Annotated in this window: 49 protein-coding genes; 26 read left to right on the forward strand and 23 right to left on the reverse strand. The window is 71.1% G+C overall.

What is annotated here, in order from left to right:
* The 8 genes from AB0J80_RS17160 to AB0J80_RS17195 form a co-directional block, all read right to left on the reverse strand.
* A partial coding sequence (locus AB0J80_RS17160) for a tetratricopeptide repeat protein (RefSeq protein WP_364705576.1) occupies positions 1 to 4,013 on the reverse strand: 4,013 nt, incomplete at its 3' end.
* A 155-nt stretch (positions 4,014 to 4,168) separates the two neighbouring features.
* A complete protein-coding gene (locus AB0J80_RS17165) occupies positions 4,169 to 4,645 on the reverse strand; it encodes a hypothetical protein (protein ID WP_364705577.1) in 477 nt (158 codons plus the stop codon).
* A 70-nt stretch (positions 4,646 to 4,715) separates the two neighbouring features.
* Complete coding sequence (locus AB0J80_RS17170) at positions 4,716 to 5,702, reverse strand: serine hydrolase (RefSeq protein ID WP_364705579.1); 987 nt, start codon at positions 5,700 to 5,702, stop codon at positions 4,716 to 4,718.
* A gap of 52 nt (positions 5,703 to 5,754) precedes the next feature.
* Positions 5,755 to 6,399 carry a response regulator transcription factor gene (locus AB0J80_RS17175; protein WP_364705580.1) on the reverse strand — a complete coding sequence of 215 codons (645 nt, stop codon included), beginning with the start codon at positions 6,397 to 6,399 and terminating at the stop codon, positions 5,755 to 5,757.
* Position 6,400: 1 nt separating this feature from the next.
* Positions 6,401 to 7,726, reverse strand: a complete 1,326-nt coding sequence (locus AB0J80_RS17180; protein WP_364705582.1) for a sensor domain-containing protein — start codon at positions 7,724 to 7,726, stop codon at positions 6,401 to 6,403.
* The gene (locus AB0J80_RS17185; protein ID WP_364705584.1) at positions 7,723 to 9,042 is read right to left on the reverse strand and encodes an ABC transporter permease; all 1,320 of its coding nucleotides are present in this window, start codon (positions 9,040 to 9,042) and stop codon (positions 7,723 to 7,725) included. The genes AB0J80_RS17180 and AB0J80_RS17185 overlap by 4 nt, the downstream gene beginning before the upstream one ends.
* Positions 9,039 to 9,758: an ABC transporter ATP-binding protein gene (locus AB0J80_RS17190; protein ID WP_364705586.1), complete on the reverse strand. Its 720-nt coding sequence runs from the start codon at positions 9,756 to 9,758 to the stop codon at positions 9,039 to 9,041. The genes AB0J80_RS17185 and AB0J80_RS17190 overlap by 4 nt, the downstream gene beginning before the upstream one ends.
* A 76-nt stretch (positions 9,759 to 9,834) precedes the next feature.
* On the reverse strand, positions 9,835 to 10,530 hold the full coding sequence (locus AB0J80_RS17195; RefSeq protein ID WP_364705588.1) for an ElyC/SanA/YdcF family protein: 696 nt from the start codon (positions 10,528 to 10,530) through the stop codon (positions 9,835 to 9,837).
* Positions 10,531 to 10,538: 8 nt separating this feature from the next.
* Between AB0J80_RS17195 and AB0J80_RS17200 the strand changes: the two genes are divergently transcribed.
* The gene (locus AB0J80_RS17200) at positions 10,539 to 11,234 is read left to right on the forward strand and encodes a GNAT family N-acetyltransferase (RefSeq protein ID WP_364705590.1); all 696 of its coding nucleotides are present in this window, start codon (positions 10,539 to 10,541) and stop codon (positions 11,232 to 11,234) included.
* Here the strand turns inward: AB0J80_RS17200 and AB0J80_RS17205 are convergent.
* The 5 genes from AB0J80_RS17205 to AB0J80_RS17225 all read right to left on the reverse strand — a co-directional run bounded on the left by AB0J80_RS17205 (position 11,204) and on the right by AB0J80_RS17225 (position 16,019).
* Positions 11,204 to 12,040: an NAD(P)-dependent oxidoreductase gene (locus AB0J80_RS17205; RefSeq protein WP_364705591.1), complete on the reverse strand. Its 837-nt coding sequence runs from the start codon at positions 12,038 to 12,040 to the stop codon at positions 11,204 to 11,206. The two genes, AB0J80_RS17200 and AB0J80_RS17205, sit on opposite strands and share 31 nt — an antisense overlap.
* Positions 12,041 to 12,166: 126 nt before the next feature.
* Positions 12,167 to 14,410, reverse strand: coding sequence for a glycoside hydrolase family 3 N-terminal domain-containing protein (locus tag AB0J80_RS17210; protein WP_364705593.1), 2,244 nt, complete (start codon positions 14,408 to 14,410; stop codon positions 12,167 to 12,169).
* A gap of 148 nt (positions 14,411 to 14,558) precedes the next feature.
* A complete protein-coding gene (locus AB0J80_RS17215; RefSeq protein ID WP_364705594.1) occupies positions 14,559 to 14,792 on the reverse strand; it encodes a hypothetical protein in 234 nt (77 codons plus the stop codon).
* A gap of 9 nt (positions 14,793 to 14,801) precedes the next feature.
* Positions 14,802 to 15,320, reverse strand: a complete 519-nt coding sequence (locus AB0J80_RS17220; RefSeq protein WP_364705595.1) for a maleylpyruvate isomerase N-terminal domain-containing protein — start codon at positions 15,318 to 15,320, stop codon at positions 14,802 to 14,804.
* Positions 15,321 to 15,335: 15 nt separating this feature from the next.
* Positions 15,336 to 16,019, reverse strand: coding sequence for an SDR family oxidoreductase (locus AB0J80_RS17225; RefSeq protein ID WP_364705596.1), 684 nt, complete (start codon positions 16,017 to 16,019; stop codon positions 15,336 to 15,338).
* A 101-nt stretch (positions 16,020 to 16,120) separates the two neighbouring features.
* Here AB0J80_RS17225 and AB0J80_RS17230 point away from each other — a divergent pair, with 101 nt between their 5' ends.
* The 9 genes from AB0J80_RS17230 (at position 16,121) to argG (ending at position 24,790) form a co-directional block, all read left to right on the forward strand.
* Positions 16,121 to 16,969, forward strand: coding sequence for a helix-turn-helix transcriptional regulator (locus tag AB0J80_RS17230; protein ID WP_364705597.1), 849 nt, complete (start codon positions 16,121 to 16,123; stop codon positions 16,967 to 16,969).
* Between the two features lie 73 nt (positions 16,970 to 17,042).
* Positions 17,043 to 18,044, forward strand: a complete 1,002-nt coding sequence (gene argC / locus AB0J80_RS17235) for an N-acetyl-gamma-glutamyl-phosphate reductase (RefSeq protein ID WP_364705599.1) — start codon at positions 17,043 to 17,045, stop codon at positions 18,042 to 18,044.
* Positions 18,041 to 19,216, forward strand: a complete 1,176-nt coding sequence (argJ, locus tag AB0J80_RS17240; RefSeq protein ID WP_364705600.1) for a bifunctional glutamate N-acetyltransferase/amino-acid acetyltransferase ArgJ — start codon at positions 18,041 to 18,043, stop codon at positions 19,214 to 19,216. Before argC ends, argJ begins: the two co-directional genes overlap by 4 nt.
* A complete protein-coding gene (gene argB / locus AB0J80_RS17245) occupies positions 19,213 to 20,079 on the forward strand; it encodes an acetylglutamate kinase (RefSeq protein ID WP_364705601.1) in 867 nt (288 codons plus the stop codon). The genes argJ and argB overlap by 4 nt, the downstream gene beginning before the upstream one ends.
* Positions 20,076 to 21,233, forward strand: a complete 1,158-nt coding sequence (locus AB0J80_RS17250; RefSeq protein WP_364705603.1) for an acetylornithine transaminase — start codon at positions 20,076 to 20,078, stop codon at positions 21,231 to 21,233. The genes argB and AB0J80_RS17250 overlap by 4 nt, the downstream gene beginning before the upstream one ends.
* On the forward strand, positions 21,230 to 22,159 hold the full coding sequence (argF, locus tag AB0J80_RS17255) for an ornithine carbamoyltransferase (protein ID WP_364705605.1): 930 nt from the start codon (positions 21,230 to 21,232) through the stop codon (positions 22,157 to 22,159). The genes AB0J80_RS17250 and argF overlap by 4 nt, the downstream gene beginning before the upstream one ends.
* Positions 22,156 to 22,659: an arginine repressor gene (locus tag AB0J80_RS17260; protein ID WP_364705606.1), complete on the forward strand. Its 504-nt coding sequence runs from the start codon at positions 22,156 to 22,158 to the stop codon at positions 22,657 to 22,659. The genes argF and AB0J80_RS17260 overlap by 4 nt, the downstream gene beginning before the upstream one ends.
* Positions 22,656 to 23,549 carry a hypothetical protein gene (locus tag AB0J80_RS17265; RefSeq protein ID WP_364705607.1) on the forward strand — a complete coding sequence of 298 codons (894 nt, stop codon included), beginning with the start codon at positions 22,656 to 22,658 and terminating at the stop codon, positions 23,547 to 23,549. Before AB0J80_RS17260 ends, AB0J80_RS17265 begins: the two co-directional genes overlap by 4 nt.
* A gap of 8 nt (positions 23,550 to 23,557) precedes the next feature.
* Positions 23,558 to 24,790, forward strand: coding sequence for an argininosuccinate synthase (gene argG, locus AB0J80_RS17270; RefSeq protein ID WP_364705608.1), 1,233 nt, complete (start codon positions 23,558 to 23,560; stop codon positions 24,788 to 24,790).
* A 156-nt stretch (positions 24,791 to 24,946) separates the two neighbouring features.
* Here argG and dapE read toward each other — a convergent pair whose 3' ends face one another.
* The gene (gene dapE, locus AB0J80_RS17275; RefSeq protein WP_364705610.1) at positions 24,947 to 26,014 is read right to left on the reverse strand and encodes a succinyl-diaminopimelate desuccinylase; all 1,068 of its coding nucleotides are present in this window, start codon (positions 26,012 to 26,014) and stop codon (positions 24,947 to 24,949) included.
* Positions 26,015 to 26,063: 49 nt separating this feature from the next.
* On the opposite strand from dapE, the gene argH reads away from it, so the two are divergent.
* Both argH and AB0J80_RS17285 read left to right on the forward strand, forming a co-directional pair.
* A complete protein-coding gene (gene argH / locus AB0J80_RS17280) occupies positions 26,064 to 27,494 on the forward strand; it encodes an argininosuccinate lyase (RefSeq protein ID WP_364705611.1) in 1,431 nt (476 codons plus the stop codon).
* A 254-nt stretch (positions 27,495 to 27,748) separates the two neighbouring features.
* A complete protein-coding gene (locus AB0J80_RS17285) occupies positions 27,749 to 28,399 on the forward strand; it encodes a hypothetical protein (protein ID WP_364705612.1) in 651 nt (216 codons plus the stop codon).
* Between the two features lie 82 nt (positions 28,400 to 28,481).
* On the opposite strand, the gene AB0J80_RS17290 is transcribed toward AB0J80_RS17285, so the two are convergent.
* The 3 genes from AB0J80_RS17290 to AB0J80_RS17300 form a co-directional block, all read right to left on the reverse strand.
* Positions 28,482 to 29,459 carry a sulfite exporter TauE/SafE family protein gene (locus AB0J80_RS17290; RefSeq protein WP_364705613.1) on the reverse strand — a complete coding sequence of 326 codons (978 nt, stop codon included), beginning with the start codon at positions 29,457 to 29,459 and terminating at the stop codon, positions 28,482 to 28,484.
* A gap of 101 nt (positions 29,460 to 29,560) precedes the next feature.
* Positions 29,561 to 29,869: a barstar family protein gene (locus AB0J80_RS17295; protein ID WP_364705615.1), complete on the reverse strand. Its 309-nt coding sequence runs from the start codon at positions 29,867 to 29,869 to the stop codon at positions 29,561 to 29,563.
* 81 nt (positions 29,870 to 29,950) lie between these two features.
* Positions 29,951 to 30,313 carry a MerR family transcriptional regulator gene (locus AB0J80_RS17300; protein WP_364705617.1) on the reverse strand — a complete coding sequence of 121 codons (363 nt, stop codon included), beginning with the start codon at positions 30,311 to 30,313 and terminating at the stop codon, positions 29,951 to 29,953.
* A gap of 58 nt (positions 30,314 to 30,371) precedes the next feature.
* Here AB0J80_RS17300 and AB0J80_RS17305 point away from each other — a divergent pair, with 58 nt between their 5' ends.
* From AB0J80_RS17305 to AB0J80_RS17325, 5 genes are all read left to right on the forward strand, one after another.
* Positions 30,372 to 31,082 (forward strand): SDR family oxidoreductase, encoded by a 711-nt coding sequence (locus tag AB0J80_RS17305; RefSeq protein WP_364705618.1) that lies wholly within the window; start codon positions 30,372 to 30,374, stop codon positions 31,080 to 31,082.
* Between the two features lie 110 nt (positions 31,083 to 31,192).
* Positions 31,193 to 31,921 carry a histidine phosphatase family protein gene (locus AB0J80_RS17310; protein ID WP_364705620.1) on the forward strand — a complete coding sequence of 243 codons (729 nt, stop codon included), beginning with the start codon at positions 31,193 to 31,195 and terminating at the stop codon, positions 31,919 to 31,921.
* Positions 31,905 to 32,774 carry an NAD(P)H-hydrate dehydratase gene (locus tag AB0J80_RS17315; RefSeq protein WP_364705622.1) on the forward strand — a complete coding sequence of 290 codons (870 nt, stop codon included), beginning with the start codon at positions 31,905 to 31,907 and terminating at the stop codon, positions 32,772 to 32,774. The genes AB0J80_RS17310 and AB0J80_RS17315 overlap by 17 nt, the downstream gene beginning before the upstream one ends.
* Before the next feature lie 45 nt (positions 32,775 to 32,819).
* Complete coding sequence (locus AB0J80_RS17320; protein ID WP_364705623.1) at positions 32,820 to 33,233, forward strand: CBS domain-containing protein; 414 nt, start codon at positions 32,820 to 32,822, stop codon at positions 33,231 to 33,233.
* Between the two features lie 75 nt (positions 33,234 to 33,308).
* Complete coding sequence (locus tag AB0J80_RS17325) at positions 33,309 to 34,955, forward strand: alkaline phosphatase D family protein (protein ID WP_364705625.1); 1,647 nt, start codon at positions 33,309 to 33,311, stop codon at positions 34,953 to 34,955.
* Positions 34,956 to 35,011: 56 nt separating this feature from the next.
* Here AB0J80_RS17325 and AB0J80_RS17330 read toward each other — a convergent pair whose 3' ends face one another.
* From AB0J80_RS17330 to AB0J80_RS17350, 5 genes are all read right to left on the reverse strand, one after another.
* Complete coding sequence (locus tag AB0J80_RS17330; RefSeq protein WP_364705627.1) at positions 35,012 to 38,104, reverse strand: GH92 family glycosyl hydrolase; 3,093 nt, start codon at positions 38,102 to 38,104, stop codon at positions 35,012 to 35,014.
* An 85-nt stretch (positions 38,105 to 38,189) separates the two neighbouring features.
* Positions 38,190 to 38,624, reverse strand: a complete 435-nt coding sequence (locus AB0J80_RS17335; protein ID WP_364705628.1) for a hypothetical protein — start codon at positions 38,622 to 38,624, stop codon at positions 38,190 to 38,192.
* An 11-nt stretch (positions 38,625 to 38,635) separates the two neighbouring features.
* Positions 38,636 to 39,265 carry a DNA-3-methyladenine glycosylase gene (locus AB0J80_RS17340; RefSeq protein WP_364705630.1) on the reverse strand — a complete coding sequence of 210 codons (630 nt, stop codon included), beginning with the start codon at positions 39,263 to 39,265 and terminating at the stop codon, positions 38,636 to 38,638.
* 166 nt (positions 39,266 to 39,431) lie between these two features.
* A complete protein-coding gene (locus AB0J80_RS17345) occupies positions 39,432 to 40,232 on the reverse strand; it encodes a CAP domain-containing protein (protein ID WP_364705631.1) in 801 nt (266 codons plus the stop codon).
* Positions 40,233 to 40,397: 165 nt separating this feature from the next.
* Entirely contained in the window at positions 40,398 to 40,637 is a 240-nt protein-coding gene (locus tag AB0J80_RS17350) for a hypothetical protein (RefSeq protein WP_364705633.1), read from the reverse strand.
* A gap of 199 nt (positions 40,638 to 40,836) precedes the next feature.
* Here AB0J80_RS17350 and AB0J80_RS17355 point away from each other — a divergent pair, with 199 nt between their 5' ends.
* The 8 genes from AB0J80_RS17355 (at position 40,837) to AB0J80_RS17390 (ending at position 49,641) form a co-directional block, all read left to right on the forward strand.
* Positions 40,837 to 41,715 carry a helix-turn-helix transcriptional regulator gene (locus AB0J80_RS17355; protein WP_364705635.1) on the forward strand — a complete coding sequence of 293 codons (879 nt, stop codon included), beginning with the start codon at positions 40,837 to 40,839 and terminating at the stop codon, positions 41,713 to 41,715.
* Positions 41,708 to 41,899 (forward strand): DUF397 domain-containing protein, encoded by a 192-nt coding sequence (locus tag AB0J80_RS17360; protein ID WP_364705636.1) that lies wholly within the window; start codon positions 41,708 to 41,710, stop codon positions 41,897 to 41,899. Before AB0J80_RS17355 ends, AB0J80_RS17360 begins: the two co-directional genes overlap by 8 nt.
* Positions 41,900 to 42,115: 216 nt before the next feature.
* Positions 42,116 to 42,586: a type II toxin-antitoxin system PemK/MazF family toxin gene (locus AB0J80_RS17365; RefSeq protein WP_364705638.1), complete on the forward strand. Its 471-nt coding sequence runs from the start codon at positions 42,116 to 42,118 to the stop codon at positions 42,584 to 42,586.
* Between the two features lie 38 nt (positions 42,587 to 42,624).
* Positions 42,625 to 43,251 carry a hypothetical protein gene (locus tag AB0J80_RS17370; protein ID WP_364705639.1) on the forward strand — a complete coding sequence of 209 codons (627 nt, stop codon included), beginning with the start codon at positions 42,625 to 42,627 and terminating at the stop codon, positions 43,249 to 43,251.
* Between the two features lie 15 nt (positions 43,252 to 43,266).
* The gene (locus AB0J80_RS17375; RefSeq protein WP_364705640.1) at positions 43,267 to 43,917 is read left to right on the forward strand and encodes a nucleoside monophosphate kinase; all 651 of its coding nucleotides are present in this window, start codon (positions 43,267 to 43,269) and stop codon (positions 43,915 to 43,917) included.
* 791 nt (positions 43,918 to 44,708) lie between these two features.
* The gene (locus tag AB0J80_RS17380; protein WP_364705641.1) at positions 44,709 to 48,128 is read left to right on the forward strand and encodes a CHAT domain-containing protein; all 3,420 of its coding nucleotides are present in this window, start codon (positions 44,709 to 44,711) and stop codon (positions 48,126 to 48,128) included.
* Positions 48,129 to 48,134: 6 nt separating this feature from the next.
* The gene (locus tag AB0J80_RS17385; protein WP_364705643.1) at positions 48,135 to 48,632 is read left to right on the forward strand and encodes a hypothetical protein; all 498 of its coding nucleotides are present in this window, start codon (positions 48,135 to 48,137) and stop codon (positions 48,630 to 48,632) included.
* Position 48,633: 1 nt separating this feature from the next.
* A complete protein-coding gene (locus tag AB0J80_RS17390) occupies positions 48,634 to 49,641 on the forward strand; it encodes a hypothetical protein (RefSeq protein ID WP_364705644.1) in 1,008 nt (335 codons plus the stop codon).
* On the opposite strand, the gene AB0J80_RS17395 is transcribed toward AB0J80_RS17390, so the two are convergent.
* Positions 49,638 to 50,399, reverse strand: a complete 762-nt coding sequence (locus tag AB0J80_RS17395) for a UDP-galactose-lipid carrier transferase (RefSeq protein ID WP_364705645.1) — start codon at positions 50,397 to 50,399, stop codon at positions 49,638 to 49,640. The genes AB0J80_RS17390 and AB0J80_RS17395 overlap by 4 nt on opposite strands.
* Before the next feature lie 54 nt (positions 50,400 to 50,453).
* On the opposite strand from AB0J80_RS17395, the gene tyrS reads away from it, so the two are divergent.
* Positions 50,454 to 51,728 (forward strand): tyrosine--tRNA ligase, encoded by a 1,275-nt coding sequence (gene tyrS, locus AB0J80_RS17400; RefSeq protein WP_364705646.1) that lies wholly within the window; start codon positions 50,454 to 50,456, stop codon positions 51,726 to 51,728.
* The last annotated feature ends 540 nt before the right edge of the window (positions 51,729 to 52,268 follow it).

Here is a 52,268-nt window from a genome sequence, read left to right on the forward strand (position 1 = left end):
GTGTCGCCGAGCCGCTCGTAGACCGGCAGTGCTTGTTCGGTGTGGATGCGTAGGGCTTCGTCGTAGTCGCCGCGTTGGTACAGGATGTCGGCGATCTTTCCCCAAGCGATCGCCTCCTCCCGCATTTCGCCAAGCCGCTCGTAGACCGGTAACTCGACGTCGCGGCGGATGCGTAGGGCTTCGTCGTAGTCGCCGCGCCGGTACAGGATGTCGGCGATCTTGCCCCAAGTGACCGCCACCGAGCGGGTGTCGCCGAGCCGCTCGTACACCGGCAGTGCTTGTTCGGTGTGGATGCGTAGGGCCTCGTCGTAGTCGCCGCGCCGGTACAGGATGTCGGCGATCTGTCCCCATGCGATCGCCGCCGAGCGTGTGTCGCCGAGCCGCTCGTACACCGGCAGTGCTTGTTCGGTGTGGATGCGTAGGGCTTCGTCGTAGTCGCCGCGTTGGTACAGGATGTCGGCGATCTGTCCCCAGGTGACTGCCGCCGAGCGGGTGTCCCCGAGCCGCTCGTAGACCGGCAATTCGACGTCGCGGCGGATGCGTAGGGCTTCGTCGTAGTCGCCGCGCTGGGCCAGGATGTCGGCGATCTTGCCCCAGGTGACTGCCGCCGAGCGGGTGTCGCCGAGCCGCTCGTAGACCGGCAATTGCACGTCGCGGCGGATGCGCAGGGCTTCGTCGAGGTCGCCGCGCCGGTAGAGGATGTCGGCGATCTTGCCCCAGGTGACTGCCGCCGAGCGGGTGTCGCCGAGCCCTTCGTAGACCGGCAGCTCGACGTCGCGGCGGATGCGTAGGGCTTCGTCGTAGTCGCCGCGCTGGTACAGGATGTCGGCGATCTTGCTCCAAGCGATCGCCGCCTCGCGTGTGTCGCCGAGCCGCTCGTACACCGGCAGTGCTTGTTCGGTGTGGATGCGTAGGGCTTCGTCGTAGTCGCCGCGCCGGTACAGGATGTCGGCGATCTGTCCCCAGGTGACTGCCGCCGAGCGGGTGTCGCCGAGCCGCTCGTAGACCGGCAGCTGCACGTCGCGGCGGATGCGTAGGGCTTCGTCGTAGTCGCCGCGCTGGTACAGGATGTCGGCGATCTGTCCCCAGGTGACTGCCGCCGAGCGGGTGTCGCCGAGCCGCTCGTAGACCGGCAGCTCGACGTCGCGGCGGATGCGCAAGGCTTCGTCGTAGTCGCCGCGCTGCACCAGGATGTCGGCCAGTGTTCCCTGGCAGACGGTTGCTTCACGTTCGGAGCCGCCGGCAGTGAACATGTGTAGGGCCTGCTGGAGCAGCTGCTCGGCTTGTGCGGGCTCCCCGCGGCCGATCAGGTGGGTGGCGTGCTCAGCAATGGCACGCGCTTGTTCCAGCGTGTCGGTGGGTGTCGTCCCGCCGGCGTGGGTCTGATCGACCGCGCGGGTGTAGAGCTCGTGGGCGGTGTTGCCGTCGCCGCTGGTCTTCGCGGCGTCGGCTACACGGCGCAGCAGGAACACGGGTACCGGATGCTGGTGGCGGTCGAGCAGGGCGATCGTGTTCTGGCCGAACCGGAACGCGTGGACGGCCGGCCCGATCCTGAGCGCATCGACGGCGTCAGCCGCGCAGACGGCGGTGACTTCGGGGTTGTCCGCAGCCAGGGCCAGACGGGTCAGCTGAAGGTCCAGCCGCCGGTCGCGGCGCTGCAAGTTCTGTTCACCACCCCAGGCCGTGAACAGCTGGACGACGACGGCCGCGGCCAGCTCCGTGGCTTCCTCGTCGGTGAGCGGGACCAGCCGGCCGACCGCCAGGGCGTTGGCAGCGAGCGCCGGGCGTTGCGGATCGAAGCCGTCCGGGTAGACGTCCACCAGCCCGAGGCCGCGGAGCCGATCAGCGGACCCGCCGGCCCGCTCGGCCAGCACGGCAACCACCGGTTCCGGCACCGGCACGTCGAACACAGTCAGGTCACGCAGCAGCGCTCGGTGCTGGTCGCCCGCCTGTTCGAGTAGCTCGTCCAGGGCCAGGTTCTCCAAGAATGCTCGTACCTGCGCCTCGGCGGGCAGCTCTCCCTGCCGCAGGTAGCTCTCCATCTCGGCCACGACGGCTTCGGCCCTGGCCAGGTCGACCTTCTCGCCGTACACCAGCCGCGATCCGATCAGGTCCTGCAATCCCGGGTTGCCGCGGCTGACCGTCACCGCCCGTTCGGCGAGTCCGGCCCGCTCCGCGCGTTGCTCCGGTTTCACCTGCGCCTGTTGCCGGCCCAGCAACTTACGTTGTGCGACCGTCGACAGCGGACGCAACGGGATCGGCTCCAGCCGGTCCTGCAGACCGTCCAGTGTGAAGCGGAACCGGCTGGTCACCAGCACGCGGCTGTCGGTGTCGGCCGGGTCGAACGCGCGCAGCACCGCGGCCAGCACCGGCGCCACGCTCGGGTCGACTCGGTGCGGGCCCTGCGGGTCGGGGGTGAGAACCTGTTCGAGATCGTCGATGACCAGCAGCAACGGCCGGTGCCCGTCACCGGACTGCCCGCACGGGCCGGCCAGCAGATCGATCAACAGGTCCTCGAACGCCTCCGGGCGATCACGCACCTCAGGACGCCGCTGGCTGATCATTTTGCGGGCCGCGGAGTTCGTGCGCAGGGCCTCGGCGATCACGTCCAGGATCGCGACCGCGCTGTACTCACCGAACACCACCGCCGGAACCAGATCGGGACGGCGGTCCGCGATCCGCGCCGCCAGACTCGACTTGCCCAGGCGGCCCTGTCCGTGCAGCAGCACCCCTGATCGTTCGCCGGAGCGCAGGGCGCGCAGCGCGTGCTGCAACTCGACGCGACGGCCGACGAACATCGACGGTGCCGCGACCGGCACGTGCTGCTTCGCGTCCAGGAACACCTTCGTACCGGCCACCGCCGACACCCGCGACCGGCCCCGGGTGCCTGCCACCAGCGGCCCTCCGCCGGACGGGCCCAGCCACAACCGGGCCAGATGCCAGTCGGCGCGGACTCTCGGCTCGGCGGAACCGAGCAACGTACGCCGGGCATCGCCGACCGCCACGGCGAGATCTGCCCGGTTGCTCAGCTGCCCGTACAGATGCTCGGCGAAGGCGATCGCCGCCAGGTCGTCCACCGAGCCGTCCCAGCCGAGCACCGCCGGCACGCCCGCGGAGACCAGCGCCGTGGCCATCGAATGAGCCAGCAGCACATCGGGGTCCCCTCCCGGGGCCGGCCCGGCGCGACGCCCGGCCCCGGCCGGCAGGTGCCCGGTCTCGGTCGCCGCGGTAGCGGTCAGGCACGCCGACACGAACAACAACCGTGGCACCGTGGTCATCAACCGGACCAGGTCCGCCGCGGTGGTCGGCAGATCGTCGCCGACCTCATCCTCCATCATCAACACCGGCACGCCGGCCTCACCCGGACGCAGGCGCCAGCTGTTCACGCCGTGGCACGACAGATGGACCACCGGCATGCCACCGAGGTCGGCGAGCCTGCGGCCCAGCTCGACCGGGTTACCGGTGTCCTCCACCACCAGATCCATCCGCCGGTCGTCCACCGCCTTCAGGATCGCTGCTTCCTCGGCCTCGAAGTCCAGCTCATGCTGCCGCCGCGGCGACGACGCCATGAACGCCAACCCCAGCCGGAACCCGTCCGCCTCCGGAGCCGGCCCCGGCGCGCCGAGCCGGCGCACCGCACTGAACCGCACCAACGGATCTCCGGCCAGGAACCCGCCGCCCGGGCGCGCCAGCAACTCGAACGGGGCCCGCAACAACGACCAGGCCCGCTCCGACGGGACCCGCGGCCCCCGCACCTCGAACACCACCGGCGCCGCCGCGCGGTCCACCAGCGTCGTCAGCTGCCCCTGGTCACCGTCCAGCCACGACCACAGCCGGGCCCCCAACTCCAGGAAGACCTCATCATCCGCCCCGGACTGCACCGCACGTACATAGCCGACGCCCAGGTCCGCCAGCAGCGCCTCATCGTCGGCGGTCAGTCTCCGCCGGGGCCCGACCCGCTCTTCGCCGACCAGCACCTCGAAACCGGAGTCATCGACCACCAGACCGGTCACGCCACCCGCCCCCACCCGATCGACAGGGCACCGAACCTAGCCATCCTTCGATCCGGGAACAAACGGGGAAACCCCCGATCAGCGCACAAATAGCCGATCAACCACGGTGAATCACCCGAACTGGCGACGGCCTCTATGAGGGTTCGAGGCCCGGGTCAGCTGTACGCCAGCGGGCACCCGTGACGGAGCGAATGCTCGGCAGCCTGCTGGAACAGTGCGACGTAGAAGGTGACCGGGTCGTCGATCGCCGTGGTCAACGCCATCGAGCCGCTCGGCAGGCCGGTGGGGAGCCTGACCTCGGCGGCGATCGGGGCGATCAGCGCGCGCAGCCGCTGCGCGCTGAACACCGTCGTCACGTCGTCGTAGCTGCTCTCCACCGGCAACTCGATGATGCCGCCGAAGTCGACCGGCACGAACAGGGTGGCGTCGAGGAACTCCGTGGCGCCGTGGCGCGCGCACACTTCGGCGAAGTCGTCCATCCTGGGGATGAGTTTCTCCTCGAAACGCCCGGCCGTGAGGGCTGGGCCCGGGTAGGACGACAGTCCTCGTGCCGCGAGTGCCTCGTTCAACAGAGGTGCGCACTGTTTCTGCGCCCATCCTTCTGCCGTGATGTCGACCAGGTACATGCCCACGTGGGAACGCTACCTACCAAGGGCCATGCCACCCTACGGCCGGGCCTCCACCCGGCCGTAGGGTTGCGGCTCAGCCGCCGTTGACGGGGTTGAACTTGGCGGGTGCCTTGCGCAGCGCCGCCGGGGTGGGCGGGAGGTTGTCCATCATGGTGCGGCCGATCACCGCGTGGGCCTGGACCGCCGGGTGCGTCGAGCCGTAGTTGTCGCGGTCGCCGAGCCCTTCGGCGAACATCGCGTACGTCAGCTTCGGCTTGCCGTCCGGGCCGAACATGATGCCCGCTTCGTGGCGGGAGGCTCCGAGCGTGTTGAAGTCGGCGCCGTACTTGGTGGCGACGCGGCTGCGTTCCTCGGACGACATCGTGCGGCGGACGCCGTCGTGGTAGCCGTTGATCCAGCGGGTGATGCTCAGCAGGAAGCTGCACGATGACGGCGTGAGCAGTGTCTTCGTGGCCAGGCGCCACAGGAGGTCGTGCATCTCGCGGGGGGTCGTGGTGCCCAGGTAGAAGCGGTTGGGGTTGGCGACCGGTTCCACCCGGGTGTGGACGAAGCCCTTCGCCGCGAGGATCTCGTTGATCTCGGCGGCCGGGACGACGAGGCCGCACAGGCGGACGGCGGTGTTGTCGGAGACGAGCAGCATCGCCGTGAGGAAGTTGGCGACGGTGATCTGGTCGCCCCAGACCGTGTGCAGGAAGTAGATGCCGCTGCCGCCGAGGATGATGTCGCTCTTGAGCTCCAGCTTGCGGTCGAGGGTGAGCTGGCCTCGGTCGATCTTGTCCATGACGGCGGTGGCGACGGCGAGCTTCTGGACGCTGTAGCCGTACGTCACGTGGTCGATGTCGTCCTCGACGATCGGCTGGGGCGTGCCGGTGGCGTCGACGGCGGCGATGTGCGAGTGCCAGGTGCCGCCGGCCCTCGCCTTCTCCTGGTCGTACACCGAGCTGATCGTGTCCGGGCCCGAGGCGGGCGCGGCGGCGGCGGGTGAGCTCACGCCGGCGGTCGCGGCTGCCGCGGCGGCGCCCAGGCCGAGGGCGGAGCGGCGGGACAGGTGGGCTGGCATCGTTCTCCCTCGATGGTCTGACAGGCCGCCCGGAACCGTACAACACGGATGCTCATGACCGGAGGTACCGCAGGACGGCCAGGACGCGGCGGTGGTCGGTGCGGGCCTGGGGGAGGTCGAGCTTGGTGAAGACGGCCGTCACGTGCTTCTCGACGCTGCGTTCCGCGAGGTGCAGGGCGTCCGCGATGGCGAGGTTGGACCGGCCCTCGGCGAGCAGGGCGAGGATTTCGCGTTCCCGGGCCGACAGCCGGGTGAGGCCGGCGTCCATGGCGGGGGCGGCGAGCAGCTGCCGGACCACCTCCGGGTCGAGGGCTGTTCCGCCGTCCGCGACGCGGCGCAGCGCCTCGACGAAGTCGCCCGTGCTCACGATCCGGTCCTTGAGCAGGTAGCCGACGTGCCCGGTGTGCTCGGACAGCAGCCGCCGGGCATAGCTGGTCTCGACCCACTGGGAGAAGACCAGGACACCGATCTCCGGGTACGCCGAGCGGATGGTCAACGCCGCCCGCAGCCCTTCGTCGGTGTGCGAGGGCGGCATGCGCACGTCGACCACGGCGGCGTCGGGGCGGTGCGCCGCAACGGCGTCCAGCAGACCGTCGGCGTCGGCGACGGCGGCTGTCACCTCGATGTCGTGCTCGCCGAGCAGCAGCACGATCCCGTCGCGCAGCAGTGGGTTGTCCTCCGCGATGACGACCCGCATGTCAGTCCTCCCGGGGCAGCGTCATGGTCACGGTCGTGGGGCCGCCGACCGGCGAGTCGACCGCAAGCCGCCCGTCGAGCGCGGCGGCCCGGCGCGCGAGACCGGCCAGCCCGGTCCCCGCCCCGGCGGCCCCGGCGGCATTGACGGCGTCAGACGCGGAGGCGGCACCGGCGGTACCCAGAGCGCCGGAGGCGCCCAAAGCGGCGGCGGCAGGGGACGCGGCTTCAAGCGGCGAGGCCGTGCCCGCTCCGCCGCGGCCGTCGTCGGTGACGGTGAGGGTGAGCCAGCGGCCCTCTGCGCGGAGGTCGATCCCGGCGCGGGTCGCCCCGGCGTGCCGGGCGATGTTGGTCAGGAGCTCGGCCGCCGCGAAGTACACCGCCGAGGCGGTCGCGTCGGGCGGGTTGCGGGGGAGGTCGACGGTCACCGAGGCCGGGACGGCGCTGCGGGCGGCCAGGGTGGACAGCGCCACCTCCAGGCCGGCGTCGAGGGCCGGCGGGTGCAGGCCGCGGACGATGTCCCGCAGCTCGGCGAGGGCGTCGGTGACCGTGGCGCGGGCGTCGGCGGCGATGGTGCGGATCTGCTCGTCCGGGCTGCGGTGCTCGATCCGGGACAACGCGAGACCCAGGGATACCAGCCGCGCCTGGGTGCCGTCGTGCAGGTCGCGTTCGACCCGGCGTAGCAGGGCGGCCGCGTCCTGCTGGAGGGCGGCGCGGCCGGCTTCGAGGTCGGCGATGCGGCGGGCGGCGGGGGAGGGCCAGAGCAGCGCGCGGACCAGCCGGCCGTCGGCCCACACGACCAGGCGCAGGAGCCAGGGGAGCGCCAGCAGCACCGCCAGGCCCTGGGCGGCGGGCCACCAGGTGCCGGCCCAGGGGCGGTCGTCGAAGCCCAGCCCGTCCGGCCGCAGGAACCACCAGGCCGGGTACGTGACCGACACCGCGCCCATGACGATGGCGATCGCCGCCGCGTAGCCCCCGGCATAGACCACCGGGAGGCGCAGGAAGCAGTACGCGAGGGCCCGCCACGCCGCCGGGTCGCCGAGGATCTCGAGGATGCGGCGCCACCGCGTCGCCGCGCGCAGCGGTGGTGGCGGGGGCCAGTCGCGGCCGAGGAGGCGCCGGGCCGGGGCGCGGAAGTACGCCGGTGTGAGGCGGGCCAGGGCCAGGACGCCGGTCAGCAGCGCCAGCCCGAAGATCACCACCGAGAGTGCCAGGGAGAGGATTCCCAGCAGGGCGAGGGCGAACGGGGGCACGCTCAGTACCGCACCGCTGAGCACGAAGGCCAGCTCGCGCCAGGTGCGCCCGCTCGTCCACACGCGCAGCAGGATCATCCGACCACCTCGATGGGCGGGCGGCGCAGGGCCGTCGCGGCCGGCAGGACGGTGCCCGCGGCGACCAGGGCCGCGGTCGCGGCGATGCCGGTGACCAGCCACGACGCCGGCAGCCACGGCATCCAGGTGCCCAGCGCGGTGTGCAGCAGCGGCAGGAGGGTCGCCGCCGCCACGGCCGTGGCGACCACCAGTGCTGTGCCGGTCACCACCAGAGCCTCGCAGATGACGATCGCGAGCGTGTGCCCCCGGGTGCCGCCGGCGAGCCGGGTCACCGCGAGGTCGCGGCGGCGGGCCAGGATCACCGTCACGAGCGTGTTCACGGCGGCGATCGCCGCGAAGGCGGAGTAGGCGCCGGTGCCGGAGAACTCGAGCCAGCGGTCCGCCGCGGGGGCCTCGATGCCGGTGACGTGGGTGGTGGTCGTACCCCGGACGATGGTGACCGCGGTGAACGCGACGGCCAGGGTGAGCGGCACGAGCGCGCCGGACAGCGCCTTGGCGTTCACGGCCACGGTGTCGGCGGCGAGGCTGCCGGTGTCGCCGAGTAGGCGCAGCAGCGGCCCGGTGACCCGCAGCAGCGCCGGCCCGAGCAAACCCGCGCCGACGCACATGGCGAGCATGACGAACAGGCCGCCCTGGTCGGCCGTCTCGGCGTCGAGGTCCGCGATGAGCACCGACAGCGCGGTCCCGCCGGCGACCAGAATCAGGCCGGCGACGGTACGCGGCACGCCGGCCCGCAACCGCGGAGCCGCCGTCTCGGCCAGCGCCACGGCGGGGCGTACGCGCGACGGGCGGATGGCGGCGATGAGCGCACCGATCAGCGAGGTCCCGGCGGTGACGGCGAGGGCGACGGGCAGTGCTGCGCCGGGCGCGCGGAACGTCACCTCGGCCGGCACGATGCCGTGGCTGACGAACCCGGCGACCCAGGCCCGGCCGGCCAGCAGGCCCAGGGGGACGCCGGCGAGCGTGGCCGGCACGGCGACCAGCACGGCCTGCGCGGCCACCGACCGCCGCACCCGGGCGGGGGTGGCCCCGATCGCCCGGACCAGCGCGATGTCGCGCGCCTGGTGGCGGATCGTGGCGCTCATCGTCACCCCGACGATGATGATCGAGAGATAGATCGACGTCATCAGGAACAGCAGGCCGATGTCCCCGACCCCGCTGACGGTGAGCGCCCGGCGCTGCGCCGGGTCGAGCGGTGCCCGGTCGAAGGACGAGATCAGGCCGAGCCCGGCGGTGACCAGCACGGCGGCGAGACACTGGGTCGCTGCCGGGCCGAGGAAGGACCAGGGGTTGCGCCGCAGCGCCTGCCGGATCACGCCGCCACCCGGGAGACGCCGCGCAGGCGGTCGGCGATGGCCTCGGCCTCCGGGGTGGGCCCGTCGGCGGCGATCGTGCCGTCGCGCAGCAGGACGAGGCGGTCGCTCCAGGCGGCGGCCGCCGGGTCGTGGGTCACCATGACCACCGTGACGCCGTCGAGGTCGGCGGCGGTGCGCAGCAGTCCGAGGATCTGGGCGCCGGTCGACGGGTCCAGCGCGCCGGTCGGCTCGTCCGCGAAGATCACCGCGGGCGTGGTGACGAGCGCGCGGGCCACGGCGACGCGCTGCCGCTGGCCGCCGGAGAGCTCGCCGACGGGCCGGCCGCCCAGCCCGCCGAGGCCCGCCGCGGCGAGCACGTCGTCGATCGCCCGGGCGCGCGGGCCGCCGAGCCGGCCGGGCAGGGCGACGTTCTGCCGTACGGTCAGCTCCGAGAGCAGGTTGTAGGACTGGAAGACGAACCCCACCCGGTCCCGCCGCAGGCGGGTGAGCCGCGCCTCGCGCATGCGCGTCACGTCTCGCCCGGCCAGGTGCACCCGCCCGGACGTGGGGCGGTCGAGCCCGGCGGCGCAGTGCAGCAGCGTGCTCTTGCCGGAGCCGGTCGCGCCCATGACGGCGACGAACTGACCGGCGGGCACGTCGAGGGACACCTCGCGAAGGGCGAGCACGCCGCGCGGGTAGCGCCGGGACACGGCGTTCAGGGAGACCACGGATTCCATGTCCTCACCCTGGCCGGTGGCGGGCCGGCGCACAGCGGGGCCAGCCCGCCGATCATGGTGCGGTTAACCGCACCCCTCAGCCGAGGGCCGCCTCGACGCCGGTCTCGTGGGGGCCGAGGAAGACCGGGTCGCGGCCGGACGCCACGTCGAAGACGGCCTTCACCACGGCGCCCCGCTCGCGGGCGGCGCTGTGGTACCACGGCTCGGTGTAGACGCGCACGCTGTCGTCGGCCACCCCGGAGGCGTCGATGCCCAGCTTCCGGCACACCGTCACCGCCCGGTCGATGTGGTACGTCTGGGTCACCACGATCGCCGCGCCGACCCCGAACACCCGCTTCGCCCGGGCACACGAGTCGTACGTGTCGAAGCCGGCATGGTCGAGCACGATCTTCTCGGTCGGCACCCCGTGGTCGAGCAGCCAGGAAAACATCGCGCCCGGCTCGTTGTACGCCCATTCGCGGTGGTCACCCGAGACCAGGATGGCCCGGACCTTGCCCGCGACGAGCAGCTGCCGGGCCAGTTCGAGGCGCGCGGCGAGGAACGGCGACGGGCTGCCGTCGCCGTAGACCTCGGCGCCGAGCACCAGGGCGACGGGGGCGGCGGGCGCGTCCTCCACGGCGTACACGTGACCGTGGGCCCCGGCCCGGACCCAGAGGTCGGCGCCGGCCATGGCCAGGACCGAGGCGGCCACGCCGAGCGCCCCGACGACGACGAGCTTCCGAAGCAGTTTCCGCACCCGGGCGAGGATGCCAGGCCGGGTCAACGGCATCATGGCCGGTGATGACCCACGATGATCCGCTGCTGCTGTGGGCGGCGCAGGGCATGCGTCCCGGTGTCCGCACGTGGTCGCTGGGCGACGCCGACGCGGTGGCCTGCCCCGACCTCTCGCGCTTCGACCGGCTTGCCGTGCGCGGCAGTGTCGCCGACGTGTCGGAGCTTCTCCGCCGGGTCCGCCCGGAGGTCCAGGGCTATCGGCCGGTGGGCGACGAGGAGGTCGTCTCCGCGATCCCCGGGCTGCGAGAGCCGGTCGGGTTCGGCTGGATGGACATCGGCACGGCCACCGGCATGCGGAGCCCGCGAGCCCGGTGGCTGAGCGACGACGCCGAGGTCGCGGCCTTTCTCGACGCGCACCATCCGCACTCGTACGCCCGTCCCGGCGCGAGCGGCGTCGCCCGGTGGGCGGGCATCCGTGACGCCGAGGGCGCCCTGCTGGGGGTGGGGGCGGACGCGTGGTCGGCGCCCGGCATCGGCTTCCTGGCCGGGGTGGCGACCCGCGCCGACGCCCGCGGCCGCGGAGTCGCCACCGAGCTGTGCGCGTTCCTGACGGACGAGCTGATCGCCGCGCACGGCCGGGTGGCGCTGATGGTCGACCACGACAATCTCGCGGCGATCCGCACCTACGAGAAGCTCGGTTACGCGATGCGGCGGGTAGCGGCGGCGACCTTTCACGACCGCCAGGAGTGCTCAGGCTCGTAACCGAGGATGCGGCGGGCCTTGTCGATCGACAGCAGCGTCTCGTGCTCCCCGAGCTCTCTGGTCACCGGTACGCCGGGGAACACCTCCGCCGCCAGTGACGCACTGGACCGGCTCATGACCGTGTCGGCGTTGGCGATGATGAAGACCTCGCAGCCCGTACCGTCGAACTCGAGGCCCTTGCGGACGGCCTGGGCGCCGTCGCGGGCGTCGATGTAGCCCCACAGGTTCCAGCTGCGGGCGCGCGGATCGGCGTCGAACGACGGGAACTCGGCGTAGTCGGCCGGTTCCATGACGTTGGAGAAGCGCAGGCCGATCATCTTCAGCTCGGGGTTCCACCGGCAGAACTCCGCGGCCATCTGCTCCTCGAGGTGCTTGACCAGCGAGTACGTCGACTCGGGACGCGCCGGGTACGCCTCGTCGACCGGAATGTACGGCGGCGGCGTGGTGAACGGCAGCCCGAGCACCGTCTCGCTGGACGCCCACACCACGGTGGTGATCCGCGCCAGCTTGGCCGCCTGGAAGACGTTGTACGTGGCGGTGATGTTGTGGTGGAACGTGGCCGCGTTGGGCAGCAGCCCGGGCGCGGGGATGGCGGCGAGGTGGACGACGGCGTCGACCGAGCCGTAGCGGTCGTCGATGGCGGTGAGGGCCTCCACGGTCTGCCCGAAGTCGGTGAGGTCGATCTTGAGCGCCGGGCGCGGGGCGGCGACGTCCAGGTTCACCACGTCGTACCCGTGCTGCTCCAGGTCCTCGACCACCGCCCGGCCGAGCTTGCCGCTGCCTCCGGTCACCGCGACGCGTGTCATGTCAGCCCTCTCTCCACGTTGGCTAGCAGCAGCTCCCAGGATTGCTCATCGTCGGCGGTTCCGCTGTGCGGCGTCCCCAGCCCGAACGCGTCGCGGAGCAGGCTCCCGGGCAGGTCGCACGGGGCGTCAGCACACGCGGAAGCGGGCGGCCAGGAGGTTCCGCTTGCGCGAGTCGGGACCCACCAGCAGGTCGAAGTCGCCCGGTTCGACGACCCGCCGCCCGTCCGCCGTCACCAGGGAGCAGTCGCGCGCCGGCACCTCGAGCTCCACGGTCACGCTCTCGCCCGGCGGCACCGCCACCTGCCGGTACGCCTTGAGCTCCTTGACCGCCCAGGTCACGCTCGTCACCAGGTCGCTCACGTACGCCTGCACGGTCTCGAGCGCCGGGCGGGTGCCGGTGTTGGTCAGCCGTACGGTGGCCCGGACCGTGCCGTCCATGCTCACGTCGGGCTCGGCGATGGTCAGGTCCGCGTACTCGATCGTGGTGTAGCTCAGGCCCTCGCCGAAGGCGAACAGCGGGTCCTGGCTCAGGTCGGCGTAGCGGTCGCCGTGCTGGCCGCGGATCTGGTTGTAGTAGATCGGCTGCTGGCCGACGTGCCGGGCCGCCGAGACCGGCATCCGGCCGCTGGGCTCGATCAGGCCGAGGACCAGCTCGGCCAGCGCCCGGCCACCGCGCATGCCGGGGTTGAACGCCTGCACGATCGCGTTGGCGCCCAGCGCGGACGGCGGCAGCACGGCGGGCTTGGAGTTGAGCAGGACGACCACCGTCGGCGTGCCGGCGGCGGCGAGGGCGTCGAGGAGCGCGATCTGGCCGCCCTGCAGTTCCAGGGTGGCTGTCGACTTGCTCTCGCCGGTCAGCGCCACGGTGTCACCGACGACGACCACCGCGTAGTCGGCGGCCTGCGCGCAGGCGACCGCCTCGGCGATCATCGCGGGGTCGGGCTCGGCGGGCTGCGAGATCGGCGGCCGCGGCTGGCCGTCCTTGTAGAACGCCCCGGCCGGGTCCGGCACCAGGCGCTCGATGTCGGCGCCGCGGGCGGTGGTGATGGTCCAGTCCGCCGGGGCGACGGCCCGGAAGCCGTCGAGCACGGTCTCGATCAGCTCGCGCGGCTGGCCGTCGGGCATCCAGTCCACCTGGCCGGACGCGCCGGCCCAGTCGCCGAGCTGCGACTGCGGGTCGTCGGCGTTGGGCCCGATGACCGCGACCGTCTTCGGGGTGCCGGACGGCAGCGGGAGGGTGCCGTCGTTGCGCAGCAGCACCAGCGACCGGCGGGCCACATCGAGGTTGAGCGCCGCGTGGTCCGGGTGCCCGATGACGGCCGCCTGCCGCTGGGCGTCGGGGGCCCGCGGGTTCTCGAAGAGGCCTAGCTCGAACTTCAGCCGCAGGATCCGGCGTACCGCGGCATCGATCTCCTCCTCGGCCAGCAGGCCGCGCTCCACCGCGGCCTGGGCACCCTCGAAGAACGCGGGGGTGGTCATGACGAGGTCGTTGCCGGCGCGGACCGCGACGGCCGCGGCCTCCACGTCGTCGGCGCACACCTTCTGCTCCCACACCATGCGCCCGACGTTGTCCCAGTCGGTGACCAGCGTGCCGGTGAAACCCCACTCACCCTTCAGGACGTCGTTGAGCAGCCACTTGTTCGCCGTGATCGGCACCCCGTCGATCGACTGGTAGCCGAGCATGAAGGTGCGGCAGCCCTCGCGCGCCACCCGCTCGAACGGCGGGAGGAACCAGGCGCGCAGCTTGCGCGGGCTCAGGTCGGCCTCGCTGGCGTCGCGTCCGCCCTGGGTCTCGGAGTAGCCGGCGAAGTGCTTCGCGGACGCCAGGATCGCAGTCGGGTCGGTCAGGCCGTCGCCCTGGTAGCCGCGGACCATGGCCGAACCGAGCTCGCCGATCAGGAACGGGTCCTCGCCGAACGTCTCGTCGAGCCGCCCCCACCGCAGGTCCCGGGCGATGCACAGCACCGGCGAGAACGTCCAGTGGATGCCGGTCGCCGCCACCTCGATCGCGGTGACCCGGGCCACCCGCTCGACCAGGCCGGCGTCCCAGGTGGCCGCCATCGCCAGCTGCGTGGGGAACACCGTCGCGCCCGGCCAGAAACCGTGGCCGTGGATGCAGTCCTCGGCGGTGATCAGCGGGATGCCGAGCCGCGTGTTGGCGGCCATGTCGATCGCCTCGAGCATGCGCTGGGGCGAGGCGTGCAGGATCGACCCGGCCAGCTTCGTGGTCACCGCATCCTTGAGATCGTTGCGGGCGTCGAGCTGCAGCATCTGCCCGACCTTCTCGGCCAGGGTCATCCGGGCCAGCAGGTCGGCCACCCGCTCCTCGACGCTCAGCGTGGGATCACGGTACGGGTCGGCAGCGGCCACGACTCTCCTCCGGTCCGACCGCGCGACACGGTCTAGCGAACTGCACACATCGTTAAACGTCGGGAAGTGTCGCACGTCCGGAACCGGTACCGGGCCTCGCGGGGGATCGGCTTTTCGGTCAATCGGTACCGGAACCGGAAGTATCCGCTCAGACGCCCGCCTCGCTGTCGTCGATGCTCGGCACCTCGACGCCCACCGCTGTCAGGGCGTCGAGACGATCGCCGGCGGCCCGTTTCTCCTGCTCGGCCAGGGTGGCGTACTCGGCCTGCACGGACGGGTCCGCGAGGTCGTCCACCCGGTCGAAGAAGCGCTGGGTCGCCCGGACCGCCTCGGCGTACGCCTGGGCGGTCTCGCGGATGCGCGACAGATCCTTGTCAGCCATGCCGCTCTCTTACCCAGCCCGGCCCTCGCCCACCAGCCGTTCGGCGCGCTGGGTCCGCAGGGGCTCCGGCAGGTCGAGGTTCAGGTAGTACGCCGACCAGGCCGTCGGCGCGTACCCGAGACCGAGGTCGACGTGGTGCACCTCCAGCTCGTGCAGCCGGCGTACCGGAAGCTGGCTCTTGGGAAACGGCTCGTAGTTCGCCACGGTGACCGTCTCGTCCCAGCCGTCGGCGGGCAACGCCGCCACCGCGGCGCGGAACGCGTCGGCGGAAGCGGCGATGTCGGCCAGGAGCTCGGGCACGGGCCGCTGCGACCCGGCTTCGATCTCGGCGTCGCGCGCCTCCTGGCTCGGGTACGCCGGCTCGCCGTGCAGGACCCGCCGCAGCGCCTCCCCGCCCCGGGCGATGTGCGTGAGCACGTGCCCCCGGGTCCAGCCGGGCAGCAGCGACGGCCGGCGCACGTCGTCGTCGGTGAGCCGCCGCACGGTGTCGAGCAGCTTCGCGGTCGCGTCGTCGATGGCGTCAAGCATGCGACCGACCCTAGGTCACCACGGCACCACCCCGTGCCGGTCGAAGAACCCGCCGGTCGGCCCGTCCGGTGCCGTCTGTGCCATCCGGACGATGATCTCGGCGCCCTCGGCGACGGTCTGCGTGCCCTGGTGCCCGTTGAGGTCGGTGGCGGTGTAGCCCGGGTCTGCGCAGTTGATGCGCATGCCGGGGTACGCCTTCGCATACTGGACGGTCAGCATGGTCACGGCGGCCTTCGCCGAGGCGTACGCGACCGGGATGAGCGTCGACGCCATCGCCGCGGGATCGGTCGCGCGGGTCATGGAGCCGAGTCCGCTGCCGACGTTCACGATGACCGGCGCCGGCGACTTCTCCAGCAGGGGCAGGAAGGCGTGGATCATGCGGACCACGCCGAAGACGTTGGTGTCGTAGACGGCTCGCATGCTGTCGGCGGTCACGTCCGCGGGCGCGGCCAGGTCTCCGGCGATGCCGGCGTTGTTGACGAGCACGTCCAGCTCGCTCAGGGAGGCGGCCGCGGCGGCCACGGACTCGTCGCTGGTGACGTCGAGGATGAGCAGCTCGGCGCCGAGCCGTTCGGCTGCCTCCCGCCCGCGCCCGGCATCGCGGCTGCCCAGGACGACGGTGTGCCCGGCGGCGATGAGCCTGCGGGCGGTCTCGAAGCCGAGACCCTTGTTCGCGCCGGTGATCAATGTGGTGGTCATGGGGCCAGCCTCATGCGGTCCGTGCTGCGGCGGCAGTCGCCGGATCTTCCTGGGACCCGGGGTACCAGGCTGCGCCGGCGCGGGCGGAGGAGACTGGTCGGATGCGATCCCCGGAGTTCGGACAGGCGGTGCGCCGCTGGCGTGACCGGGTCAGCCCCGAAGCGGCCGGCCTGCCGGCAGGCCGGCAACGGCGCGCGCCCGGTCTGCGGCGCGAGGAGCTGGCGCTGCTCGCCGGTATCTCCGTCGACTACGTCACCAGGCTGGAGCAGGGGCGGGCGACCGGGCCCTCCGGGCAGGTGGTCGAGGCGCTCGCCCGCGCGCTGCGGCTCGCCGCCGACGAGCGGGAGCATCTGTTCCGGCTGGCCGGGCTGGTGCCCCCGGGCCACGGCACCGTTCCGGCACACATCACGCCGGGGGTGCAGCGGTTGCTCGACCGCCTCGTCGGCCTGCCCGTCGCGGTGCTCGACGCCGCGTGGAACCTGATCACGTGGAACGCGATGTGGGCGGCCCTGGTCGGGGACCCGTCCGGGTGGCGGGGTTTCGAGCGCAACATCGTCTGGCTGCACTTCCTGCGGCCGTCCGAGCGGTTCGTGCAGACGCCGGAGGAGGAGGCCGCCTTCCGAGCCGCGACGGCCGGCGACCTGCGGTCCGCGGCGGCCCGGTATCCGGCCGACGGACGGCTCCGCGAACTGATCGCGGAGCTGCGGTCGCGGAGCCCGGAGTTCGAGCGGGTGTGGGAGTCCGGCGTGGTGGGCGCGCACGAGGCGGCGCGCAAGACGATCGTGCATCCGCAGGTCGGGTCCTTGACGCTGGATTGCGACGTGCTGACGGTGCCCGGGGCGGACCTGCGGATCGTGGCGTACAGCGCGGAGCCGGGCAGCGTGGACTGCGAGCGACTGCGGCTGCTCGAGGTCGTGGGGCAGGAGGTCTTCGCGCTTCCGGAAGGGTGACCGGCGGCATAGGTGGTTGCCTCCCGCATGTCCGCCGTTATACGGTTCTCTGCATAGTCATGCGGAGGTAAGTATGGGAATCCGGGTCGCTGTCGCCGGTGCGAGTGGGTACGCGGGAGGTGAGCTGCTCCGGCTGATCGCCGGGCACCCCGAGCTCGACCTCGTCGCCGCCACGGCGCACACGCAGGCGGGTACGCCCGTCTCGGCCGTACACCCGCAGCTCGTGGGGATGGACCTGCCGCTCGCCGCCACCGACGCCGCCCTGCTGGGCGACGCTGACCTGGTCTTTCTCGCGTTGCCGCACGGGCAGTCGGCGGCGCTGGCCGCGCAGCTGCCCGCCGGCGTCAAGATCGTGGACCTGGGCGCCGACTTCCGGCTCGCCGACGCCGCGGCCTGGGAGCGGTACTACGGCGGCGCGCACGCCGGGACCTGGACGTACGGGTTGCCCGAGCTGCCGGGTCAGCGGGCGGCGATCGCCGCGAGCGACCGGGTCGCGAACACCGGCTGCTATGCGGCCACGATCACCCTCGCGCTGGCGCCGCTCATCGCCGCCGGGGTGGCCGATCCCGCCGACGTCGTGGTCGTCGCCGCCTCCGGCACGTCCGGGGCCGGGCGGTCCGCGAAGGTCAACCTGCTCGGCAGCGAGGTGATGGGGGACCTGAGCCCGTACAAGGTGGGCGCGCACCAGCACGTGCCCGAGATCAAGCAGGCCTCCGGGGCCGACTCGTTGTCGATGACGCCGGTGCTCGCGCCGATGCCGCGGGGCATCCTCGCCACCGTGACGGCCAAGCCGATCGGGCGGACGCATCCCCGCGACGTGCTCCTGGCCGCGTACGCGGACGAGCCGTTCGTGCACGTGCTCGCCGAGGGCGCCTGGCCGCACACCGCCGCCACGCTCGGCTCCAACTCCTGCCACCTGCAGGCGACCCTGGACGTGGACTCGGGCCGCATCGTCGTGGTGAGCGCGCTCGACAACCTCGGCAAGGGCGCGGCCTCGCAGGCCGTGCAGTGCGCCAACCTCATGCTCGGGCTGCCGGAGACGGCCGGCCTCTCGGCGTACGGGGTGGCGCCGTGACCGTCACCTCGCCCAAGGGTTTCCGCGCCTCCGGTGTCGCCGCCGGGCTGAAGGCGAGCGGCGGCCTCGACGTCGCCGTCGTGGTCAACGACGGTCCCGACGCCACCGTCGCCGGGGTCTTCACCGCCAACCGCGTCAAAGCGGCGCCGGTGCTCTGGAGCCAGCAGGTCCTCAAGGGCGGCGTGGTGCGCGCGGTCGTGCTCAACTCCGGCGGCGCCAACGCGTGCACCGGCAGCCAGGGCTTCCGCGACACCCACGCCACCGCCGAGCACGCCGCCGCGGTACTGCGCAGCGGGTCGAAGAAGCCGCTGCTCATCGGCGCCGGCGACGTCGCGGTCTGCTCCACCGGGCTGATCGGCGAGCTGCTGCCGATGGACAGGCTGCTGCCGGGCGTGACCGCCGCGGTCAAGGCGCTGGACACGGGCTCCGGGGAGAAGGCCGCCGAGGCCATCATGACCACGGACACGGTGGCCAAGAACGTGCACGTCGAGCGGGACGGCTGGTCCGTCGGGGGCATCGCCAAGGGCGCCGGGATGCTGGCGCCGGCGCTGGCCACGATGCTGGTCGTGCTCACCACCGACGCGGTCGCCGGCTCGGAGGCGCTGGACACCGCGCTGCGCGAGGCGACCCGGCTGACCTTCGACCGGATCGACGCCGACGGGTGCATGTCCACCAACGACACCGTGCTGCTGCTGGCCAGCGGCGCCTCCGACGTGCAGCCCAGCCAGGAGGAGCTGACCGCCGCCGTCACCGAGGCCTGCCACGCGCTGGCGCAGAAGCTCATCGCCGACGCCGAGGGGGCCACGAAGCACATCGCGATCGAGGTGCTCGGCGCGGCCAGTGAGGCGGACGCGGTGGAGGTCGGGCGTACGGTCGCCCGCAACAACCTGGTGAAGACCGCGCTGTTCGGCAACGACCCGAACTGGGGCCGGATCCTGGCCGCGGTCGGCACGACGCAGGCGGCGTTCGCGCCCGACCGCGTCGACGTCGGCGTCAACGGCGTGTGGGTGTGCAGGGGCGGCGCCGCCGCGGAGGACCGCTCCAAGGTGGACCTGAGCGGGCGCGACGTCACGATCCAGGTGCACCTGCACGAGGGGGAGATGGACGCGACGATCTGGACCACGGACCTGTCGCACGCGTACGTGCACGAGAACTCGGCGTACAGCACATGACCCCGCAGGAGAAGGCGGCCGTGCTCATCGAGTCGCTGCCGTGGCTCGAGCGTTTCCACGGCGCGACGGTGGTCATCAAGTACGGCGGCAACGCGATGATCAAACCCGAGCTGCAGCGGGCCTTCGCGGCCGACATGGTCTTCCTCCGGTACGCCGGCATCAAGCCGGTCGTGGTGCACGGCGGCGGCCCACAGATCTCGGCGATGCTGACGAAGCTCGGCATCGAGAGCGAGTTCCGCGGCGGCCTGCGCGTCACCACGCCCGAGGCGATGGACGTGGTCCGGATGGTGCTGGTCGGCCAGGTCGGGCGCGAGCTCGTCGGGCTGATCAACGAGCACGGCCCGTTCGCCGTCGGGCTCTCCGGCGAGGACGCCCGGCTGTTCACCGCCGTACGCCGGCACGCCGTCGTCGAGGGCGAGCCGGTCGACATCGGCCAGGTCGGCGACGTGGCCTCGGTGGACACCTCGGCCGTCGACGACCTCATCGCCGCGGGGCGCATCCCGGTGGTCGCCACCGTCGCGCCGGACGCCGACGGGGTCGTGCACAACGTCAACGCCGACACCGCCGCGTCCGCGCTGGCGGTCGCGCTCGGCGCCCGCAAGCTGGTCGTGCTGACCGACGTGCCCGGCCTCTACACCGACTGGCCGGACACCTCGTCGCTCACCTCGCAGATCGACGCGGACGCCCTGGAGAAGCTGCTGCCGGGCCTGGAGGCGGGCATGGTGCCCAAGATGGAGGCCTGCCTGCGCGCCGTGCGGGGCGGCGTACCGGCCGCACACGTCGTCGACGGCCGGGTCCCGCACTCGACGCTGCTCGAAGTTTTCACCTCGGAGGGATTCGGAACGATGGTGGTGCCCGCATGAGCGGCCTCGTCGAACGCTGGCAGCAGAGCCTGATGAACAACTACGGCACCCCGTCGCTGGGCCTGGTGAGCGGCTCGGGTGCGGTCGTGACCGCCGAGGACGGCAAGCAGTACGTCGACATGCTGGGCGGCATCGCCGTCAACGCGCTCGGCCACGCCCATCCCGCGGTCGTGCAGGCGGTCACCCAGCAGATCTCCACCCTCGGGCACGTCTCCAACCTCTACATCGCCGAGCCGCCGATCGCCCTGGCCGAGCTGCTGCTCGCTCTCGCCGGCCGGCCCGGGCGGGTCGTCTTCAGCAACTCCGGTGCGGAGGCCAACGAGGCCGCGTTCAAGCTGTCCCGGCTCACCGGTCGCAGCCACGTCGTCGCCACCCAGGGCGGCTTCCACGGCCGCACGATGGGTGCCCTCGCCCTCACCGGGCAGCCCGCCAAGGCGGACCCGTTCCGGCCGCTGCCCGGAGACGTCACCCATGTCCCGTACGGCGACAGCGACGCCCTCGAGGCCGCGGTCACCGACCACACCGCCATGCTCATCCTCGAGCCGATCCAGGGCGAGTCGGGCGTGATCGTCCCGCCGCCCGGCTACCTCGCCGCCGCCCGCGACATCTGTACGCGCAGCGGCGCCCTGCTGGTCCTCGACGAGGTGCAGACCGGCATCGGCCGCACCGGCCACTGGTTCCACCACCAGAGCGAGGGCGTCGAGCCGGACGTCGTCACCCTCGCCAAGGGCCTCGGCGGCGGGCTGCCCATCGGCGCCTGCCTCGCGTTCGGCCGGGCGGCCGAGCTGTTCACCCCGGGCTCGCACGGCACTACGTTCGGCGGCAACCCGGTGAGCTGCGCGGCCGGGCTCGCGGTCATCCGGACGATCGCGGGGGAGGGGCTGCTCGACCACGTCAAGCGGGTCGGCGAGCTGATCCGCCGCGGCATCGAGGGCCTGGACCACCCGCTGGTCTCCGGGGTCCGCGGCGCCGGTCTGCTGCTCGGCATCGTGCTGACCGAGCAGGTCTCCGCCGAGCTGGCGGGCAGGCTGCGGGACAAGGGCTTCCTGGTCAACGCGGTGCAGCCCGACGCGATCCGCCTCGCGCCGCCGCTCGTGCTCACCAGCGAGCAGGCCGAGGCGTTCGTCGCCGCCTTCCGGGAGGTCCTGCCGTGATCCGCCACTTCCTGCGCGACGACGACCTCAGCCCGGCCGAGCAGAGCGCCGTGCTGGACCTCGCCGCCGCCATGAAGGCCGACCGGTTCCGCTACCGGCCGCTGGAGGGACCCCAGTCGGTCGCGGTCTTCTTCGACAAGGTCAGCCTGCGGACCCGGCTGTCGTTCGAGACCGGCATCTCGGAGCTCGGCGGCAACGCGATGATCGTGGACACCCAGGCCACCCACTTCGGGCGCGGGGAGACCCTCGCCGACGCCGGCCGGGTCGTCTCACGGTACGTGTCGGCGATCGTGTTCCGCACCAGCGGCGACGACCGTCTCGCCGAGCTCGCCTCCGACGTGCACGTGCCCGTGGTCAACGCGCTGACCGACGGCTTCCACCCGTGCCAGCTCCTCGCCGACCTGCAGACGATCCGCGAGCGACTGGGCGGCACGGCCGGGCGGACGCTGACGTACGTCGGGGACGCCGCGAACAACATGGCCCACTCGTACCTGCTGGCCGGCGCCACCGCGGGCATGCACGTGCGGGTCGCCGGCCCGGCCGGGTTCGACCCCGATCCCGCGGTCGTGGCCGAGGCGACCCAGATCGCCACCGGCACCGGCGGGTCGGTCAGCGTGCTGCGCGAGCCGTACGAGGCCGCGAAGGGCGCCGACGTGCTGGCCACCGACGCGTGGACGTCCATGGGCCAGGAGGACGACGGGATCGACCGGCGTACGCCGTTCTGGCCGTACCAGATCAACCAGGACCTGCTGGCGGCGGCCGCACCCGGCGCGATCGTGCTGCACTGCCTGCCGGCGCACCGCGGTGAGGAGATCACCGACGAGGTGATGGACGGCCCGCAGAGCGCGGTGTTCGACCAGGCGGAGAACCGGCTGCACGCGCAGAAGGCGCTGCTGACCTGGCTGCTGGAGAACAGCTCGTCATGACCGGTCCCGGCACGCGCGCCGCGCGGCACGCCCGCATCGTCGACCTCGTCCGGGACAAGGCCGTACGGTCGCAGACGGAGCTCGCCGAGCTCCTGGCGCTCGACGGCGTCCAGGTCACCCAGGCGACGCTGTCGCGCGACCTCGAGGAGCTGCGTGCCGTCAAGGTCGGCGGGGTCTACGTCATCCCCGAGGACGGGCTGCGGCCGCTGCGCCCGGTCGAGCAGGCCCCGGCCCGGCTCATCCGGCTGCTGCGCGAGCTGCTGAACTCGGTCGACGTCAGCGGCAACCTGGTCGTGCTGCGGGTGCCGCCGGGCGCCGCGCAGTTCCTGGCCAGCGCCCTCGACCGCTCGGGGCTGCCGGACGTGGTCGGCACCATCGCCGGCGACGACACCATCCTCGTGGTGGCCCGCGAGCCGTCCCCCGACACCGGGTCCGGCGCCCGGCTCGCCGAGAAGCTGACGGCCTGGAGCCGTACGGACAACGAAGGGACCCTGCCGTGATCGCGCAGCAGCCCGCCGTCGAGGCCCACTTCCCGGGCTTCGCCGACAACATGCAGAAGCTCCAGACCCACGGCCTCGAGTTCTACCTGGCCTCCAACGACACGCTGCGCCCGTTCCTCAACGAGGCGCCGTACGGCCACAAGCTGACCTGGCTGGACTTCACCGACACCAGCGCGGACAAGGGCTGGGACACCGGCGAGTTCCTCAACCTGTTCAACGTCATCAACGGCATCGCGTTCGGCGACCGGGGCATCCCGATGCCGCAGTGGGTGATGGTCGACCTGATCCTCATGCCCTCGGCCGCGGTGATCGCCGCCCTGCCCCAGGCGCAGTTCACCGAGACGCTGGAGACGAGCGCGTTCGACGAGGACGCCAAGCGGCACCTGCGCGCGGTCTTCGACAAGGTGAAGCAGAGCGACTACAACGGCCCCATCCCGATCGGCGGCTACTGCGCGGCGCCCAGCGCGGCGCCGGGCACCTGGGTCGGCTGGTCGCTGTGGTCGGTCATGACCAACGTCGGCCTCGGCCGCGCGCTCAAGGCCCTCGCCCTGTCGGTCTACCAGGCCAAGAAGCTTGACGGCGTGACCCAGTACGACAACACCGCGCTGCGCGTGCACACCCGCTTCGGCCGCCTGCAGATCCTGGTGGCGACCGTGCCGTTCCACACGTCTCCCGGCTCGTTCGTCTACGAGAACGACTTCACCGTCCTCCCGGCGGACAGCGAGCCGGAGCCGACGTTCCTGCTCGACCCGTTCGACTACGAGCGGCAGCGGGCCATGCAGAAGGCCATCGAGGCCCGGGAGAGCACCTTCTACGTGCTCAGGCCGGGTCACCTCGTGCAGGACGGGACGTCGTACGTGCCGATCCTCGAACTCCCGTACCAGTCCTAAGGAACCTGATGTCCAAGCGCAAGATCGTCCTCGCGTTCTCCGGCGGCCTCGACACGTCGTACGCCCTCGTCTCCCTGCGCGAGCAGGGCTGGGAGGTGCTGACCGCCAACATCGACACCGGCGGACTGCACAGCGGTGAGGCGGACGTGGTCCGCAAGCGGGCGGAGGAGCTGGGCGCGGCGCAGCACTTCGTCATCGACGCCCGCGAGGAGCTCTACGCCCGCGTCATCACGTACGCGATCAAGGCGAACTACCTGCGCAACGGCGGTTACCCGTCGTGCGTGGGCGCGGAGCGGCTGGTGCAGGCCGAGAAGGTCGTGCAGGCCGCCATCGACAACGGCGCGGACGCCGTCGCGCACGGCTCGACCGGCGCGGGAGCGGACCACGTGCGCTACGACTCGGTCATCCGCGCGCTCGCCCCGCAGATGGAGATCATCACCCCGATCCGCGACGAGCGGCTCACCCGCGAGTACGAGCGCGACTACCTGCGCGAGCGTGGCTTCGAGACGCCGGAGAAGGTCACCACGTACTCGATCAACGAGGGCCTGATCGGCACGTCCATCGGCGGCAAGGAGACGTACGGCTCCTGGGACTACCTCCCCGAGGACGCGTGGACGTACACGAAGTCCATCGCGGACGCGCCCGCCGACGGCGTCGAGCTGATCCTGTCGTTCGCCAAGGGCGAGGTCGTCTCGGCGACCACGACCGACGGCACGCCGATCGAGGGCACCGGCCCCGGCACGCCGAACTACGCGATCCTGCGCGCGCTCAACGTCCTGGCCGCCGAGCACGGCGTCGGCCGCGGCATCCACATGGGCTCGACGATGGTCGGCAACCTGGCCCGCGTCGGCTTCGAGGCGCCCGGCATGCTGACGCTGATCGCCGCGCACCGGGAGCTGGAGCGGCTGGTGCTCAGCAACCGGCAGCAGGCCACCAAGGCCGCACTCGGCACCACCTACGGCGACCTGCTGCACGAGGCCGTCTACTACGACCCGATCCTGGACGACTTCCGCGCCTTCCTGGACAGCAGCCAGCAGCGCGTCACCGGCGACGTCCGGGTCAAGCTGGTCAAGGGCAACGTGATCCCGCTGGGCAGCCGCAGCCCGCACAGCCTGCTGGACGCGGCCACCCGGCAGGGCGTCGTCTACGGCTACGGCTCGTCGCTGTGGACCGGCGAGCAGGCCCGCGCCTTCGCCCACATGTACGCCATCCCCGGCGCGATCGCCCAGAACGCTGTGTAGATGGCCTCGCTTCGCTCGGCGGGCACTGCGCCCCGGGGAGCCGATGTCGAGGGCACCGAAACGGACCACGGCAAAGGGCGCCTTGTCCGTTTCGGCGCCCTCGACATCGGCGGGCGCAGTGCGACTCTGGTTGCGCCCGTAGTGGATGTTGGGACCTCAGCTCAACCAGGCGGTGAGCACGCGCTCGACCTCGCGGATCTGCGCGACGGGGACGTGCTCGTTGTCGGTGTGGGCCAGCAGCGGGTCGCCGGGGGCGTAGTTGACGGCCGGGATGCCCAGCTCGGCGAAGCGCGCCACGTCCGTCCAGCCGTACTTCGCCACCGGTTCGCGGCCCACCATGGCCACGAACTCCGCGGCGGCCGGCAGGTCGAGGCCCGGGCGCGCGGCCGACGCCTTGTCGCGCAGCTCCAGCTCGTAACCGGCGAAGACCTCCTGGAGGTGGGCGTAGGCGTCGTCGATGCTGCGGTCCGGTGCGAACCGGTGGTTGATGTCGATGACGCACTCGTCCGGGATCACGTTGCCGGCGATGCCGCCCTGGACGTTAACCGCGTTGAGGCCCTCGCGGTATTCGAGGCCGTCGACCACCACCCGCCGCGGCTCGTACGCGTTGAGGATCGCCAGCACGGGCGCGGCGGCGTGGATGGCGTTGACTCCCGCCCAGGAGCGCGCCGAGTGCGCGGCCTTGCCCTTGAGCGTGATCCGCACACGCATGGTGCCCTGGCAGCCGCCCTCGACGCCGGCGTTGGACGGCTCGCCGAGGATGGCGAAGTCGCCGGCCAGCCAGTCCGGGTGGTTGCGCACCAGGCGGCCCAGGCCGCTCTTGGCGGAGGCGACCTCCTCGTTGTCGTAGCAGACGAAGGTGAGGTCGTGCCGCGGCTCGGTGACGGTGGCGGCGATGCGCAGCTGCGTGGCCAGGCCGGCCTTCATGTCGCAGGTGCCGCGGCCGTAGAGCAGCTCGGCGTCGCCCTCCCCGGTGGTCCAGGTGGGCAGGTTCTCCTTGATGGGTACGGTGTCCAGGTGCCCGGCGAGCACGATGCGCCGGTCCCGCCCGAGATGCGTCCGCGCCACCACGGCGTCGCCGTCGCGCAGCACCTCGAGATGCCCGAGCTTGCGCAGCGCGGCCTCCACCGCGTCGGCGATCGCGGCCTCCGAGCCGCTGACCGAGGGGATGTCGCACAGCGCGCGGGTCAGTGAGACAACATCATCGTGCAGGTCGAGGGTCATGGGGTCGACCCTATCGCCGGGCCCCGAACGGATTTCGAAGGAGTGAGCAGTGCCGGAGACCGAAGGTCCGACCAGGCTGTGGGGTGGCCGGTTCGCCGGTGGACCGGCCGACGCGCTGGCCCGCCTGAGCGTCAGCGTGCACTTCGACTGGCGGCTGGCGCCGTACGACATCGCCGGCTCCCGGGCGCACGCGCGGGTGCTCGCCGGCGCCGGGCTGTTGGACGCCGACGAGCTGGGGAAGATGCTGGCCGCCCTCGACGACCTCGAGTCGGCGTGCGCGGCGGGGGAGTTCCGCCCGACCGTCGAGGACGAGGACGTGCACACCGCGCTCGAACGAGGCCTGCTGGAGCGCCTCGGCGCACTCGGCGGCAAGCTGCGCGCGGGCCGCTCCCGCAACGACCAGGTCGCCACCGACCTGCGCCTCTACCTGCGTGACCACGCCCGCGGGGTGGCCGCCGCCGTGGTCGAGCTCGCCGACGCGCTGATGGAGCAGGCCGGCCGGCACATCGACACCCCGGCGCCGGGCCTGACCCACGTCCAGCACGCCCAGCCGGTGAGCTTCGGCCATTGGCTGCTCGCCCACGTCCAGCCGCTGCTGCGCGACCTGGAACGGCTGCGGGACTGGGACGAGCGTACGGCGATCTCCCCGCTCGGCTCGGGTGCGCTGGCGGGCTCGTCGCTGCCGCTCGACCCGGCCGCCGTGGCCAAGGAGCTGGGTTTCAAGGCCCCGGTGCAGAACTCCATGGACGGCGTCTCGGACCGCGACTTCGTGGCCGAGTTCCTCTTCATCACCAGCCTCATCGGCGTGCACCTGTCCCGCCTCGGCGAGGAGGTGGTGCTCTGGACCTCCACGGAGTTCGGCTGGGTCATCCTCGACGACGCGTTCGCCACCGGCTCGTCGATCATGCCGCAGAAGAAGAACGCCGACATCGCCGAGCTGGCCCGGGGCAAGGCCGGCCGGCTCATCGGCGGCCTGGTCGCGGTCCTCACCATGCTGAAGGGCCTGCCGCTCACCTACGACCGGGACATGCAGGAGGACAAGGAACCCGTCTTCGACGCGGTGGACACCCTGCAGCTCCTGCTGCCGGCTCTGGCCGGGATGATCTCGACGATGACGGTACGGGTGGACAAGCTCGCCGCGGCGGCCCCGGTCGGCTTCTCCCTCGCCACGGAGGTGGCCGACTGGCTGGTCCGCAAGGGCGTGCCGTTCCGCGACGCGCACGAGATCACCGGCCGGCTGGTCGCCCTGTGCGCGGCCCGCGAGTGCGAGCTCGAGGACGTCACCGACGACGACCTGAAGACGGTCAGCGAGCACCTCGACCCCTCCGTACGCCAGGTGCTGTCGGTCCGCAGCGCGCTGGCCGGACGCACCACGCCGGGGTCGACCGGGCCCGGCCCGGTGGCCGACCAGCTCCAGACGGCCTCCGACAAGCTCGACGGCTGGCGCGAGTGGGCGATCGAACGGGTCGTTCCCCGCTGAACGTGCACCAGGAAAGACACCATTCCCTGAATGGTGTCTTTCCTTTTTCACCGCCCCTGAGACGCTTTCCGGCCGGCTTAAGGGATTCTTGAGGGTCGTGGTACGGGCGGGCAAAAGCGCATCAACCTACGCACCCTCCATCGCCCGGGACGTGATCCGACGCCATCCGGCTGATTGCATGAACGAGGTCGGCCGCCGTTTGCGGCCAACCCGCGCCACTTGTCGGCGCGGGGCTCGTCATGGAGAGGAATGACGTGATCACATCAGGTCGGCGGGTACTGCTGGGGACCGCACTGGCGCTGCCCGTTCTCGCTCTCGGAACGGTGACCGTCGCCCGTCCGCTCGTGTCGTCTGCTTCCGTGCGCCCCCACCCTCCCGTGCACACCAGCGCTCCGGTCGAGTGCTCGACCCCCTCCATCGACCGGCTGCAGCAATGGTTGGCCAGCGGCGAGGGGACCACGGTGCCGGCGACCGGCAGCCTGCTGGTGCCACGCGGCGACGCCGGGTACGCCGCGAAGGCGACGTTCGTCAACGACGAATGGCACGTGCTGGTGGTCTGGCTGGCCAACCAGTTCGAGGCGCAGGTCGACTTGTCGTCGTCCAAGGGGTTCTGGCTGACCTACCGCGCCACCGACGACCTGTACGTGCAGCTGCGCCCGGCGTCGCACTGGAGCGGCGGCGACAAATGGCTCACCCTGATCCCGGCAACCGGTGGCAGGACCGTCACCAGGTTCTTCAGCTTCGCCGCCGACCACTGGAGCACCCTGCCGGAACTGGGCGCGCCCGCGTACCCGTTCGCGGAAGCCCTGGTCGAGGCGCGCGGACTCGTGTTCGTGGGCAAGACCCCCAACACGATCGAGTTCGACGGCCTGCGCATCGACGGCTATCAGCCGCCGTGCCGGTAGATCCGTCCCATGGATCACCATGCACTGAACGTCATCAACGGCCTTCGCCGCAGATGCGCCCTCTGATGGTGTCCTGAGGGGTTCAGCCGGCGGCGTCGTGCTCGCGGGCGACGCCGACCGGCTGCGGGGGAATCGCCGCCCCGGCGGGGACCCGCAGCCGCTCGGCCACGTCCGTCTCGCCGGCAGTTGTCGCGCTCGCGGTGGTCGCGGCGGAGCGTCGAGCGCGCTGGATGCCCGCGAGCACCACCGCGGCGACGACCGCCAGGCCGGTGACGATCCCGACCGTGGCGGTCGGCACGTCCAGGAGCTTGAGCGAGCTGGCGAGCAGCACCACCACGAGCGCGGTCCGCACGATCCCGCCCGGCGCGCGGGACGAGATCCGCGCCCCGATCAGCACCCCGGGGATGGACCCGAGCAGGACCGCGGCGGCCAGGTCCAGCTTGAGGTCGCCGAAGAACGCGTGCCCCAGCGCCGCCGACAGCACCAGCGGAATGGCCTGCACCAGGTCGGTGCCGACGAGATCGTTCGCGCGCAGCTTCGGGTAGAGCGCCAGCAGCGCCACGATGATCAGCGAACCGGACCCGACGCTGGTCAGCCCCACGATGAGCCCGCCCCCGACGCCGACCAGGAGCGTGGGCACCGGGCGTACCGTGATGGGGGCGGCCGGTCCCTCGGGCTGGCGGCGGGACACCCAGGCCTTGAGCAGCATGCCGCCGGCGGCGAGCAGCAGCGCCACCCCCAGCGAGATCTTGATCGTGTGCTGCACGGTCTCGTCGTCGCCGAGCAGCCGCAGCAGGAGCACCCCGCAGAAGGCACTGGGCACGCTGCCCGCGCACAGCCACCCCACGAGCCTCCAGTTCACCGTGCCGCGCCGGGCGTGCACCCAGCCGCCGAAGGGCTTCATCACGGCGCTGGCGGCGAGGTCGCTGGAGACGGCGGCCACCGGCGGAATGCCGAAGACCAGCACGAGGATGGGCGTCATCAGGGCGCCGCCGCCCATGCCGGTGAGCCCGACCACGATGCCGACGCCGAGTCCGGCGAGCGCCAGGGTGAGATCCATGGCTCCCGAGTCTGGGCGAGAATCCCTGCCTTGTCTACTAACTGGGTCGACTTTATGGAGTTTTGCTGCCAGCCTCTCAGTAGGTGGAACGCGAGGGCCGGTCAGTCGGCGTCGGCAGGTGGCGGCTGATGAACGACGAGTCGCGAGCGGCGGCCGGCGAAGGTTGCTCGCAACGCCCGGGCCTCGCGGTCGGCCCGGGCGAAGAGACCCGCTCGATCGACGTGGACGACGAGCGCGTCGTGCCGGTCGATGACCTCCGAGATCCCTCTTCCCTGAATCGTGTCGCGCCAGGCCTCGAGGTTGCGCCCGAACCAGGCCGGGAGCCCGCAGGGTTCGGCCACCGCATCCCAGAAGTCGTCGAGCGTCTCGATTCTTCTGCCCCGCACGTCGACGACGAGAACATTGCTCACTTGGCCTCCCTCGCCTCGGGGTCGAAGCTCTCGACCGTGTGCACGGTCGCGATGACGCGACGGCGCCCGGCGGATCCACGCTCACTCGTAGGCGCACTCCGGGTTGGGCTTCGAGGTCATCTCGATGATGTCGTTGAGTCTGTCCCGGGCGATGACCAGCTCGGCGATCTGGGCGTTGATCCGGTCCCGCTCCGCGGCCAGCCGTTCCCGCGACTCCGGCGTGCTCACCTTGGCGTCGACGCACGGCAGGAGCTCGGCGATCGTCTTGCTGGACAGTCCCGCGCCGTACAACTGCTGAATGAGCCGCACCCGACTGACCGCCGCGTCCGCATAGAGCCGCTGCCCGCTCACGCTTCGCGTCGAGGCCAGCAGCCCCTGCTCCTCGTAGTACCGCAGGGCCCGCACACTCACCCGCGTTCTGGTCGCCAAGTCCCCGATCCGCACAGTGACCCGCCTCGCACTACTTGCCTCTGACGTCAACGTGAGGTTTTAGCGTAGCGGCATGCAGATCAACGGCACAAAGGCACTCGTGACCGGCGCCAACCGCGGTCTCGGCAGGGCGTTCGCCGAGGCTCTCCTGGCCCGCGGCGCCGCCACCGTCTACGCCACCGCCCGCCGCCCCGACCGCATCGACATCCCCGGCGTCGTCCCGCTCCGGCTCGACCTCACCGATGCGGCATCGATCGAGGCCGCGGCGGCCGAGGTCGGCGACCTCGACATCCTGATCAACAACGCCGGCATCTCCACGGACGCCCCGCTGCTCGGCCCCTCCACGGACAATGTCCGCCGTGAGTTCGAGACCAACTTCTGGGGCACCCTCAACGTCACCCGCGCCTTCGCCCCCCGGCTCGCCGGCGGCGCCATCCTCACCGTGATCTCGGCGCTGAGCTGGTACACCTTCGCACCCGCCAGCAACGGCTACGCCGCGTCGAAGGCCGCGGAATGGTCGCTCACCAACGGCGTCAGGCTCGAGCTGGCCGACCAGAAGACCCAGGTCACCGCCTTGGCGCTGGCAATAGCCGACACCGACATGATGGCCGCCTACGACATCCCCAAGCTTCCGCCGCACGAGGTGGTCGCCAAGGCCCTGGACGGCCTGGAAGCGGGCGCCCTCGAGGTGATCGCCGACGCCCCCACCGCCAAGGTCAAGGCTTCCCTTTCCCGCGACCCCGCCCTCTTCTACGCCGACATCCCCGCTGCGCTCTTCGGCTGACTGTGAGGCTGGTGGGGTCGGCGAGATCCTGCAGATCGACGGTGACGGGGACGTCCGGCTGGATCGCTGATCGCCGCGTAGCCCTGGCCTCGGCGGGTAAAGAGGCGGCCATGGAGCAACTGCAGTGGCTGGCGGTCGTCCGACATGGCCAGAGCACCGGCAACGTGATCGCCGAAGCGGCGGAGACCGGCGGCCTGGAGGCCATCGACATTCCGGAGCGCGACGCCGACGTCCCCCTGTCCGACACCGGGCGCGAGCAGGCGCAGGCGGTCGGCAAGTGGCTCACCGGGCTGCCCCCGGACGAGCGGCCCGAGATCGCGGTCGTGTCGCCGTACCTGCGGACGCGGCAGACGGCCGGGCTGGCGCTGGAGGGCAGCGGGATCCCGATGGTCGTCGACGAGCGGCTGCGGGACCGGGAGCTCGGCGTCCTGGACCTGCTCACCGGGCGGGGTGTGCAGGCCCGGCTGCCGGACGAGTTCGCCCGCCGGGCCCGGCTCGGCAAGTTCTACTACCGGCCGCCCGGCGGGGAGTCGTGGGCGGACGTGCTGCTGCGGCTGCGGGCCCTGCTGCGTGAGCTGCGGGAGGACCACCCCGACGGCCGGGTCGTGCTGTTCGCGCACGAGGCGACCGTTCTGCTCGTGCGCTACCTGGCCGAGCAGCTCAGCGAGGCCGAGCTGATGGAGATCGCGCACGCCACGACGATCGCGAACTGTTCGATCAGTGCCTGGCGGCGGCATGACGGGACGTTGCGGGCCGAGCTGTTCAACGAGGTCGTGCACCTGCACCGGGAGGGCGCGCCGGCCACGAAGCAGGAGGACGTCGATGCCGAGCCGGTCTGACGAGCAGGTCATCACCCCGCGGTTGCTGCGGGAGTGGCCGCTGCCCGACCCGCAGGGGGACAAGGAGTCGCGGGGCACCGTGCTGGTGGTCGGCGGTTCCCGGTTCACGCCCGGTGCCGTGCTGCTCGCCGGGGTGGCGGCGCTGCGGGCCGGGGCCGGGCGGCTGCAGCTGGCCGTGACCGCCTCGACCGCGACGGCGCTGAGCATCGCCGTGCCCGAGGCGAAGGTCGTGGGGCTGCCCGAGACGGACGGCGGCTCGGTCTCCGGGGACGTGCCCGAGCAGCTGCTCGAGCTCGCCGCGGGCGCCGACGTGCTGGCGCTCGGGCCGGGCCTGGACGACGTCGACGAGACCGCGCGGCTGCTGCACCGGGTGCTCGACGCGGCCGGCAAGGAGGCGGCCGTCGTGCTGGACGCGTACGCCCTGGGCGCCCTCAGCAAGGAGCAGGACCTGCTCGCCGGGCGTTCGCAGCGGGTGGTCCTCACCCCGAACGTCACCGAGGCCGAGCACCTGCTGGGCCGCGAGCCGCGCGACGACCTGGCCGCCGAGGCGATGGAGCTGGCGCGCCGCTACGACTGCACCGTCTCGCTGTACGGCCACATCGCCGCCCCCGACGGCCGGGCCTGGCGGGAGGAGAGCGGCGACGCCGGCCTCGGCACCTCCGGCAGCGGTGACGTGCGCGCCGGGATCGTGGCCGGGCTGCTCGGGCGGGGCGCCGATCCGGCCCAGGCGGCCTGCTGGGGTGCGTTCGCGCACGCGGTCAGCGGGCAGCGGCTGGCGCCGCGCTACGGGCGTACCGGGTTCCTGGCGCGCGAGCTCGTGGACGAGGTGGCCTACACGATTGCGACGGTCTGAAGCGGGTACGAGCTTCGATACAACGGCAGAGAAGGGAGTTCCATCATGCCCACCGCCCGCGACATCATGACCCCCGACGTCACCTGCGTCGGCGAGAAGGAGAGCCTGGCGGAGGCCGCCCGCAGGATGGCCGACCTGGGCGTCGGCTCGCTGCCCATCTGCGGCGAGGACAACCGGCTCAAGGGGATGCTCACCGACCGCGACATCGTGGTGAAGGCCCTGGCCAAGAACCGGAACCCGGGCGACTGCACCGCCGGCGAGTTCGGCCAGGGCAAGCCGGTGACGATCGGCGCCGACGACGACGCCGCGGAGATCCTGCGCACCATGTCGGAGCACAAGGTGCGGCGGCTCCCGGTGATCGACGGTCACCAGCTGGTCGGCATCGTCGCGGTGGCCGACGTGGCCCGCGCGCTGCCGGACCGCCCGGTCGGGGACCTGATCGACGCGATCTCCGAGTGACTCCCGGGCGAACCACGGTCGAATATCCGTCTGATCGGGGTCCCGACAGCGACACGCTCTGATAGATAGAGCTGCATGACTGTCATTCCCCACGCTGAGGGTGCGGTGGACCGCCGCACCCTCCTGCGTCTCGCCGGCCTCTCCGCCGGCGCAGGTCTCGTCGCCGCGGCGACCCTGCCCGGCGAGGCCCACGCCGCTCCCGGCGCCTTCCAGCACGGTGTCGCCTCCGGTGATCCGCTGCCGGGCGGCATCCTGCTCTGGACCCGGGTGACTCCCACCGCCGAGTCCGTGCCCGGCTCGGGCAACGGGCCCGAGGTCACCGTCACCTGGCAGATCGCCGCCGACGCCGGGTTCGCCGCCGTCGTGCAGTCCGGCGAGGTCCGCACCGGCCCGGCCCGCGACCACACCGTCAAGGTCGACGTCGCCGGGCTGGCACCCGCCACCACCTACTGGTTCCGCTTCGGCTATGGCGGGGCCTGGTCGCCGGTGGGCCGCACGATGACCGCGCCCGCGACGGACGCCGCGATCAGCCGGCTGCGGATGGGCGTCGTCTCCTGCGCCAACTGGGAGGGCGGCTACTTCGCCGCCTACCGGCACCTCGCCGAGCGCGGCGACCTCAACCTCGTGGTGCACCTGGGCGACTACATCTACGAGTACGGCACCGGCGAGTTCACCGCCGGCGGCAAGGTGGTGCGCCCCACGAAGCCGGAGCACGAGATCGTCACGCTGGCCGACTACCGGATCCGGCACGCCCTGCACAAGACCGACCCGGACCTGCAGGCGCTGCACGCCTCGGTGCCGTGGATCATCACCTGGGACGACCACGAGGTCGCCAACGACATGTGGAGCGGCGGCGCCGAGAACCACACCCCGGCCACCGAGGGGGACTTCGGCGCGCGCAAGGCGGCGTCGCGGCAGGCGTACGCGGAGTGGATGCCGGTGCGGCTGGGCGCCGACGGTCACATCTACCGGCGGCTGCGTTACGGCAACCTCCTCGAGCTGTCCATGCTGGACCTGCGCTCGTACCGGTCGAAGCAGGTCACCGGCACCGACGGTGACGACATCGACGACCCGGACCGGACGATCGCCGGCGGCGACCAGCTGCAGTGGCTCACCGAGGGGCTGGTCGGCAGCACGGCGAGGTGGAAGCTGGTCGGCAACCCGGTGATGATCTCCCGGGTGGACCTGGCCACCCTGCCGGCCTGGCTGCTGGGCCCGCTCGGCGACCTGCTGGGCATCCCGGACAACGGGGTGGTGCTCAACCCGGACCAGTGGGACGGCTACAACGCCGACCGCGAGCGGCTCGTCGACGCGCTGCGGGCCGCGAAGACCCGGGACGTCGTCTTCCTGACCGGCGACATCCACACCTCGTGGGCGAACGAGCTGACCACCAAGGACACCGGCGCGAAGAACCCGGCCGCCGCCGAGTTCGTGGTGCCGTCGGTGACCAGCGACAACCTCGACGACTTCCTGCACAGCGCGCCCGGCGGGCCGTTGAGCCGGCTCGCCGCCGACCTGATCCGGGCGACGAACCCGCACGTCAAGTGGGTGGAGACCGATGGGCACGGCTTCGGCGTCCTGGAGGTGACCACCGACCGCTGCCGGATGGACTGGTACCACCTGGCCGACCGGACCAAGCGCGACACGGTGGCGAAATGGGTGACCGGCTGGTCGGTCGGCACGGGCTCCTCGAAGATCCGCAAGGAGTCCGCGCCGTCCTGAGCGGGCCCGGGGTGGGGATCGCGGGACCCGATCCCCACCCCGGGGACTGGACCCCCCTAGTTCACCAGCACTTCGTAGATCCGCGCCGCCGTGTTCCCGTCGGAGGCGGGCGTCACCACGGATATACGAAGATACCGGGCATCGACGTTCACCGTTGTCGAGGTCGAGTCCGCCGTGTTGCCACGGACCTGCGCCCGGGTGGTCCAGGACGACCCGTCGTCCGAGGTCTGGACGTCGAAGTCGCGCGTGTTCCAGGCCGGGTACTCGCCGCCCGCGCCGGCGTGCCGGACGACCACGGTGGAGATCCGCTGGCGGCTGCCGAGGTCGGTCTGCACCCACTTGGTGGCGCCCTGCGAGCACCACTTGTCGTTCCAGCCGGTGAGCCAGCTGCCGTTGAACGCCTTGTCCGCGCCCTCGTCCGCCGCGCACGACGAGTCGGCGGCGGCCGGGCGGCGCAGGGCGAGGTCGGCCGGGGCGCTGCTGCTGCCGTACACCTCCAGCTCGTAGATGCGCGCCACGCCGCTGCCGTCGTTGGCCGGCTGGCTGGTCTCGAACCGCACGTAGCGCGCGGTCCGCGCGGAGATCGGCGTGTACGTCCGGCTGGCCCTGGAGCCGGTCACGGTGACCGCGTTGCTCCAGGTGGTGCCGTCGGTGCTCGTGGAGATCGTGTACGCGCCGGTGTTCCACCCGGTCTGCTCGCCGCCGAGCCCCGCGTGCTTGACGACGAAGGAGCTCACCGTGCGCGCCGAGCCGAGGTCGACCTGCAGCTGCGGCGCCGAACCCGAGCAGAACTTGCTGTTGCCCGCGATCGCGCCGTCGACGGCCTTGGCCGGGGACTCCGCGCTGTTGCAGGCCGCCGAGCCGGTCACCGTCCGGCCCTGGGCCAGGTTCGCCCCCAGGTCCGGCTCGGGCGCCGGCTGGGCGCGCCCGTCACCGAAGCTCGGAGGTACGTCGCCCGCGCCCGTACCCCACGCCGACGGGCTGCCGCCCTGGGTGAAGGCGATGGTGCCGCCGTCGGCGATGTCGCCGTACCGGAAGTAGCTGTGACTGGTCGCGGTGCCGTCCACCGTCAGGGTCTGCACGTAGCGGTTGGTGGCGCTGCCGCCGGTGATGGTGACGTTGCCCGGCGGGCGCTGGATCAGCACGCTCGGGAACAGGGCGCCGTGCACCGCCAGTGTGTCCGCGCCCGGGGTGACCGGGTAGAAGCCCAGCGCCGACCAGACGTACCACGCGGAGGTGGCACCGAGGTCGTCGTTGCCGGGCAGGCCGCCGGCGCCGGTGGTGAACGACTCGGCCATCACGCGGCGGACGGCGTCGCTGGCCCCCGCCGGCTTGCGCGCGGCGTTGTACGTCCACGGCACGTTGTGCTCGGGCTCGTTGCCGATGTAGAAGTACGGCCGCACGAGCCCGCCGTTGAGCTCGGTGAAGTGGTGGTCGAGGCGCTGCACCGCGGTGGACGGGCCGCCCATCAGGGTGACCAGCGCGCCGAGGTTGTGCGGGACCATCCAGGTGTACTGGGCCGCGTTGCCCTCGACGTACGGGCTCTCCTGCGCCGGGTTCAGCGGCTGCCGCCAGCCACCGCCGCTCTCGCGGGTGTGGATGTACGACGACTCGCCGTTGAACAGGCTGCGCCAGTACTGCGAGTGGGTGCTGTACGTGTTGTAGGCCGCGGTGTCGCCCGTCGCCTTGGCGAACTGCGCGATGGCGAAGTCCGAGGACGCATACTCGAGGGTCTCCGAGGGGTTGCCGGGGATGAACTGGTTGGCCTCGTACGCGCCCTCGTTGCCCCGCAGGACGATGCCCTGCGTGCTGCCACCGGTCGCGCTCTTCTTCATCAGCGCCAGCGCGGCCGCGGTGTCGAAGCCGCGGACGCCGAACGCGTACGCGCTGGCCACGATGATCGGCCCGGGGTCGCCGGGCATGACGAAGTCCTCCACGGTCTGGTGCGACCACTTGGGCAGCAGGCCGCCCTGCTGGCCGTCCAGGACCATCGACTTGACGATGTCGCTCATGACGTCCGGGGCGATGAACGCGACGAGCGCCGCCCACGACCGGTAGATGTCCCAGCCGGAGTAGTTCTGGTACACCGGGTGCGAGGCGGTGTGCACCGCGTTGTCGAAGCCCCGGTACTGCCCGTTGGTGTCGCTGGAGATGTTCGGGTTCTGCAGCACGTGGTACAGCGCCGTGTAGAACTTCTGCAGGTCGGTGGTGCTGCCGCCGCTGACCTGGATGCGGTTGAGCGCGGTGTTCCAGGCGCTGTTCGCGTTGGTGCGGACGGTCGCGAAGCTCGCGGCCTCGGCGGTGGCGTTGTTCTGCGCGTTGGCCACGCTGACGAACGAGATGCCGACGGTGGCGTTGACGACCGCGTTCGAGGTGGTGTCGAAGGTGACGTACGCGCCGGTCTGCGTACCGCTCGTGGTGGTGGATCCGGCGTTGACCGAGCCGCCGTTGAAGGTGCCGAAGCCGGTGGGCGTGCGGTCGAACAGGATCGAGTAGTACATCTTGAACGTCCTGCCGCCGCAGAAGCCGCCGGCGGTGTGCTCGCCCCAGACGCGGTTGCCGCTGATGGTGACGTTGCCGTCGCGGTCGCCGGTCGCGGAACGGCTGGCGTTGATCAGGACCCGCGCGGTGGTGCTCGAGGGGTAGGCCAGTCGCAGCGCGCCGGTGCGGGTGGTGGCGCTCAGTTCGACGTCCACGCCGTACTTGTCGAGCCGGTTCTTGTAGTAGCCGGGCGAGGCGACCTCGTTGGACTTCGTGTACGCCGAGGCGTAGCTCGTCCAGGCCGAGCCGGGGGAGGAGCCGAGGTTGCCGGTGATCGGCAGGATCGGGATGTCCTCGTTGTTGGGGCAGCCGGCGCCGTTGAAGTGGGTCAGGCTGAACGACTCGATGGTCCGGTCGCGGTCGCGGTAGCCGGACGGGGACGCGGTGGGGGTGTCGGGGCTGAACTGCACCATCCCGAACGGCACGGTGGCGCCGGGGAAGGTGCTGCCGCCGGCGCCGCCGCCGACCGGGTTGGGGGAGTTGCTGTCGTCGGTGCCGACGAGCGGGTTGACGTACTGGGTGAGGTTCAGGTCGGCGGCGGACGCCGCTTGTGGAACGGAGAGGGCTGCGGCGGTGAGGAGGACCGCCGCGGCGAGGGTACGGAGCATGGGGGTGCCGTCCCTTCGTGCGAACAAAAGGTGACAACGTTGTCACAGGATCGCACTTATAGAAGCACGGCTATATAACCAGTTGTCAATATCTGCGGCGGCGGCGGAGCAGCGTCGCGGCGGCCATCGCCGTCCCGCCGGTGCCGACGCCGCCGAGCACGCCCAGCGCGAACCGCTGCTCGTCGGCGCCCCGGTCCCCGGCCAGGGCGCTGATCCCGGCGATCCAGAAGGCCAGCAGCACGACCCCGGCAGCGGTCAGCGCCCAGCGCGGCAGCTCCACCGGCGGCGCCCACACCTCGCGGATGAACCAGCTCTGCGGCCTCCGCCCGCGCAGGGCCCGCCGGTTCGTGACGATCCCGGCGGTGAAGCCGGGCAGCACCAGCAGGGCGGCGACGGTGACCGCGAGCCCGGTCGGCACGGCCGTCCCGCCGCGCAGCAACCCGGCGATCAGCACGGCACACCACAGGACGCCGGCCAGGCACAGCACGTCCAGCAGCAGCAACAAGCGACGAGAGATCACCGACCCGGACGTTAGCGCCCGGATCCCTCCGGCACGGGCCGTTCCGGCTTTTTACGCGGAACGTGACGCCGGTACGCGCTCACGGTCGGATCCCCCGCGATCCAGAACCGCCACGGCACGTCGTGCGCGGCGGTCACCCCCACCCGTGGCCCCGCCTCGACGATGCCCACCGGCCCGTCCGGCTCGTGCAGCGTGGCGGGACCGGAGCCGTCCACGACCGAGGTGCCGTTGGCGCGGCGATCGATCGCCAGCACCTGCATCAGCTTCGCCGGCCCCGAGGCGAGGTCGCGGTCCCGGGCGGTACGCCGGCGCTCGCGCGCGAGCTCCAGCCCGTCGACGACCTCCCCGGCGCGCAGCAGCACCGCCGAGGCCACGCCGGCCTCGCCGCACACCACGTTGGCGCAGAAGTGCATGCCGTAGATCTGGTAGACGTACAGGAAGCCGGCCGGGCCGAACATGACCTCGTTGCGGTTCGTCACCCCGCGATGGGCGTGGCTGGCCGGGTCCCTGCCGAGGCCGCTGTACGCCTCGACCTCGGTCAGGCGTACGGTCACGCCGCCGGCCGTCAGCCGCCATCCGAGCAGCTGCCGGGCCGCCTCGTCGACCTTGTCCGCGGGAAGCTGGAGCCAGGGATACGTCACGTCACCAGCGAAGCACAGCCTCAGCTCGTCGGCCGCGTCGGCCCTTTCGGGCGGCGGCGCTTGACCGGTCCGCAGGTGCCGCCCGGGCGGTAGGGGCCGATGGGACGGGTCGGCCCGAACTCGAGACGGCGGCGGCGCTTGCGCCGGGCGGGCCCGCTCGCGCCGGTCATCCGACGAAGTCCTGGGTCATCCACACGACTCCCTTGCTGTCGCGGACCACGCTCAGGCCGATGCGCTTGAAGTCCTTGCTGAGCAGGTTCTTGCGGTGGCCGTCCTCCGGCGGCACCTCGGCGAGCATGCTGTCGGTCAGCCCGTTCGCGGCCTCGACGATCTGCGCGTCGCTGCCGCCCGCGGAGCCGAAGCCGATGTTCTCGCCGGCCGAGCGCCAGTCCACGCCCTGCGCGCTGAACCGGTCGCCGATGCCGCCCTCGCCCGAGCACTGGTGGGACAGCCCGCAGCCGTCGATCATCAGGTCGTTGTGCAGCGCCGACGCCTTCGACAGCGAGCCGTTCAGCGTGTACGCCGCCAGGCCCTCCCGGCTCCGCGCGGCGTTGATGTGGGCGAGCACCCGGTCGAGGATCGAGCCGCTCGTGGCGGGCGGGTTGCCGGCGGTCGGCCGCTCGGTCGGCGTGGGCTTGCGCTTGGGCTTCGCCTTCGGCGTGGACTTCGGCCTGCTCGTGGGCGCCGCCGTGGTGGCCGACGGCGCGGCGCTGCTCGGGGCGGCCGACGACGGCGCCGAGGGCGGCACGGAGGCGGTCGCCGCCTCGTCGAGCAGCAGGTCGGTGCCGGGACCGGCGCCGCCGAGGTCGGCGGGCGGCTGCGTGACCAGCGGGGCGTCGGCGGAAGCCCGCTCGGCGGCCGGCTCGGCGCCGTGCCGGTTGAGCCCGACGACCGTGAACCCGACGCCGATGACGACCGCGGTGGCTCCCGCCGCCAGCGTGTACCGGAACTGTTGGGCAGCGGACATGGACACGGACTCGGTCACCTCGGGCGCTCGTCGGACGGCCGCGGGCGCGGCGCCCACCGACTATGGCGGCCGCACCCGGGCCGCGGGCCCCACCTCAGAAGCCCTTAAGGATCGACAAACAAAGACCTAAGATCGCTGCCCCGGGCTTTCGGACCCCCGCGAGTTTCAGGACACCCACGAGAGGAAGCGCTCGTAGAGGTCGGCCGGGGTGGGTGCGCCCCGGGCGGTGAGGTCCTCGACGGCGTCGTACATCGTCGAGGCCATGTAGATCGCCAGGCCGGAGGGGAAGCGGGCGTACTGCGCCGCCAGTTCCGCCTTGGCGTCCGCGCAGGGCCAGGGCTGAGCGCACACGAGGCAGGCCCAGGACGGGCGGGCCGGCAGATGGTCGGTCCGCGGCACGAGCATCAGGTCATGCACCCCTCCCGTCGGGCCCCATCATCACCGGTAGCGACATGGGGACTACACACAGGAGCCTGCGTGACCTACTCTCAGGCATCAATGGATCCAGGCGAGAATCCCGAGATCGAATTCTCACTGTCTCGCTGCAGGCGATCCGGTCGTCTCGTTCGGCACAACTGCAAACTTCCCGACACAGGAGGCGGCCGTGACCACCGAGACCGGTTCCACCGTGCCCCGGCGCCAGGCCGGCCGGCTCATGAAACAGCTCCGCGAGCAGGCCGGGATCTCGCTCATGGCGGCCGCCGAGGAGCTCGAGTTCTCCCGCGCCCGGATGTACCGCATCGAGAACGGCGAGGTGTCGCTGCGCAAGCACGACGTGCTGGCCATGTGCGCCTTCTACGGCGCCAACGACCAGATCACCGAGGTGCTCGTCGGGCTGGCGCGCGAGTCCAAGGCGAAGGGCTGGTGGCACGCGTACGGCGACGTGGTCCCCGCCTGGTTCGAGCTGTACGTCGGCATGGAGACGGCCGCTGAGCGGCTGCGGCACTACGCCCCGAGCGTCATCCCGGGCCTGCTGCAGAACCGCGAGTACGCCGAATGCGTCTTCCGCCAGCGCGCCGACCTCGACGAGGCGGGGGTGCAGAACGCGGTCGCCGTACGCCTGGAACGCCAGGAGCTGCTGCGCCGGCACAGCCCCCGCCCGCCGTTGCTCGAGGTCATCATCGACGAGGGTGTGCTGCGCCGCGGGATCGCCGACACGTACGGCATGCAGAAGCAGCTGGCGCACCTGGTCAACATCTCGCAGCGGCCCGGGGTGAGCGTGCGCGTGCTGCCGTTCTCCGCCGGGCCGCACAGCGCGTCCAGCGCCGGTTCGTTCACCATTCTCGACTTCCCCACCCTCGGGGCGGCCGCGCCGGAGCCGACGACGATCTACAGCGAGAATCTGACCGGCGCCCTCTACCTCGACAAGGCCCGTGAAGTGGAGACTTATAGCGGCATCTGGCGTGAGCTGGAACGCGCGGCCCTCGACCAGCGTGCCTCCGACGATTTCATCGGCACGATCATCAAGGAGAGCGATGGCTGACCTGACCGGTGCCCGATGGCACAAGAGCACCCGCAGCGGCAGCAACGGGGGCGACTGCGTCGAGGTCGCCGACAACCTGCCGGACATCGTCGCGGTCCGCGACAGCAAGGACCCGGCCGGGCCGGCGCTTGTGTTCCCCCGCGACACGTGGCGGACGTTCATCGAATCGCTCAAGGACCAATAGCGCGCCCACGACGACGACGGCGGCGGCAGCCGGTGCCAGCTCGCGCTCATCGAGGGCGGCCAGGCGGTCCTGTACGAGCCGGAGGCGCTGCACGGCCTCCTGGGGCGGTGCTGCCGCCGGGCAACTCACCCGCCCGGCGGCGTGGTTCCCGTCTGGACGGCGTTGCTGAGCCCCGAGGTCGCCTACCGACCGGCCTGGGCGGCTACAGTGCCGGGCGTGAGCAGACTCCTCAAGGGCATCGCCGGATCGTTGCGCCGCATCGCTGGCAGCCGCGCCCCGTCGCCCCGGCCGGTGCCGCGCCAGGTCCCGACCGCCGACCGCGGCCGCCACCTGGAGTACGCGCCGAACCTCGACGGCGACGCCGACCCGGGCGAGATCGTGTGGACCTGGGTGGAGTACGAGGAGGACGCCAGCCGGGGCAAGGACCGCCCGGTGCTGGTGGTCGGCCGCGACGGCCGTACCCTGCTCGGCCTCATGCTCTCCAGCCAGAGTGAGCGGGACGGCCAGCGCAACTGGCTGGCCCTGGGTCCTGGCGCCTGGGACCGCGAGTCACGGCCCAGCTGGGTACGCCTGGACCGGGTGCTGGAGGTCGACGAGGACGGCATCCGGCGCGAGGGCGCGGTCCTCGACCGGGCGCGCTTCGACCGGGTGGCCGCGGTGCTGCGGGACGACTACGGCTGGGCATAACGCGCGCCGGGCGGCAGTTGACCACTACCGTGGAGCCCATGGATGCGGACGTAATGGTCGGTTTCGGCGGTAAGCAGGCGTGGCTGGCCGTCCGCGACTGCGACCCGGCCGAGGTTCTCGCGGCCCTGGGACTGCGCGACCTCGGCGAGGTGCGCTGGCGCGACGGCATCGACCTGGCCCACCTGACCGACGACCGCGTCGCCGTCACGCCGCCGCTGCCCGGCAGTCGCTGGGTGCTCGCGGCCGGCCGCTACCTCCTGCGGCCCGACGTCGCCCTCGACCTCGCCGCGCTGTCGAAGCAGCTGCACACCGAGGTCCAGTACTTCGCCACCCACCGCGTCACCGAGACCCACCGCTGGCAGCGTGCCGACGACGGTTCGCTCATCCGGGCCTTCGGGTACGTAGGACAGACCGGCGACGTCACCACCTGGTACGGCGACCCCGACCCGGTGGAACGCGCCATCGGCCTGCCCGCGACGTTGCCGGGCTCCCTGGACGACGAGCTGGACCGCCTGCTGGAGAGCGGTGGCAGCGCCGCCGGCCCCACCACGGTGCTGGTCAACGAGCAGGACGTGCTGCGCGTCGCCGCCGGATGGAGCGTCGACCCGACCGAGCTCGACGGCCGCGAGGCCCCGGGCCCGCTGCGTGTCGGCGCAGCCGTCTGAGGGGAAGACAAGACCATGCGCAAGTACGTGATCATGGGTGTCCAGGGGAGCGGCAAGGGCACCCAGAGCGAGCTGCTCGAGACCGACCTCGATCTGGTGCACATCAGCGTCGGCGACCTGTTCCGCTGGCACGTGCAGCACCACACCAAGCTGGGCGCCCAGGTCCGGCGCACCATGAACGCCGGCGAGCTGGTCAGCGACGACCTCGTCGAGTCGGTCGTCCGCGACCGCCTCGACTCGCACGACTGGAACTTCGGCTTCGTCATCGACGGCTTCCCCCGCAACGGGCGCCAGGCCGAGTTCTTCATGGAGAGCTACGACATCGACGGCGTCATCCACCTCGAGCTCCCGGACGACGAGGTACGCCGCCGCGTCCTCAGCCGCCGGCTGTGCCCCGGCTGCGGCATGGACTACAACCTCATCGCCGACCGCCCGAAGGTCGAGGGCCGCTGCGACATCTGCGGCACCGAGCTGATCGTCCGCGAGGACGACACCCCGGAGGCGCTCGCGGCCCGGCTGCGCGACTACCACGAGAAGACCCGCCCGGTCCTCGAGCTCTTCCGCCGCAAGGAGGTCGTGCACGACGTGGACGCCCGGCGCTCGCCCGAGGAGGTCCAGCAGGAGATCCGCCGGGTGCTGGACCTGCCGCCGTACAAGGCCGGCTAGGCGTGCTGCGGGTGCCCGTAAGGTACTGGTCGGCGGCGATCGTCAGGGTGGCTTGGTCGCGCACGGCCATCTCGTCGGGGCGTGTAGCCATCGCGCGGTGTCGCTTCAGCTGGTTGATGCCGCACTCCACGGCATGACGGCGGTGGCGGACCGCTGCGCTGAAGGCGGGTGGGTGTCACCGTGAGAGCCTTTGGCGAGGTGGCTAGCGTCCTGGTCGCTCTTGCTCGGAATGTAGGCTGCGATCCCATCTCGACGCAAATAGACGCGGGGGTCAGGCAAAGTCTGAGGGTGTAGGTCTTGGGCCACGAACCGCTTTGCGCGGATTCTGGGCCGGCCGGGTCCGGACCCCGGCGATACCTGGATGCGGTCAAGCACGGTGGTGAGCTGGAGTTGTCACTGTGTTGCCGGACCGAGAAGAGGCCGGCCAGACGTTACGGCCCTGCTCACAACTATGGGTTTCGGCGGTTGAGCCGCACCGCGAACCACCGAGCGCGTGGTCGGCACGGCTCGGTATGGACCCTCATCGAATGCTTCTTTCCGCCGTGGTGCCGGAACGGGCCACCGGCACGGCCACACGTCCTCGACACTGCCGTCTCACCGTGCATCCTTTTGATCGTCTGCCATGGTGACCACCACGTCGCCCGTGGTCATTCCCCTGTGCTGCCGTTTAGCCGAGATTCACCCGTGGTGGGGTCGAAGTCGCCGCTTGGCTTCACATACCGAAGCCGATCGAGGGATTGTCAGACTCTTCACAAGTGCGCTGTTCTTGCTTGAGCAACCCGAGGAGTCGGATGGCGGACGAACTTTGTCACTGCGGCGCCGAGCGAAGCCAGCTCCGCAACGGCGGACCGATCGAGGTGATCCGTGCTTGGAACGTCGAGCGGATCCGGCAGCTTTTCGCCGGTGAGCTCGACGAGCCGGCGACATGCGACGCCGGGTGCCGGATCAACGTGCGGGCCACGCTCGTCTGGGTGGACGAGCACGAGTCCGCAATCTTCCTAGGCCCCCTGTTCGCCGGACATGGGGGCCGCCTGAAGGACGCACTGGGGGTTCCCGTCGGCCGGTCGATCGCCCTGCGGCACGCCGAGGATCCGGACGACCTCCGCATCATCGCCTTTAACGACATGGCCGCTCACATCAACGAGGTCAACAGTCTCCGTGTCGAGCCGAATCTGGCGCTCACCTGGCGCCTCAGAACGCCGGAGAAGGTCGCCGCTCTCCTCGCGGTCGGTGAGGGAATCTTGGGCAAGGACGTCCAGTCCCAGACGAGCTCCTCCGACGTACGGGAATGGGCACAGAACCTGACGCTGCAGGCATGGCTCGGCATGTTGACGGCATGGACTTCCGGCGCGGCCATCCAGGAGTCCACACTAGAACTTGATCTCGTCAGGTACGTGGACCAGATGCCGACCACCGAGGGCGTGGCCGGCCGTTTCGACGAGCTGGCATCCGACCTCGCGCCGGCTGATCAGGAACGGGCGACGCTTTACCTTGTCGAGGCGATCAAGGCCAGCATCCACCGGCAGCATTCCGGAGCCACACGATCTTTCGCGGACAACTTCCTATGGGCCTTCAGCTTTTTCGAATTCTTCATGGCGATGATCCGCCATCAGTCCGGCGAGCCCGGTTCCCAGACGCAGCGGATTGCTCTGGGCATGAGACGCTCCCTGATTTCAGCTGAGCGGGCGGCCGTAACGCTTGATCCTGAAGCCGCCATCGGGGCCGCGACCAACCTCGTCAGCAGACTGCCGGACCCGCTCGCCCCCGAAGCATTCATGGTAATGCAAGGGCTGGCTGAGGCCGCCCGCTACGCCGCGCTTCGCATCGACGAGAGCACTTTCATCGCGACTTTTGACATCGACGCCGATCAGGGCTCCCTGGCAAAGCTGATACGCGGTATCGCGGTCGAGCGACCGGAGGCACTGGTCACCACGATCGTGTTAGCAAGCAGGAAACTGGCTCGTGATAATAAGATCGATGAAGTAGTTGAGTTGTGCGACGTGGCCGCGGGGGCGACCAAACGCGATGGCTTGCGGACCGCTGTGTTCTCCTGGCTTTGCCGGTTCCTCGCGGGTAGGGGCCGGCACGCCGAGGCGCTTGCTCGCCTTTCGCAGATCAGCCCGGCGGAACTCAGGGCTTCAAGCCGGGAGGATCGGCTCGAGATACTGATCACAAAGGTTCGTTGCCTCTACGAAGGCGGGCGGTACGCGGAGGCGATCGAACGCGCCGACGAGGCGCTGGCGCTGGCGGAGAGTCCCGATGAGGTCGCCGCCATCAAGCTGGACCAGGCTCGAGCTGTCCGCGAGTCGGGGGCACCCGATCAGGCGCTGGCCCAGCTTCTTGCGCTGGCCGAGGGAGCGCCGGAGACGATTGCGCCGTACGTGCTTTCCGAGGCCGTCGGATGGACTTACTGGAAGCTTGGCGACCACGACGCGGCGGTTCACTGGCTCACCCGGGCCGAACGCGAGGCTCGGGCGGCCGGCAACTTCGACACTGTCATGCAGGCCCAGCTCATCGAGTTCCAGATCAAGGCCGGCCGTCAGGTCGACGACAGTCTCGTGAGGTTTATCGCGGGCAGCGATCTTCCGACGTCACCGAGGACCGCGGTGTTGGAATGTGCCGCCCTCGCCGGGATGGCCAGGATGGGACTTCTGCCACTCAATCTGCTAGGGCGGCTGCAGAAGCTGCGCTCGATGTTGCCGGCCATGGCCGAGCAAGCGGCGCGCCAGGGCACCGTCGCCGTCCATGACACCGCGCTACGCCTGCTTCACCTCCAGACCACCGGCGAGCTCAGCCGAAGCTACCTCGCTCAACTCGGCGACTTGTACAACGCCAACGGCGCGCTGCCCGGTACCGAGGTCCTGATCTCCCGAGCGGTCGAGGCATACCAGCGAGGCGCTCGGGAGCAAGGCCGGCGGGCAGCACAGAAAGCGCTCGCCTCGCTGTCGAACCAGGTCTCAGGAGTACGGAACCCGCGAACCGCGCTCGAAATGGGACGCCGCTACCGGCGGTCGCTCGATGCCGCTCTGAGCGCACTGGCCGGGACTGCCGTCGCCGAGCCGAGCGACCTGCGCCTGTTCGCCGAGATCCGCCGCGACTTTCTGGGCCGGGCGATCCTTTCAGGTGCCGATGACGGATGCTTGCGCCGGGTCATAGCGGGCGCCTTCTCAGACACCGGCATCAGCGCAGCCGTGCCGGCACCCCTCTCGGTTCTGGAGTACGACGCGTGGGACGGCGGAAGCCTGATCATCCGGACCGACGTCCACGCGGACGGCACACGAACCACTCTCGCGGCGGACCCACCGGTGGTTTTAGAAACCCTGGCCGGTCGGATCGCTCGGCGGCTGTCGACGTGGACGCCGCAGCGCCCCGGTGACCCGTTCGACCTATCGCCGTGGCGGGACGTCCTGCGCTGGATCCGAGAAATCCTCGAGGGAGCCGCCGAGGACGTCGTCGTGATACCGGGTGGATTGGCGAACCTGCCCTGGCATGTGGCTATCGCCGAGACCGGTAAGCGATGCTCGTACGCGCACAGCTGGTCCGACCTGATCTCGGCAGTCAACCTGCGGCGACCTTCGTCCCGGCGACTGGCGATCGCCGCCGTTCCGCGTTTCGGGGATCCCGCCGAACTGAGCGCGAGCTTCGCGAGGGAAACCCGGAAGATCCGGTCCTTGGCCGGTTTCGATCAGGTGACAGCCCTTCTTAACGAGGACTGCGACGCCGCCGGCCTTCGGCGGACCCTGGCGGAGGCCGATTTGGCCGTACTGCTTATGCACGGTTACCTGGACCCGGTCACCGCCGAGGTTGCGCTCATGGTGGCGTACGACGGGCGTCTCCCGCTGGCGCACAGCGTCGCGTCGAACAGTCCCGGCTCGAGCCCCCACCGGCTGAGTTGGTCGACGCTGGACACCACCGCTCCGGCTGTCGTCGCCTCCGCGGCTTGTTCGTCTGGTCTCAGCCACCTGCGGGGGCTCGACGATCCGGCTGGCATCTACAGCATGCTGAGGTACCACGGCGCCCGTTCGTTCATCGCACCTCGGTGGGACGTGGATATCTCCTCGCTTCCGGTTCTCACCGACATCATTCGGCGCATGATCGATGATGGCGTCCCTCCCGGGGTCGCCGTCTTCGAAGCCGGACAGGCAGCATTGTCAAACGGTCTGGCCCCATGGATGGCTCTGCCGTTCTCAGTCGAAGGATCCTGGAGGTAACGAACCGTGAAGGACCTGACCCGCATTCTGACGGAGTCCACCGACGCCGACTCGATCGAGCAGTCGGTGCGCTACCTGGTCGCCGAGTTCACGGACGACGCGGACCCCGCCGAGATGCGTCAGACCCTGGCCTCCGCAGCGTCTGATCCGGCCCGGATCGACGAGCTGATCAGCCGGCTGACTCTGGACTCCACCCTGCTCGAGGAAGTCTCGCTCGCCGTCCTCTCGGAAGCGTGGGACGATCCCAGCCGCCATGAGCAGATTTCCCGAATCCTCGCGGACGCTAAGACCAAGTTGCCCGTCATCGAGGTCTCGGTCCTCGCCATCAGCGCCCTCTACGGCATTTACCTGTTCCGGACCGGCGGTAAGAAACGAACGACGAGATACGTGAAGCGTGACAAGGACGGCGGCTTCACGCTCAAAGAGGAGACCGAGTACGCCGAGCCCAACAGCGTCTTCCGGACCATCCTCGGCATTTTCGACCGACAACCGCCCGGTGCCTGACGTGTCTGTCCACCGCGTGTTCCACTCGTGGAGCGCTCATCAGATCGTTGACCTTTTCACCACCTACCTTGCTGGTTCTGTCCCGCCGCCGGACGACTGCGTGCTGGTCTGGATGAATGAAGGCTCCGTGACGGTGTTCGTAGGGCCGGCCGTCGAGGACCCAGCGGAGGTGGTCAGGAACCTCGTCGGCGACACCGTCGCCGACGAGGCCTGTATCGCCGTCGCGTTCTCATTGGAAGAACTGCGTGCTGTCGCGGGAGCCAGCCTCGCGCGAAGCGCTTCCCAGGCATATTCGTTGTACCGGACGATCCGTGGTGAGTCGAACACGGTAGCGTTTGATTGGCGTCAGTGGACACCGGAGAAGCTGGTCGCTCTGACCGCCATCCATCCCCAGGGCGCCGACGCAGTGGCGGTCGATGAGCTCTATTCTTCCCTGGCTACCTGGCCGCTGCACGCCTGGGGCGGTCTGACAGTGTCCTGGACTCTCGGTGCCGACATCGACGGTCGGGTGTTCGAGGAGGACCTCTCGCGGTACGTGGACCGCATGCCGGTGTCCGGCGTCCTCTTCGAGGGTTACCTCAGGGCGCTGGAGGAACTCGACCTCGGCACGCATGTGCAGGGCAAGCGGTACGTGATCGAGGCGATCAAGGCCAGTATCGCGGCGCGGCTGGACCCAGACCCCCGCAGCTTTGACGAGACGGCCGTATGGGCGTACTTCTACTTCAACTTCTTCGCGGCGCTGAGGTACTTCAAGGAGGACGCGGGCCGGGGTGACGTGCAGGCTGCGTCAATTGCTGAGGGAATGACCCGGGCGCTGGTCAGCGGGCAGCGCGCCAGGCAAACCATGACGCTCGAGGCGGCGTTAGCCGGCGCCGCGACGATGATGGATCGCTTGCTGGCGGAGCGAGGCGTTGACCAAAGAGAGCAGATCATCGCGACGGTGATGGAGGCAGTCCGGTACGGAGGCTTCGCCATCACCGACGCTGACCTGCTCGGTGTTGTCGGTTAGTCGGCCTCGCGAACGTCGTAGCCGCGCTCGGTGAGCTCCTCCTCGACGACGTGGCAGACATGTTCCGCCACGGCGAGCCGCGCGTAGTGCTTGCTGTCGCCCGGCACGACCTGCCACCTCGCCCGCGCCCGGTCGGTCCGCTCGAGCATGTCCTCCACGGCGGCTTCGTAGTCGGCCCGCCGCTCGCGGTTGCGCCAGTCCTCGTCGGTCAGCTTCCACGCGCGCAACGGGTCGGCCGCCCGGCTCTCGAAGCGGCGCAACTGCTCATCGTCGGAGACGTGCATCCAGAACTTGATGAGGATCATGCCCTCGGCGGTCAGGGTGCGTTCGAACTCCACGATCTCGTCGTACGCCCGGGTCCACTGCTCCCGGGTCGCGAAGCCCTCCACCCGCTCGACCAGCACCCGGCCGTACCAGGACCGGTCGAGCACCGTCATCCCGCCCCAGCCCGGCAGCACCGCCCAGAACCGCTGCAGGAAGTGGTGCCGCTTCTCGTCGTAGGTGGGCGCCGCGAACTGTGAGACGCGCACGTGCCGCGGGTCCAGCGGAGCCACCAGGCGCTTGATCGCCCCGCCCTTGCCGGACGCGTCCCAGCCCTCGAACAGCACACAGAGCGGCGGACCGAGCTTGTGCACGCCCAGTTGACCGCCGAGGAGCAGCCGCAGCCGCAACAGCCGCTGCTGCGCCGCCTCCAGCTTGTCGGCGGCCTTCTTCTTGGACATCTCGACGGGGGGTACGGCGGAACCGAGACGACTCATCAGCACAGCGTCCCACGCCCGTACGACGAAACCCGATGTCGAAGGCCCCGGGGCATGCAGGACAATCGCAGGGTGACTCTCGTTGACGACATGCAGTGGCGCGGACTGATCCAGGACTCGACCGACCCCGACGAGCTGCGCAAGCACCTCGACGGCGGCTCGATCACGTTCTACGTGGGCTTCGACCCCACCGCGCCGTCGCTGCACGTCGGCAACCTGATGCAGGTAGTGACCGCCCGCCGGCTCCAGCTCGCCGGCCACAAGCCGCTGCTGCTCGTCGGCGGCGCCACCGGCCAGATCGGCGACCCCAGTGGCAAGGCCTCCGAGCGGGTGCTCAACTCCAGCGAGGTGACGGCCGGCTGGGTGCGGCGCATCCGGGACCAGCTCGCCCCGTTCGTCACGTACGAGGGGGACAACGCCGCGGAGCTCGTCAACAACCTGGACTGGACCGGCGAGCTGTCCGTGATCGACTTCCTGCGCGACGTCGGGAAGCACTTCCCGGTCAACAAGATGCTCGCGCGCGACGTGGTGCGCAACCGCCTCGAGAGCGGCATCAGCTACACCGAGTTCAGCTACCAGCTCCTGCAGGCCAACGACTTCTACGAGCTGCACGTGCGGCACGGCTGCCGGGTGCAGTTCGGCGGCTCCGACCAGTGGGGCAACATCACCGCGGGCGTCGACTTCGTCCGCCGGCGCGGCGCGGGGCCGGTGCAGGCCTTCACCACCCCGCTGGTGCTCAAGGCCGACGGCACCAAGTTCGGCAAGAGCGAGAGCGGCGCCACGTGGCTCGATCCGGAGATGACCTCGCCGTACGCGTTCTACCAGTTCTGGGTCAACGCCGACGACCGGGACGTCTCGCACTACCTGCGCTACTTCAGCTTCAAGAGCCGCGAGGAGATCGAGGAGCTGGAGAAGGCCACCGCGGAGCGGCCCCAGGCCCGCCTCGCCCAGCGCGAGCTGGCCTTCGAGATCACCGCGCTGGTGCACGGCGAGGAGGAGGCGAACCAGGCCGTGGCCGCCAGTCAGGCGCTGTTCGGCCGGGGATCCCTGGCGGACCTCTCCGCGGACACGCTGCGGGCCGCTCTGTCCGAGGCCGGGATGGTTTCGGTACGCGGTGAGCTCCCGCCCGTCACGGCGCTGCTGCAGCAGGCGGGGCTGGTGAAGAGCGGCGGGGAGGCGCGCCGGACGATCGCCGAGGGTGGCGCGTACGTCAACAACGAGCGGATCACCGACCCGGAGGCCGTGGTGCCGGAGTCGGCGCTGCTGCAGGGACGCTTCCTCGTGCTGCGCAAGGGCAAGCGGACGTTCGCCGGTATCGAACGGGTGTGACCCAGGTCAACCCCGGGGGATTTGACGCTCCTTCGGGCCGCGACGTACCTTTCTTCCTGCCCGCGGGGAGTTCTCCCGTCGGGCAGGAAGAACCCAGCACCGGCCGTGTTCCCACGACCGGAGCGCTGGACCGGGTGGTGCGGACCGGGCTCTCCGGAGCCTGCGGAACCCCTTCGGGGGGCCGATTTGGAGCCGCGAGACCGACCGGGTAAGGTTCTTCGAGCCGGCAGGGAAACGGACGCGGTGAGCGGACGTCCTGCCAACCCCCAGGAATGAGCATCTGACGGAGTCGTGCGCGGCTCCCGAAAATGGTGCGCGGGATTGGGGACTCGAGCGGAATTCCTTCGCCGAAACCGGGAAAACGCCGGATTTGACGGTGGGAAACGGTGAGAGTAAAGTTGAGCGAGTGCCCCGGAGAACGGGCCGCGGAAATGCGGTTCTTCAACGGTGTGTGGTTGTTCTTTGAGAACTCAACAGGGTGCTTGATAAGCCAGTGCCAAGAATGATTTACCCCGGCCAGATGCTTTGTGTGTCTGGTGG

Origin of the sequence: Actinoplanes sp. NPDC049548, assembly GCF_040676695.1 — a bacterium.
Classification (GTDB): domain Bacteria; phylum Actinomycetota; class Actinomycetes; order Mycobacteriales; family Micromonosporaceae; genus Actinoplanes.

Bases quoted from the DNA above. Each gene is read 5' to 3' on its own strand.
- AB0J80_RS17170 (WP_364705579.1), bottom strand. From the start codon at position 5,702: ATGCCAGCCCACCTGTCCCGCCGCTCCGCCCTCGGCCTGGGCGCCGCC.
- AB0J80_RS17175 (WP_364705580.1), bottom strand. From the start codon at position 6,399: ATGCGGGTCGTCATCGCGGAGGACAACCCACTGCTGCGCGACGGGATC.
- AB0J80_RS17180 (WP_364705582.1), bottom strand. From the start codon at position 7,726: ATGATCCTGCTGCGCGTGTGGACGAGCGGGCGCACCTGGCGCGAGCTG.
- AB0J80_RS17190 (WP_364705586.1), bottom strand. From the start codon at position 9,758: ATGGAATCCGTGGTCTCCCTGAACGCCGTGTCCCGGCGCTACCCGCGC.
- AB0J80_RS17195 (WP_364705588.1), bottom strand. From the start codon at position 10,530: ATGATGCCGTTGACCCGGCCTGGCATCCTCGCCCGGGTGCGGAAACTG.
- AB0J80_RS17200 (WP_364705590.1), top strand. From the start codon at position 10,539: ATGACCCACGATGATCCGCTGCTGCTGTGGGCGGCGCAGGGCATGCGT.
- AB0J80_RS17205 (WP_364705591.1), bottom strand. From the start codon at position 12,040: ATGACACGCGTCGCGGTGACCGGAGGCAGCGGCAAGCTCGGCCGGGCG.
- AB0J80_RS17215 (WP_364705594.1), bottom strand. From the start codon at position 14,792: ATGGCTGACAAGGATCTGTCGCGCATCCGCGAGACCGCCCAGGCGTAC.
- AB0J80_RS17220 (WP_364705595.1), bottom strand. From the start codon at position 15,320: ATGCTTGACGCCATCGACGACGCGACCGCGAAGCTGCTCGACACCGTG.
- AB0J80_RS17225 (WP_364705596.1), bottom strand. From the start codon at position 16,019: ATGACCACCACATTGATCACCGGCGCGAACAAGGGTCTCGGCTTCGAG.
- AB0J80_RS17230 (WP_364705597.1), top strand. From the start codon at position 16,121: ATGCGATCCCCGGAGTTCGGACAGGCGGTGCGCCGCTGGCGTGACCGG.
- argC (WP_364705599.1), top strand. From the start codon at position 17,043: ATGGGAATCCGGGTCGCTGTCGCCGGTGCGAGTGGGTACGCGGGAGGT.
- argB (WP_364705601.1), top strand. From the start codon at position 19,213: ATGACCCCGCAGGAGAAGGCGGCCGTGCTCATCGAGTCGCTGCCGTGG.
- AB0J80_RS17250 (WP_364705603.1), top strand. From the start codon at position 20,076: ATGAGCGGCCTCGTCGAACGCTGGCAGCAGAGCCTGATGAACAACTAC.
- AB0J80_RS17260 (WP_364705606.1), top strand. From the start codon at position 22,156: ATGACCGGTCCCGGCACGCGCGCCGCGCGGCACGCCCGCATCGTCGAC.
- argG (WP_364705608.1), top strand. From the start codon at position 23,558: ATGTCCAAGCGCAAGATCGTCCTCGCGTTCTCCGGCGGCCTCGACACG.
- dapE (WP_364705610.1), bottom strand. From the start codon at position 26,014: ATGACCCTCGACCTGCACGATGATGTTGTCTCACTGACCCGCGCGCTG.
- AB0J80_RS17290 (WP_364705613.1), bottom strand. From the start codon at position 29,459: ATGGATCTCACCCTGGCGCTCGCCGGACTCGGCGTCGGCATCGTGGTC.
- AB0J80_RS17305 (WP_364705618.1), top strand. From the start codon at position 30,372: ATGCAGATCAACGGCACAAAGGCACTCGTGACCGGCGCCAACCGCGGT.
- AB0J80_RS17310 (WP_364705620.1), top strand. From the start codon at position 31,193: ATGGAGCAACTGCAGTGGCTGGCGGTCGTCCGACATGGCCAGAGCACC.
- AB0J80_RS17315 (WP_364705622.1), top strand. From the start codon at position 31,905: ATGCCGAGCCGGTCTGACGAGCAGGTCATCACCCCGCGGTTGCTGCGG.
- AB0J80_RS17320 (WP_364705623.1), top strand. From the start codon at position 32,820: ATGCCCACCGCCCGCGACATCATGACCCCCGACGTCACCTGCGTCGGC.
- AB0J80_RS17325 (WP_364705625.1), top strand. From the start codon at position 33,309: ATGACTGTCATTCCCCACGCTGAGGGTGCGGTGGACCGCCGCACCCTC.
- AB0J80_RS17330 (WP_364705627.1), bottom strand. From the start codon at position 38,104: ATGCTCCGTACCCTCGCCGCGGCGGTCCTCCTCACCGCCGCAGCCCTC.
- AB0J80_RS17345 (WP_364705631.1), bottom strand. From the start codon at position 40,232: ATGTCCGCTGCCCAACAGTTCCGGTACACGCTGGCGGCGGGAGCCACC.
- AB0J80_RS17350 (WP_364705633.1), bottom strand. From the start codon at position 40,637: ATGCTCGTGCCGCGGACCGACCATCTGCCGGCCCGCCCGTCCTGGGCC.
- AB0J80_RS17360 (WP_364705636.1), top strand. From the start codon at position 41,708: ATGGCTGACCTGACCGGTGCCCGATGGCACAAGAGCACCCGCAGCGGC.
- AB0J80_RS17370 (WP_364705639.1), top strand. From the start codon at position 42,625: ATGGATGCGGACGTAATGGTCGGTTTCGGCGGTAAGCAGGCGTGGCTG.
- AB0J80_RS17375 (WP_364705640.1), top strand. From the start codon at position 43,267: ATGCGCAAGTACGTGATCATGGGTGTCCAGGGGAGCGGCAAGGGCACC.
- AB0J80_RS17380 (WP_364705641.1), top strand. From the start codon at position 44,709: ATGGCGGACGAACTTTGTCACTGCGGCGCCGAGCGAAGCCAGCTCCGC.
- AB0J80_RS17395 (WP_364705645.1), bottom strand. From the start codon at position 50,399: ATGAGTCGTCTCGGTTCCGCCGTACCCCCCGTCGAGATGTCCAAGAAG.
- tyrS (WP_364705646.1), top strand. From the start codon at position 50,454: ATGCAGGACAATCGCAGGGTGACTCTCGTTGACGACATGCAGTGGCGC.